At 68.2% G+C, this 54765-nt stretch carries 55 protein-coding genes and 1 pseudogene (2 of these 56 cut by a window edge); 33 read left to right on the top strand and 23 right to left on the bottom strand.

Annotated elements, in window-relative coordinates; genetic code table 11:
* The 3 genes in view from glf to galE are tightly spaced (at most 19 nt apart) and all read right to left on the bottom strand, a layout consistent with a single transcriptional unit that may run on beyond the window.
* On the bottom strand, nucleotides 1–1076 hold the start of the coding sequence (gene glf, locus ACFQQC_RS12135) for a UDP-galactopyranose mutase (protein WP_376862653.1). Its footprint begins 1291 nt before the window's first position; 1076 of the gene's 2367 nt are visible here — the first part of the coding sequence; it begins with the start codon at nucleotides 1074–1076; its stop codon lies off the left edge, out of view.
* Nucleotides 1077–1095: 19 nt separating this feature from the next.
* Nucleotides 1096–2406, bottom strand: a complete 1311-nt coding sequence (locus ACFQQC_RS12130; protein WP_376862652.1) for a family 1 glycosylhydrolase — start codon at nucleotides 2404–2406, stop codon at nucleotides 1096–1098.
* The gene (galE, locus tag ACFQQC_RS12125; protein WP_376862651.1) at nucleotides 2403–3425 is read right to left on the bottom strand and encodes a UDP-glucose 4-epimerase GalE; all 1023 of its coding nucleotides are present in this window, start codon (nucleotides 3423–3425) and stop codon (nucleotides 2403–2405) included. Before galE ends, ACFQQC_RS12130 begins: the two co-directional genes overlap by 4 nt.
* Before the next feature lie 127 nt (nucleotides 3426–3552).
* Here galE and ACFQQC_RS12120 point away from each other — a divergent pair, with 127 nt between their 5' ends.
* From ACFQQC_RS12120 to ACFQQC_RS12100, 5 genes are all read left to right on the top strand, one after another.
* Nucleotides 3553–4272, top strand: coding sequence for a Crp/Fnr family transcriptional regulator (locus tag ACFQQC_RS12120; RefSeq protein ID WP_376862650.1), 720 nt, complete (start codon nucleotides 3553–3555; stop codon nucleotides 4270–4272).
* Between the two features lie 70 nt (nucleotides 4273–4342).
* Nucleotides 4343–4642: a hypothetical protein gene (locus ACFQQC_RS12115; RefSeq protein ID WP_376862649.1), complete on the top strand. Its 300-nt coding sequence runs from the start codon at nucleotides 4343–4345 to the stop codon at nucleotides 4640–4642.
* Nucleotides 4643–4785: 143 nt separating this feature from the next.
* Nucleotides 4786–5412, top strand: coding sequence for a tyrosine-type recombinase/integrase (locus ACFQQC_RS12110; RefSeq protein WP_376862648.1), 627 nt, complete (start codon nucleotides 4786–4788; stop codon nucleotides 5410–5412).
* Between the two features lie 203 nt (nucleotides 5413–5615).
* Nucleotides 5616–6638, top strand: coding sequence for an IS110 family transposase (locus ACFQQC_RS12105; RefSeq protein WP_376862647.1), 1023 nt, complete (start codon nucleotides 5616–5618; stop codon nucleotides 6636–6638).
* A gap of 439 nt (nucleotides 6639–7077) precedes the next feature.
* A complete protein-coding gene (locus ACFQQC_RS12100; protein WP_376862646.1) occupies nucleotides 7078–8007 on the top strand; it encodes a HEPN domain-containing protein in 930 nt (309 codons plus the stop codon).
* 87 nt (nucleotides 8008–8094) lie between these two features.
* Here the strand turns inward: ACFQQC_RS12100 and ACFQQC_RS12095 are convergent, their stop codons facing one another.
* The gene (locus ACFQQC_RS12095; RefSeq protein ID WP_376862645.1) at nucleotides 8095–8373 is read right to left on the bottom strand and encodes a SemiSWEET family sugar transporter; all 279 of its coding nucleotides are present in this window, start codon (nucleotides 8371–8373) and stop codon (nucleotides 8095–8097) included.
* A gap of 183 nt (nucleotides 8374–8556) precedes the next feature.
* Between ACFQQC_RS12095 and ACFQQC_RS12090 the strand changes: the two genes are divergently transcribed.
* The 5 genes from ACFQQC_RS12090 to ACFQQC_RS12070 all read left to right on the top strand — a co-directional run bounded on the left by ACFQQC_RS12090 (nucleotide 8557) and on the right by ACFQQC_RS12070 (nucleotide 11045).
* Entirely contained in the window at nucleotides 8557–9222 is a 666-nt protein-coding gene (locus ACFQQC_RS12090) for a hemolysin III family protein (RefSeq protein WP_376862644.1), read from the top strand.
* 101 nt (nucleotides 9223–9323) lie between these two features.
* A complete protein-coding gene (locus ACFQQC_RS12085) occupies nucleotides 9324–9644 on the top strand; it encodes a DksA/TraR family C4-type zinc finger protein (RefSeq protein ID WP_376862643.1) in 321 nt (106 codons plus the stop codon).
* 258 nt (nucleotides 9645–9902) lie between these two features.
* Nucleotides 9903–10136: a hypothetical protein gene (locus tag ACFQQC_RS12080; RefSeq protein ID WP_376862642.1), complete on the top strand. Its 234-nt coding sequence runs from the start codon at nucleotides 9903–9905 to the stop codon at nucleotides 10134–10136.
* Nucleotides 10133–10699, top strand: coding sequence for an arylesterase (locus ACFQQC_RS12075; protein WP_376862641.1), 567 nt, complete (start codon nucleotides 10133–10135; stop codon nucleotides 10697–10699). The genes ACFQQC_RS12080 and ACFQQC_RS12075 overlap by 4 nt, the downstream gene beginning before the upstream one ends.
* Nucleotides 10700–10832: 133 nt before the next feature.
* Nucleotides 10833–11045, top strand: coding sequence for a hypothetical protein (locus ACFQQC_RS12070; RefSeq protein WP_376862640.1), 213 nt, complete (start codon nucleotides 10833–10835; stop codon nucleotides 11043–11045).
* Between the two features lie 250 nt (nucleotides 11046–11295).
* On the opposite strand, the gene ACFQQC_RS12065 is transcribed toward ACFQQC_RS12070, so the two are convergent.
* A complete protein-coding gene (locus tag ACFQQC_RS12065; protein WP_376862639.1) occupies nucleotides 11296–11487 on the bottom strand; it encodes a hypothetical protein in 192 nt (63 codons plus the stop codon).
* A 159-nt stretch (nucleotides 11488–11646) separates the two neighbouring features.
* The gene (locus tag ACFQQC_RS12060; RefSeq protein ID WP_376862638.1) at nucleotides 11647–12582 is read right to left on the bottom strand and encodes an isoaspartyl peptidase/L-asparaginase family protein; all 936 of its coding nucleotides are present in this window, start codon (nucleotides 12580–12582) and stop codon (nucleotides 11647–11649) included.
* Between the two features lie 71 nt (nucleotides 12583–12653).
* Between ACFQQC_RS12060 and ACFQQC_RS12055 the strand changes: the two genes are divergently transcribed.
* The gene (locus tag ACFQQC_RS12055; RefSeq protein WP_376862637.1) at nucleotides 12654–12821 is read left to right on the top strand and encodes a hypothetical protein; all 168 of its coding nucleotides are present in this window, start codon (nucleotides 12654–12656) and stop codon (nucleotides 12819–12821) included.
* Here the strand turns inward: ACFQQC_RS12055 and ACFQQC_RS12050 are convergent.
* Together ACFQQC_RS12050 and ACFQQC_RS12045 are read right to left on the bottom strand one after the other, a co-directional pair.
* The gene (locus tag ACFQQC_RS12050; protein WP_376862636.1) at nucleotides 12818–13759 is read right to left on the bottom strand and encodes a methyltransferase; all 942 of its coding nucleotides are present in this window, start codon (nucleotides 13757–13759) and stop codon (nucleotides 12818–12820) included. The two genes, ACFQQC_RS12055 and ACFQQC_RS12050, sit on opposite strands and share 4 nt — an antisense overlap.
* Complete coding sequence (locus tag ACFQQC_RS12045; protein WP_376862635.1) at nucleotides 13756–14670, bottom strand: iron-containing redox enzyme family protein; 915 nt, start codon at nucleotides 14668–14670, stop codon at nucleotides 13756–13758. The genes ACFQQC_RS12050 and ACFQQC_RS12045 overlap by 4 nt, the downstream gene beginning before the upstream one ends.
* A 157-nt stretch (nucleotides 14671–14827) precedes the next feature.
* On the opposite strand from ACFQQC_RS12045, the gene ACFQQC_RS12040 reads away from it, so the two are divergent.
* The 6 genes from ACFQQC_RS12040 (at nucleotide 14828) to ACFQQC_RS12015 (ending at nucleotide 20927) form a co-directional block, all read left to right on the top strand.
* A complete protein-coding gene (locus ACFQQC_RS12040) occupies nucleotides 14828–15010 on the top strand; it encodes a hypothetical protein (RefSeq protein WP_376862634.1) in 183 nt (60 codons plus the stop codon).
* Nucleotides 15007–17751 (top strand): cyanophycin synthetase, encoded by a 2745-nt coding sequence (gene cphA / locus ACFQQC_RS12035; RefSeq protein WP_376862633.1) that lies wholly within the window; start codon nucleotides 15007–15009, stop codon nucleotides 17749–17751. The genes ACFQQC_RS12040 and cphA overlap by 4 nt, the downstream gene beginning before the upstream one ends.
* A complete protein-coding gene (locus tag ACFQQC_RS12030) occupies nucleotides 17744–18559 on the top strand; it encodes a cyanophycinase (protein ID WP_376862632.1) in 816 nt (271 codons plus the stop codon). Before cphA ends, ACFQQC_RS12030 begins: the two co-directional genes overlap by 8 nt.
* Nucleotides 18543–19085 carry a hypothetical protein gene (locus ACFQQC_RS12025; protein ID WP_376862631.1) on the top strand — a complete coding sequence of 181 codons (543 nt, stop codon included), beginning with the start codon at nucleotides 18543–18545 and terminating at the stop codon, nucleotides 19083–19085. Before ACFQQC_RS12030 ends, ACFQQC_RS12025 begins: the two co-directional genes overlap by 17 nt.
* 79 nt (nucleotides 19086–19164) lie before the next feature.
* A complete protein-coding gene (locus ACFQQC_RS12020) occupies nucleotides 19165–19731 on the top strand; it encodes an SRPBCC family protein (RefSeq protein WP_376862630.1) in 567 nt (188 codons plus the stop codon).
* A gap of 17 nt (nucleotides 19732–19748) precedes the next feature.
* Nucleotides 19749–20927: a zinc-dependent alcohol dehydrogenase gene (locus ACFQQC_RS12015; RefSeq protein ID WP_376862629.1), complete on the top strand. Its 1179-nt coding sequence runs from the start codon at nucleotides 19749–19751 to the stop codon at nucleotides 20925–20927.
* Nucleotides 20928–20965: 38 nt separating this feature from the next.
* On the opposite strand, the gene ACFQQC_RS12010 is transcribed toward ACFQQC_RS12015, so the two are convergent.
* The 3 genes and pseudogenes from ACFQQC_RS12010 to ACFQQC_RS12000 all read right to left on the bottom strand — a co-directional run bounded on the left by ACFQQC_RS12010 (nucleotide 20966) and on the right by ACFQQC_RS12000 (nucleotide 23539).
* Complete coding sequence (locus ACFQQC_RS12010) at nucleotides 20966–21721, bottom strand: Crp/Fnr family transcriptional regulator (RefSeq protein WP_376862628.1); 756 nt, start codon at nucleotides 21719–21721, stop codon at nucleotides 20966–20968.
* Nucleotides 21722–21789: 68 nt separating this feature from the next.
* Nucleotides 21790–22512: a Crp/Fnr family transcriptional regulator gene (locus tag ACFQQC_RS12005; RefSeq protein WP_376862627.1), complete on the bottom strand. Its 723-nt coding sequence runs from the start codon at nucleotides 22510–22512 to the stop codon at nucleotides 21790–21792.
* 161 nt (nucleotides 22513–22673) lie between these two features.
* Nucleotides 22674–23539: pseudogene (locus tag ACFQQC_RS12000) on the bottom strand (manganese catalase family protein).
* A 405-nt stretch (nucleotides 23540–23944) separates the two neighbouring features.
* Between ACFQQC_RS12000 and ACFQQC_RS11995 the strand changes: the two are divergent.
* The 3 genes from ACFQQC_RS11995 to ACFQQC_RS11985 all read left to right on the top strand — a co-directional run bounded on the left by ACFQQC_RS11995 (nucleotide 23945) and on the right by ACFQQC_RS11985 (nucleotide 27242).
* Nucleotides 23945–25249, top strand: a complete 1305-nt coding sequence (locus tag ACFQQC_RS11995) for a mechanosensitive ion channel (protein ID WP_376862626.1) — start codon at nucleotides 23945–23947, stop codon at nucleotides 25247–25249.
* A 297-nt stretch (nucleotides 25250–25546) separates the two neighbouring features.
* The gene (locus tag ACFQQC_RS11990) at nucleotides 25547–26071 is read left to right on the top strand and encodes a hemerythrin domain-containing protein (protein ID WP_376862625.1); all 525 of its coding nucleotides are present in this window, start codon (nucleotides 25547–25549) and stop codon (nucleotides 26069–26071) included.
* A 241-nt stretch (nucleotides 26072–26312) separates the two neighbouring features.
* Nucleotides 26313–27242 carry an NAD(P)/FAD-dependent oxidoreductase gene (locus ACFQQC_RS11985; protein ID WP_376862624.1) on the top strand — a complete coding sequence of 310 codons (930 nt, stop codon included), beginning with the start codon at nucleotides 26313–26315 and terminating at the stop codon, nucleotides 27240–27242.
* A 154-nt stretch (nucleotides 27243–27396) separates the two neighbouring features.
* On the opposite strand, the gene ACFQQC_RS11980 is transcribed toward ACFQQC_RS11985, so the two are convergent.
* Complete coding sequence (locus tag ACFQQC_RS11980) at nucleotides 27397–30657, bottom strand: error-prone DNA polymerase (protein WP_376862623.1); 3261 nt, start codon at nucleotides 30655–30657, stop codon at nucleotides 27397–27399.
* Entirely contained in the window at nucleotides 30650–31225 is a 576-nt protein-coding gene (locus ACFQQC_RS11975; RefSeq protein WP_376862622.1) for an alpha-ketoglutarate-dependent dioxygenase AlkB, read from the bottom strand. Before ACFQQC_RS11975 ends, ACFQQC_RS11980 begins: the two co-directional genes overlap by 8 nt.
* Before the next feature lie 29 nt (nucleotides 31226–31254).
* Here ACFQQC_RS11975 and xth point away from each other — a divergent pair, with 29 nt between their 5' ends.
* Both xth and ACFQQC_RS11965 read left to right on the top strand, forming a co-directional pair.
* Complete coding sequence (gene xth, locus ACFQQC_RS11970; protein ID WP_376862621.1) at nucleotides 31255–32067, top strand: exodeoxyribonuclease III; 813 nt, start codon at nucleotides 31255–31257, stop codon at nucleotides 32065–32067.
* 48 nt (nucleotides 32068–32115) lie between these two features.
* A complete protein-coding gene (locus ACFQQC_RS11965; protein WP_376862620.1) occupies nucleotides 32116–32592 on the top strand; it encodes a DUF3833 family protein in 477 nt (158 codons plus the stop codon).
* Nucleotides 32593–32597: 5 nt separating this feature from the next.
* Here ACFQQC_RS11965 and ACFQQC_RS11960 read toward each other — a convergent pair whose 3' ends face one another.
* Complete coding sequence (locus ACFQQC_RS11960; RefSeq protein WP_376862619.1) at nucleotides 32598–34115, bottom strand: Y-family DNA polymerase; 1518 nt, start codon at nucleotides 34113–34115, stop codon at nucleotides 32598–32600.
* Nucleotides 34030–34680: an ImuA family protein gene (locus tag ACFQQC_RS11955; protein ID WP_376862618.1), complete on the bottom strand. Its 651-nt coding sequence runs from the start codon at nucleotides 34678–34680 to the stop codon at nucleotides 34030–34032. Before ACFQQC_RS11955 ends, ACFQQC_RS11960 begins: the two co-directional genes overlap by 86 nt.
* Before the next feature lie 252 nt (nucleotides 34681–34932).
* Here ACFQQC_RS11955 and ACFQQC_RS11950 point away from each other — a divergent pair, with 252 nt between their 5' ends.
* A complete protein-coding gene (locus ACFQQC_RS11950; protein WP_376862617.1) occupies nucleotides 34933–35169 on the top strand; it encodes a DUF5961 family protein in 237 nt (78 codons plus the stop codon).
* An 81-nt stretch (nucleotides 35170–35250) separates the two neighbouring features.
* A complete protein-coding gene (locus ACFQQC_RS11945) occupies nucleotides 35251–36105 on the top strand; it encodes a Ku protein (RefSeq protein WP_376862616.1) in 855 nt (284 codons plus the stop codon).
* On the opposite strand, the gene ACFQQC_RS11940 is transcribed toward ACFQQC_RS11945, so the two are convergent.
* The gene (locus tag ACFQQC_RS11940) at nucleotides 36102–36281 is read right to left on the bottom strand and encodes a hypothetical protein (RefSeq protein ID WP_376862615.1); all 180 of its coding nucleotides are present in this window, start codon (nucleotides 36279–36281) and stop codon (nucleotides 36102–36104) included. The genes ACFQQC_RS11945 and ACFQQC_RS11940 overlap by 4 nt on opposite strands.
* Nucleotides 36282–36601: 320 nt before the next feature.
* Between ACFQQC_RS11940 and ACFQQC_RS11935 the strand changes: the two genes are divergently transcribed.
* The 3 genes from ACFQQC_RS11935 (at nucleotide 36602) to ACFQQC_RS11925 (ending at nucleotide 38758) form a co-directional block, all read left to right on the top strand.
* Nucleotides 36602–36826 (top strand): hypothetical protein, encoded by a 225-nt coding sequence (locus ACFQQC_RS11935; protein WP_376862614.1) that lies wholly within the window; start codon nucleotides 36602–36604, stop codon nucleotides 36824–36826.
* 280 nt (nucleotides 36827–37106) lie between these two features.
* Entirely contained in the window at nucleotides 37107–37529 is a 423-nt protein-coding gene (locus tag ACFQQC_RS11930) for an NADH-quinone oxidoreductase subunit C (RefSeq protein ID WP_376862613.1), read from the top strand.
* Nucleotides 37526–38758, top strand: a complete 1233-nt coding sequence (locus tag ACFQQC_RS11925; protein WP_376862612.1) for an NADH-quinone oxidoreductase subunit D — start codon at nucleotides 37526–37528, stop codon at nucleotides 38756–38758. Before ACFQQC_RS11930 ends, ACFQQC_RS11925 begins: the two co-directional genes overlap by 4 nt.
* Before the next feature lie 222 nt (nucleotides 38759–38980).
* On the opposite strand, the gene ACFQQC_RS11920 is transcribed toward ACFQQC_RS11925, so the two are convergent.
* The 4 genes from ACFQQC_RS11920 to ACFQQC_RS11905 form a co-directional block, all read right to left on the bottom strand.
* Nucleotides 38981–39676: a hypothetical protein gene (locus ACFQQC_RS11920; RefSeq protein WP_376862611.1), complete on the bottom strand. Its 696-nt coding sequence runs from the start codon at nucleotides 39674–39676 to the stop codon at nucleotides 38981–38983.
* Nucleotides 39677–39742: 66 nt separating this feature from the next.
* Nucleotides 39743–41056 (bottom strand): hypothetical protein, encoded by a 1314-nt coding sequence (locus ACFQQC_RS11915; RefSeq protein ID WP_376862610.1) that lies wholly within the window; start codon nucleotides 41054–41056, stop codon nucleotides 39743–39745.
* Nucleotides 41057–41063: 7 nt separating this feature from the next.
* Entirely contained in the window at nucleotides 41064–41588 is a 525-nt protein-coding gene (locus tag ACFQQC_RS11910; RefSeq protein ID WP_376862609.1) for a hemerythrin domain-containing protein, read from the bottom strand.
* A 1-nt stretch (nucleotide 41589) separates the two neighbouring features.
* Nucleotides 41590–42843: an alpha/beta fold hydrolase gene (locus ACFQQC_RS11905; protein ID WP_376862608.1), complete on the bottom strand. Its 1254-nt coding sequence runs from the start codon at nucleotides 42841–42843 to the stop codon at nucleotides 41590–41592.
* Nucleotides 42844–43751: 908 nt separating this feature from the next.
* On the opposite strand from ACFQQC_RS11905, the gene ACFQQC_RS11900 reads away from it, so the two are divergent.
* The 4 genes from ACFQQC_RS11900 to ACFQQC_RS11885 all read left to right on the top strand — a co-directional run bounded on the left by ACFQQC_RS11900 (nucleotide 43752) and on the right by ACFQQC_RS11885 (nucleotide 48312).
* Nucleotides 43752–46412: a PAS domain-containing protein gene (locus ACFQQC_RS11900; protein ID WP_376862607.1), complete on the top strand. Its 2661-nt coding sequence runs from the start codon at nucleotides 43752–43754 to the stop codon at nucleotides 46410–46412.
* A 63-nt stretch (nucleotides 46413–46475) separates the two neighbouring features.
* Nucleotides 46476–47321, top strand: coding sequence for a hypothetical protein (locus ACFQQC_RS11895; RefSeq protein ID WP_376862606.1), 846 nt, complete (start codon nucleotides 46476–46478; stop codon nucleotides 47319–47321).
* A 123-nt stretch (nucleotides 47322–47444) separates the two neighbouring features.
* Nucleotides 47445–47777 (top strand): hypothetical protein, encoded by a 333-nt coding sequence (locus ACFQQC_RS11890; RefSeq protein ID WP_376862605.1) that lies wholly within the window; start codon nucleotides 47445–47447, stop codon nucleotides 47775–47777.
* A 253-nt stretch (nucleotides 47778–48030) separates the two neighbouring features.
* A complete protein-coding gene (locus ACFQQC_RS11885; RefSeq protein WP_376862604.1) occupies nucleotides 48031–48312 on the top strand; it encodes a hypothetical protein in 282 nt (93 codons plus the stop codon).
* Nucleotides 48313–48493: 181 nt separating this feature from the next.
* Here ACFQQC_RS11885 and ACFQQC_RS11880 read toward each other — a convergent pair whose 3' ends face one another.
* Complete coding sequence (locus ACFQQC_RS11880; protein WP_376862603.1) at nucleotides 48494–50524, bottom strand: ATP-binding protein; 2031 nt, start codon at nucleotides 50522–50524, stop codon at nucleotides 48494–48496.
* Nucleotides 50525–51431: 907 nt separating this feature from the next.
* Between ACFQQC_RS11880 and ACFQQC_RS11875 the strand changes: the two genes are divergently transcribed.
* A complete protein-coding gene (locus ACFQQC_RS11875) occupies nucleotides 51432–52163 on the top strand; it encodes a Crp/Fnr family transcriptional regulator (protein ID WP_376862602.1) in 732 nt (243 codons plus the stop codon).
* A gap of 180 nt (nucleotides 52164–52343) precedes the next feature.
* Here the strand turns inward: ACFQQC_RS11875 and ACFQQC_RS11870 are convergent, their stop codons facing one another.
* Complete coding sequence (locus tag ACFQQC_RS11870) at nucleotides 52344–52634, bottom strand: hypothetical protein (RefSeq protein ID WP_376862601.1); 291 nt, start codon at nucleotides 52632–52634, stop codon at nucleotides 52344–52346.
* Nucleotides 52635–52789: 155 nt separating this feature from the next.
* Here ACFQQC_RS11870 and ACFQQC_RS11865 point away from each other — a divergent pair, with 155 nt between their 5' ends.
* The gene (locus ACFQQC_RS11865; protein WP_376862600.1) at nucleotides 52790–53017 is read left to right on the top strand and encodes a cysteine protease; all 228 of its coding nucleotides are present in this window, start codon (nucleotides 52790–52792) and stop codon (nucleotides 53015–53017) included.
* 36 nt (nucleotides 53018–53053) lie between these two features.
* Here the strand turns inward: ACFQQC_RS11865 and ACFQQC_RS11860 are convergent, their stop codons facing one another.
* Nucleotides 53054–54765 carry the 3' portion of a helicase-related protein gene (locus tag ACFQQC_RS11860; RefSeq protein WP_376862599.1) on the bottom strand. It continues 1594 nt past the right edge of the window, so the window shows 1712 of its 3306 coding nt (coding positions 1595–3306); its start codon lies beyond the right edge, outside the window; the stop codon is at nucleotides 53054–53056.

The following is a 54765-nucleotide window of genomic DNA, read 5'->3' as shown; positions in this document are numbered from 1 at the left end:
CAGTCTGACGACTGGCCACGCGCCATGGCCAGGGCCGCGTCGCAGGCGTCGATAAAGGCTTCGGGCGTGTCGGCGATCCAGACAGAGGCAAGGTCGCCGTAGTGGCGCTCCACGTCCCGGATAGGCGTGGAGACGACGGGGCGCCCCCCGGCCAGATATTCCGGCGTCTTGGTCGGACTGATGAAGCGGGTGGACTCGTTGATGGCGAACGGCATCAGCGCGACGTCCCAGGTCGCCAGCGCGGCGGGCAGCACGTCATAGTCCCTCGCCCCGGCGTACTCGATATTGGGCCGACGCGGCAGGTCGTCTTCCGATATCTTCACCACAGGGCCGACCATGACTAGGGTCCAGTCCGGTCGGGCGTCCGCGACGGCGGCGATCAGGTCGAGATCCATCCGCTCATCAATGACCCCGTAGAAGCCGAGCTTTGGACGTTCCCCCGTGCCTGCGGGGATCACCCGGGATTGTTCGAAGTGGGATCGATCCACGCTGGACGGGAAGGGGTGAATATCCGGGTGCAGCCTTTGCTTGGCCTCGAACAAGCTGTAGCCGCCGGTGAACATCAGGTCCGAATGGGCGATCAGTTCCTGCTCCAGCGGCCTCAGTCCGGGCGGTGCGAAGCGGAAGTTCGCCAGCTCATCCATGCAGTCATAGACGACAGCCGAAGCGCTGATGTGCCGGGACATCGGCAGCATCATGGGGGTGTAGTACCAGAGCACAGGATCGCGCACGTCCTCGGCGGCGAGCATGTCGTCGAGCAGTGTCTTCAACACTGCAGTCAGCGGGTCGCCGGTCAGGCCAGCCGGTATCAGGGGCGTCCCGATCATCACACTGCTGTCCGGGCAGGCGCGAAGGGACATCGAGGCTTCAGCGCCCTCAAGCGCCGGCAGGGGTTCCTCCACGTAGTAGACGGGACGATCGACGCGGAACCGGGTCATCAGCTGCTGGGGTCGCTGGAAGACGAAATCCCACCGCAGGTGTGACAGGCAGACGATGGGCGAGAGGGCGGCAACCTTGCGGGGCAGCGAAACGACGCGGGTCCCGGAAGCAAAGGTGGGCGGTGATGAAACGGTCATGAGCGTCTTTCCGGTGTGATCACGCGACGAGGGTCTGGGGTAGGCAGAGAGGAGCGTCCGGCGAAAGCCGCAGCCGATCGGACCGCTCCCACCAGCCCGAGGTGTGATCGGCGAGCGGTGTCTGTCCCCTGGCGAGACGGCGGACAGCGGCGCCGAGTTCGGTTTCCAGCACACCGGGTCGTGCGGCGTCGAACACCCCGGCTTCGTAGCGGCCGTGATCTTCCGTCAGCAGACGGTCCCACCCGACCGAGCCGACAAGCGCCCAGACCGTCACGGCTTCAACAGCCACGCCTGACCAGCGCGCCTCCACCGCAGCGCGCCAGCACTGGTTCAGCCAGAGCGCCTGTTGGGCCGGGTCACAGCCGAGGTGGCATTCGGTGATGGCGACCGGGAGGCCGTACCGGTCATGCAACAGGCGCAGGTCACGGCTCCAGCCGGGCGTCCAGTCTGCGGAGGCGCGCACCGCTTCCGTGTCCGCGTAGGCGATCCAGCCGTTGCCGCCATGCAGTTGCTGCGGATGCCGATCCAACCGGTGATCCAGGAAGCGATCGCTGGTGACGTAGTGGTTGAGACCCACGACATCCGGGGGAGAGGCCTCTTCAAGGATCGCCCGCAGCCGGTCGGCCAGACCCAGGCCTGCCAGATGGGTGTGAAGGGTATGGGTTTCATCGACCCGTCCGCACAGCAGGTCCCAGGTCATCAGCCGGCGGTCGTTCTCGTAGGTGGCCTGAGCTTCGCAGGGCGCGGTGGCGTAGGTCCGGCCGAAATCCTCGGTCTGGATCAGACGCGCGCCTGGCGTCACGGCGCGGATCGCTTTCATGGCCCCGATCGTGGCCTCGATCTGTATCAGCAAGGCGGTCCAGAAGCTTGTCTCGTCCTTCATGTGGGGACGCCACAATCCGTAAAGGCAGCTGAATCGCGCCGTGGTCAGCGGTTCGTTGACCGGCGTCCAGTCCATCACCCAGGGATAGCGGGCAGCGACACGCGCGGCATGAGCGGCCAATCCATCCCTGAAACTCGGCTGGGTCAGATCTGTCCAGCGGGGGCCTGCCCCGTGATGCACCAGACCGACAACAGGCTGGATGCCCAGCGCCTGAAGGCGCGTCATCATCGTGTCCGCTGCACTCCAGTCGAAGATGCCCGGAGCGATTTCAATCCGCTCCCACAGAATGGCGACCCGAAGCTTGCGCAGACCGAGGTCGGCGAACCGGTCCAGATCTCCCGGCCGATCATCGTGGCCGGTCAGCTGCAGTTGATCGAACGTCCGGTCGCCCACCTGATTGACGGTGCACTCCGCGCCGCCCCACAGCTGAAGATCCGCACCGGTCAAGCGACCGCCTCCACGATCGGGTGGAATCCGAACCTGGGCGCCTTTCGCCAGGCGACGGCATCCGCGACGATGTCATTCAGCGAAGAACGTTCCGTGCGCCAGCCGAGGACGGCCCTGGCACGGGAAGGATCGGCCACCAGCATGGCGGGATCGCCTTCACGGCGAGGTCCCGTCGCAAACGGCGTGGTTCGCCGAGTGGCTTTATCGACCGCGGCGATGACCTCCAGGACGGAATGGCCGACGCCCGAACCCAGGTTGAAGGCGTCAAACCGGGTCGGCCCCAAGGGCGTGGTCAGGGCGAGGACGTGAGCGCGCGCCAGATCGCAGACATGCACATAGTCCCGCAGACAGGCGCCGTCCGGCGTCGGATAGTCGGAGCCATGAACGGTCAGGGCCGGTCCCAGGCCCAGGGCCGCCTCGATCGCCAGGGGGATCAGATGACTCTCGCAGGCGTGCGCCTCGCCCAGATATCCTGACGGGTCGGCGCCCGCAGCGTTGAAATAGCGCAACACCACGCCTTCCAGACCATAGGCCCGGGTGTGGGCGGCGATGAGACGCTCGGCGGCGAGCTTGCTGTCGCCATAGGGGTTCAGAGGCGCCTTCGTAGCCTCCTCCGACAGGCGGTCCTGCCCATCACCCGCAGGCTGGCCGTAGACCGCCGCCGTCGAGGAAAAGACCATCCTGGCGACCCCGGTTTCGCGCATGGCGCCGAGAACGGCGGCGACTCCATTCAGGTTGATGTCCCAGAACATCTCCGGCGCCGTCACCGACCGTCCGACTTCAATAAGACCGGCGAAATGGATGACCGCGTCGATCTCGAACTTCGCCATGACTTCGGTCAGACGCGTCTGGTCCCGCACGTCGCCGTTGACCATCGAGCCCCAGCGCACGGCCCCCCGATGCCCGTTGCTGAAGTCATCATAGACAACCGGACGCAAGCCTGCGTCCGCCAGGGCCTTGGCTGTATGCGAACCGATGTAGCCGGCGCCGCCGGTGACCAGAACGGTCTTTATCGTCATGAAGTGATACTCCGCCGTGGACGGAGAAGCGCGTGCGCAGGCCACTGTTCCGAAAGTCGGCCATCGGTCTTTGGGCGCGTTCACCTATGTGAATGCGCCCGGTCGGCAATGCGCTCACTGGTAGGAGATGACATTCGCCGAACATCTTCCGCGCGATTTCGTTGATCTCGCGCCGACCCGCCCGTCCACTGTCGTTAGAAGCGAGACGCTCCGGCTCTGGCAGGCGTTTGCACCCTTGCCTCCCGAACATCGCCGTCAAGCGCTCGCCTCGGGCGTGGTGGAAACGGTCAAAGCAGGGGAGTTGCTCCTGGACGCCGGCGGCGTAACCGTCGTGGTGTCGGGCTGCCTGGCCACCTTCGTCATGAACACCGGCGTGGCGGCGGAAATTCTCGGCCCCGGAGGATGGGTCGTCAGCGGTGGAAGTCGACCGGTGCGAGGTCAGTGGATCACGGACGGCGAAATCTACCGGGTCGCGCTTGAAGATTGGCGGGCCCGATCAGGACCCGAAGGGCTCGTGCATCTGCTGGAGGCTGCCGACAACCGGCGCGTGGTGCTGGAACGCAGACTGATCTGCGCTGTCCGTCATCTTTCAACGGCTCGCGTCGCCGATCTGTTTCTGGCGGTCCATGAGGCCGTTCCGGGGCTCGAGATCCAGATGTCCCAGGAACAGGTCGGGGGATTGCTCAGCCTCAGGCGAACCACAGTGAACGCCTCCTGTCGTCTCCTGGAACAGGACGGAGGATCGCGAACCCGTCGAGGCAAGGTGCGGGTTGTTGACGCCGCGCGCCTGGCTCTGACGGCCTGTGGTTGTCGTCAGTTCAGCAGGCTGGAACTCGCGGCGGCGTGAATGGATGCTGGTCTGCCGGTGCTCGGCCAGCGAGAGATCAAGCTTCGGCGGTTGGTTGCGGGAAGACTTCATGGACGAGGAAAACAGACAGAACATCGCCGAGGAACGGGCTCATCGCTATGCGCCCGCCCCCTCGGGACGGTCCGCAATGGCCGGCTTGTGCGTGGCTGTCGTTGCGGTGGGTGGCGACTTCATCATCAGCGGCTTTTACGGCCTGAGGCCATTGGAGCATTGGCCGCTCATTCTGATTCTGGGCGTCGCGGGTTTCCTCGTCGGTCTACTCGGACACAAGAGGCTGGCTCGCGCCAACCGAAAAGCCGCCCGTGCAGAACGCCGCGGGGTCGATGCCGAACAGGATGATCTTCGCTAGGCGCCACCTCCAAACGCAGATCTCGGGCTCTCGCGCGGAATGTCTCCTCGCGGTCAACGACCGCATGAGCGCAGTTGGCGCAGGCGTGACGGAACAGGAGTACTATCTTGGGAGGCAGGGAGGCCATCCGTGGGAGGTTGGCCATGCGCCAGTCTGACCTTTTCCTCATCCCTCGTCGGCCTTGGAACGCGGGCCGTCTCATCGGCCCCAAGGCTCCGCTGAAGCCGAAGCACATCTGGGCGATCCGACAGCAGCTAAAGGTCGCCAAGCGCGTGCGCGACCTCGCCATGTTCAACTGCGCGCTCGATGCAAAACTCCGAGCTTGTGACTTGGTGAAGCTCCGCGTGAGTGACGTCGCGCCGGGCGGTTCACTGAGGCTCCGATCCACCGTCATCCAGCAGAAGACCGGACGACCGGTGCCTTTCGAGATCACAGAGCCGGCCCGCGACGCCATAGCTGCTTGGCTGGTTGTTCGAGGGCAACGGGACGACGACTGGCTTTTTCCGAGCCGGAGCCGCGCCGGCCTTCACATCGGCACTCGCCAGTACGCACGGCTGGTCGATCAATGGATTCGATTGATCGATTTAGAGCCAGCGGCGTACGGGACGCACAGTTTGAGGCGGACGAAGGTTTCGTTGGTCTACAAGAAGACCGGGAATCTCCGAGCCTGCCAGCTGCTCCTCGGTCACCGCAAGCTCGAGAGCACCGTCCGCTACCTGGGTATTGAAGTCGACGACGCTCTAGAGCTCTCCGAGCAAATCGACCTCTGACACTCGCCCGGGTTCGCTCAGCGGACCCGGTTTCAGTCTGCATTGGGTGGGAAACCGCCTTAACCTATGGGCCGTAAAGCAGACCCTGCAGGTCCGTCTGAATGTCGTGTTGCCGCCGGACTGCCAATGTCCGCTTGTGATGCTGTGGACGGCTCTCCAACCCACCGGCGGCGTTAGGCCTCCGGCAGAGCTGGAGGAGAGCCATGGGACATGTAGCCACGATTGGTTTGGACATCGCGAAGTCGGTGTTCCAGGTGCACGGCGTCGATGCTGAGGGCGGCGTCGTCATTCGACAGAAGCTGACGCGAGCGCGGCTGCTGAAGTTCTTCGAGAAGCTGGCTCCCTGCCTGGTCGGGATCGAGGCCTGCGGAACGGCGCATCACTGGGCGCGCGAGCTGATCGGCTTGGGCCACGATGTCCGGCTGATGCCGCCGAGCTATGTGAAGCCGTACGTGAAGCGCCAGAAGAACGACATGGCAGACGCGGAGGCGATCTGCGAGGCGGTCACCCGGCCGACCATGCGTTTCGTGCCGGTGAAGTCGCCGGAACAGCAGAGCGTCATGATGCTGCACAGGACCCGGTCGATCCTGATCCGCCAGCGCATCCAGATCTCGAACGCGATCCGCAGCCACATGGCGGAGTTCGGCATGGCCGCCGCCGTCGGGAGGCAGGGACTGCATTCGCTGATCGAGGTGGTTCACGATGCGGCTGACGAGCGTGTTCCGGTCGAGGCTCGAGGATGTCTCGCCATGCTGGCTGCGCAGCTGCAGCTGGTGAACGAGCAGGTCTTGGAGACCGACCGACTGATCCGCACCAACGCCCGATCGACCGAGATCGGGCGCCGACTGATGGAGATTCCCGGCGTGGGCCCGCTGCTGGCCAGCGCTCTGGTTGGCACAATCGCCGATCCAAGCGCCTTCAAGACCGGTCGCAATCTCGCGGCCTGGATCGGCCTCGTCCCGAAGCAGAACTCCAGCGGCGGCAAGGAGCGGCTCGGCGGGATCACCAAGCAGGGCGATCGCTACCTTCGACAGATGCTCGTCGTCGGCGCTCTGGCTGTCGTGCGCTACGCCGTTCGGAACGGCACGCGCCGGCCGTGGCTGGTCCAACTGCTCGCAAGGCGAACGCCGAAGGTCGCAGCCGTCGCCCTCGCCAACAAGACCGCGCGAATGGTCTGGGCGATCATGACCTCGGGCGAGCGCTACAGAGAGCCGCTGGCGGCATAAAGACAGGTCGAGGCTCAGCGCCGAGGCCGACGAACTTGGGAAGGGCGGACAGGATGTAATGCGACAGCCGGTCGATACCGGAAGGCGGGAAAACCCACTTGCGCCAGAGCGCCTCGAGCGCGTGCTTTTGGTCGGGACCCGTCTTCGCGGAAGGCATTATGGCCAGCGGTCATGCGTACCGCACCAACAGGTCGAACACATGGCCGCACCGACCAGCTCAGCAGAACGTCAGATCACCCTTGCCAACGGGGAGCCGTCCACACATGGCGCATTGCAGACGGCGGTTCACTTTCACGCAAGACCCTCGGCACGGCGGTATTGTAAAGGCCGAACTATCATATGGGTCGCGGCCTTGCGCTGGGGCGCCCGGCGCACTCCCTCTCAACTGATGCTGCTGATCGGCGCTGGCCCCAAGCGTCAAACGCGCTAGACTCTCCTGATGAAGTCGACCCTCGACCATTTGCCGGAGCGTCAGCAGCAGGAGCTCGCGCACATCCGCACGACCCTGCTGACCGAATTCGAGGCCGCCCTGCGTCAGGGCGCCGGCGGTACGGCGGAGTGGCGCAAGGGCGGTCAGGTCCTGAAGATCATCCTGTTCGGCAGCTATGCGCGCTCGGACTGGGTCGACGAGCCAGACAACGGCTATCTCTCCGACTTCGACCTGCTGGTCGTCGTCAGCCATTCCAAGCTGACCGACATCGCCGACTACTGGTGGGTGGCCGAGGACAAGATCCTGCGCGACGAGAACGTCGGCCGCACCGTCAATCTTATCGTCCACGACCTCGCCGAAGTGAACCAGGGCCTCAGTCGCGGAGACTACTTCTGGACCGACATCGCCCGCGACGGAGTCGTTTTGTATGACTTGCCGGGCCATGCCTTGGCGACACCACGGCCTATGACGCACGGCGATGCGCTTGAGATGGCACAGCGCTACTTCGCAAAGCATGCGTCTTCTGTTGGTGAATGGCTGGACCTTGCCGAGTATTCGCTGGCCAAGGGGCGGGAAGGCGACTGGCCGAAGAAGGCAGCGTTCAACCTCCATCAGGCAGTGGAGACCGCCTACATCTGCTTCCTGCTGGTCCAAACCTTCTACTTCCCTCGCTCCCACAACATTAAATTCCTCCGCTCATTGGCGGAAGATGTCGACAAGAGCCTCACCCAGGCCTGGCCCCGAGAACACAGGCTGGACCGCCGCCGCTTCGAGACCCTGAAGCGCGCCTATGTCGAGGCTCGCTATTCTGACCAATACGACATCAGCACCGACGACCTCGAAGCCCTCGCCGCGTCCGTCCGACAACTCCGAGATCTTGTGGCCAGATCGTGCGAGGACCGCCTGAACGAGCTGCGCGACCGCGCACGAGGCGGGTGACCTCAAACGGTCCACGCGCGAGCGTCCGCGCCAGGTTCCTTCGCTAACCCCCTTTTTCGGGAGGCCAGTCCGTTAAAGATCGAGGACTCAGGCCCGCCCCGCTCCGTCCCTGAACCGCCATTTCATGGTCAGTACGATTGCCGCCATCACAAGCGCGAAGCTGTTGGCGACGGTCACGGGCCACGCCTGGGTCATCACGCCATAGATCACCCAGAGCACGAAGCAGGTGACGGTCAGCGCATAGGTTCTCAGGCTGACCGCTGAGGCGTCCCGATCCCTCCAGATCTTGTAGGCCTGGGGGATGAAGCTGGTGATGGAGCAGAGCGCGGCGGCGGAGCCGACGGTGTTAGCGATCAGGTCACTCATGACCCGGCAACATGAGCGTCGCCGTTCCGTTCCTTTTGGACCCGCCGGCAGGCCTGAGTTCATGGCGCGGCGGCCGGAACGGACGCCGACAGGCGCCCCCGCTGAGCGCGGCGTCCCAAGCTTTCCGCGACGGGTGACGGATCTGGAGCGGACGGCTCGGCGATGGTCTGTTAAGATCACGCCATGACGGCCGCGCCTCTTCCGCCCAGACACTATCCGACCGCCCGCGCCAAATGCGCCGACCTGGTGGTCCATCTGACGGGCCTGACCTTCGCCCTGTTCGGGGGCGGGGTCCTGCTGGGTCTTTCGGTGGCGCGCGGCGACCTGAGCCTGATTTTCGCGGTGGGCGTCTACGCCGCCGGCCTGCTCGCCATGCTGGGCTTCTCGACCGCCTATAATTTCGCCCGCCCGCGCTGGCGCCCGTTGCTGCGACGCCTGGATCATGCCGGCATCTTCCTGATGATCGCCGGGTCCTACACGCCGTTCACCACCCACAACCTCACCGGCGCCTGGGCGTGGACCATGACGGCGACGGTCTGGACGCTGGCGGGGCTGGGCGCCCTGGGCAAGCTGTTCCTGCCGGGCGTCGGCAAGCGCTTGTGGGTGGGCCTCTACATGGCGCTGGGCTGGCTGGTGATCATCGCCTTCAAGCCGATGCTCGCGCATGTCTCTTGGATCGCTCTTCTCCTGCTGGCGATCGGCGGGGGGCTCTACATGACCGGCGCGGTCTTCTACATCCGCAAGACGCTCGGCTGCTTCCGGGCGATCTGGCACGGCCACGTGGTCGCCGCCGCGGGTGTCCACTGGACGGCCATCCTCCTGGGCGTGGTTCTCACCTCCTCGAACTAGACCGGGCGCTCGCAGGACGTAACGGCGGCTTTCACCGGGTTTCGCCCTCGTTTTGCGGAGCGCGGATCGTCGCGGTCGTCGCAGGCGTGACGCAACGGTCCATGGCGACGCTGGCTTTGCGTCGTCCGACCCTATCTGTGCAGGGCGAAGGAGACGACATGGCGACCGGCTGGGCACATGAGGGCGCTGTCCTCGATCAGATCCACGACACCATCAGCGACGGGGTCACCGGAGCGAGATCGCGCTTGCCCAGGGGCGAGGGTCGTCCGGACTGCATCGAGTGCGGCGAGGACATCCCTCCAGCGCGCCGTCGGGCCATGCCGGGCGTCACCACCTGCGTGGGATGCCAATCCGGCCGCGATCGACAGGTCAGCCATGCCCTTTTCAACCGCCGGGGCAGCAAGGACAGCCAGCTTCGCTAGACCCGCCTGGCGCCGACAGGACCGGTCTTCATCCGGGTCGCGCCTGCGCTCGATCCATGACAGCCGATCCAGAGACGGGCAGGACAGGGGCGATACCGTCATCCGGCGTGCGCTCTACTCCTCGAAAGGCGGGACGCCCCGACAGCGGTTTGAAGCCCGCCCGTCCGCCCGCCGTCCGGCGTCGGACGTTTGGAACCGAGCGGGGGATGGGTCGTTCCGGGCCCCACGCGGCGACGTCGCCACGCGGAGACCGGTCGAGTGCCTGATTACTACTGCATCATCCATATGCCCGGCGCGCCCTGCCGGGACATCGTTGGCGTCGGTTCGGCCGACGACGCGCAGGCCTGTCAGGAGACGGAGCGCCTCGCCGCGCACTGGCCGGGGTTCGAGACGATCGCGCTCTACGACGGGGAACGGCCGGTGGCGGTGCTCGCCAATCCGCAGCTCGGGTTCGCTGCCGAGCCGCTCGACCTTCCGAACCTGGCGGCGTGACGCCCCTTCGTCTGGCCATTCTCGGCGACTCGCTGACCGCGGGCTACGGTCTCAAACCCTCCGAGGCCCTGCCGGTTCGCCTGCAGGCCGCGCTGGCGCGCCTCGGCCTAGCGGCCACGGTTCTCAACGCCGGGGTCTCGGGCGACACGACCGCCGACGGCCTGCGTCGGCTCGACCGGGACATTCCGGACGGCCTGGATCTCTGTCTGGTCGCGCTGGGCGCCAATGACATGATGCAGATCATCCCGACCCAGACGATCCGGCGCAACCTCGACGCCATCCTCGTCCGCCTCGCCGCGCGCGGCATACCGGTGATGTTGTGCGGCATGCGTGCGCCGCCGTGGTTCGGCCTGTACGCCGTGGCCTTTGACGGCCTGTTTGCGGAGGCGGCCCGCCGCCACGACGTCGCGCTCGATCCCTTCCTGCTGGCCGGGGTCGCCCTTGATCCGGCCTATGCCCTGCCGGACCGGATCCATCCCAACGCCGCGGGGATCGAGATCGTGGCGGACCGGCTGGCCCCCGGGGTGGCGGCCGCCCTAGGGCGCCAGGGACGCCAAGGCTGAATACACGGCCGTTCTCCAGGGCGTCGCCGGAGCGGGGGCGGCCTCTGTCGCATCGCGGACAGTTCGGGGGATTTCGGAACCGCGCGCCGCGGCCGGGCTTGGCTGACCATAGACGCCCGAACCGGAGAGACCCATGACCCGCACATCCCAACCGTCCCCTCCCGCAGGATCGCCGCCCGCCGGCGACGCGCCCGCCGACGAGCTGCTGATCGACGGACAGGAGGAGGTATTCTCCAGGACGGAGGTCGAGAGCGGCCGCATCGAGCACCATGCCGGGGCAGGCTCGGGATCCACCGACGGTCAAGATGGCCGGGAGCCGGCCAAGACCAGTCGGCGACGCCGCTAACGTCGCCTGGAAGACGGGCGCGCCGGTCGTGTTGCCTTCGGCCCCGGCTCCAACTCCGGCTCTGGCCCCGTCTCCGGCTTTGCAGAGGCGGGTGCGGCCGCTTCGGTGCGGCCCCCCGGCTCGATCCGCTCGGGGGCGGAGGCGCCGTGGCGCGTTTCGGTCTGCGTCGGCCCCGGTCCCGGCTCTCCGACGCGGACCTGTCCGACGCCCGCCGTCTCGTTGACGTCGCGCCCTTCGCGTCGATCGGACGTCATCGCCGTCCCCCAAGCTCGCGCTGGACGTCGCGGAAGCCTTCGCCGACGCGCGCGACTGCGCGCGCCAGCGCGCGTTCGGTCACGCCGAACCGGAGGGCCCCGTCCGCGGTCGCGCCGGCCCCGGTCAGGCGGACCGCCGGCTCGGCGGTCTCCGGCACGGCGCCGTTCCCGGCCATCGCGCGTCTCATGCCCGCTCCGTGTCGCGCAGGAACGCTTCCAGATCGCGGGCGGTCAGCCGCCGGGGCGGCGCCGCCCCCTCGGAGGGCGGGGGGTGGCGGTGGCAATGGCCTTCGATGATCGACATGGACAGCTCCGGTTGAGAACAACCGAAGGCCGGTCGGCGGCGCTCAGGTTCCGTCTGTCCGATGGGCGACAGTCTCTCCGGACGGCGCGCCTCGCATCTCCGGTCCGGTCGAGCCGACCCGCAGCGGTTCGCTTGAGGTGAGGGACGCGCGCTTCATGCCGGGGGTGTCGAAGGGCAGGACGACCCGGCCGCTTCGGTCGATGGCGATGAGGCCGCCGTCGCCGCCCAGCCGGCCGACCTCGGCGATCACCGCCTGCGCCGCCGTCTCGAGGTCCGCGCCGGCGTACCGCAGGCGGGCGGAGACATCGTAGGCGGCCACCGCCCTGAGGAATCCCTCGCCCTTGCCGGTGCAGGAGACGGCCACGCGGTCGTCCGCCCAGACCCCGGCGCCGGGCACGGGACTGTCGCCGACCCGACCGGGCGCCGCCCCATAGACGCCCCCGGTCGAGGTCGCCGCGGCGAGACGACCCGACCTGTCCAGGGCCACCGCCCCGACGGTGCCGTGGCCGTCGGCGAGGTCGGCGGGATCGAAGCCGTCCGGCTGTCGAAGCCAGGCGTCGAGGTCGGTCACGACCTCCAGGTCCTGATCCCGCGCAAAGGCCCGCGCGCCCTCTCCCACCAGCAGCACCGCCGCATCGGCGTCGAGCAGGCGCCGGGCCGCCGCCACCGGCGAGGCGAACCCCTGCAGGGCCGCCACCGCCCCGGCCCGCCGGGTTGGCCCGTCCATGAGGGCGGCGTCCAGCTCCACCTGTCCCCAGTCGTTGCGCGCCGATCCCCGCCCGGCGACGAAGAGGCCCGACGCCTCCAGCGCGACGACAGCGGCCTCAACCACGTCCAGGGCGGCTGCGCCGGCCGAGAGTTCGGCGCCGGCGCGGCCGGCGACCTCCGCCATGCAGGCCTCGGCGCGACTGTAGTCCCGGTCGGGCTTGACGCCCGCGCCGCCGTGCAGGGCGAAGGCCCAGGGGGAGGGGGCGCTCAAGGGAAATCTCCATGGACAGGCGGGGAACCACGGCCGCCGACGGACGGTTGGGCTGCAAAACGGAGACCGCCATGACGGACATCGACCCGACCCCTGAGCCCGGCGCCGAAAAACTGGCCCGGATCCGATCCCTTCTCGAGACCCACGAGGGTTCGCCCGATGCGGTCTTGGACGCCATCGCCGAGGTGATCGGCCGGCGCGAACCGGCGCGCGAGACCTATCAGAAGCCCTGGGGCTAGCATCGGCGCGTCAGCACGGCGCCGACGGCGGCGATGCGCTCGACCTCGCGATAGTCGTCCCGCGCCAGGAGCCCCCCGAACACGTCGGGGTCGAGCTCGCGATAGGCAAGGGCGATATCCTCCGTGAGCAGGCCTTCTAGGGCGGTGCGCACCCCATCGACCCCCTCGACGACGGCCGCGCCCGTATAGAGGACGAACCGTCCCCCGACCGTGAGCCTGGGCAGGCCCGCGCGGACCCAGTCGAGGGCCAGTTCGGCCCCCATCAACCCCCCGCCGTCCCGGTACAGGCGCCCGCCGCGGCCGGCGATGTAGGGGGGATTGGCGACGATGAGATCGAAGGCGCCGTCGACCGCTCCGAGGCCGTCCCCGTGGACGGGCCGCACGTCCAGGCCGGCGTGCGCCGCATTCACGTCCAGGTATCGAAGGGCGGTGGCGTTGAGATCGCCGCCGATCACGCTTGCGCCGGGCCGGCGGGCGGCCACGGCGAGCGCTCCCGCGCCGGCGCCCGCGCCGATGTCGAGCGCACGGGCGACCGGACGGCCGTCGGCGAGCACCTGGTCGATCAGGTTGACGAACCGGTAGCTGTCGGGCCCCATAAAGACCGCGTCCGCCTCGATGCTGCGGGCGGAATGAAGGACCAGCCGTCCGTCGAGGCGGCTGACGCGGACCGTGAGCGCGGCCAGCCCGTCCCCGGCGCTGCGCACCACCCCGGCCCGCTCCAGGGCTTCGACGAGGGCCGCCGGCAGATCGGCCGCATCGAACGGCCGGGTCCAGCCGAAGATATCCCGCAGATGCCCCGGCCGGGCGCGGTCGAGGCGTTCGGCCACCCGCGCGTGCGTCGCCGGCGTCGGCGTCACGAAGTCGTAGCCGGCGGCTTCAAGACGCCCGAGCACCTCGCCGAGCGCCTGGATGTCGAGCGCCCCCGTGGCGGCGCTCACGCCGACTTCAGCTCGGCGCGCGCGCCCCAGAGGTGTTCGCGATAGGCGTCGTAGCAGGCCGCCCCGGCCATCAGGCGCATGACCGCGCCCTCGGCCAGACTGGGCAGGCAGTCCGGCCGGGTCTCGGCCAGCGGGCGCAGCACCTCCGCGTTCCAGGTCCGGGAGTGCTCCACGTCCAGGGTGGCGTGCAGGGCGTAGTATTTGCGCTCGGGGCCCACCCCCAGCCGTTTCAGACCCGCCGCCACATGTCCGGCCCGCCAGGGCGCCGTCAGCTCGACGGCGCCGAGCGCGCCGAGGGCGTGGAAGGCGTAACGCCGGGTGGTCGAGAAGGCGACCAGGACGTTGCCCAGGGCCAGCGAGGGCCAGACGGTCTCTTCGATGCGCGGGTGCAGGTCCAGGTGATCGGCGAGCCGTCCCAGCATGGGCCCGTGCATTCCGGCCTCATTGCCGCGCCCCATCTCGTCCCAGTAGTTGCGGGCCAGTTCCAGCTTGGGGCGATCGGGCATCTTGACCTGCGCCATCGCGACGAGATCCTCGAAGCCGGCCTCCCCGGCCACCTCCTGCAGCAGGAACCAGCGCATCTGCTCCAGGTCCGCCTCTTCGGCCAGCCAGGGGAAGAGCGGATCGTTCTCGCCGGGACCGAACCCCTTCAGGCGCTCGAACCAGGCGATGAAGCCGTCCGGGTCCGTGGGCAGGTCGCGCAGCCAGGGCGCGGCGTCCTCGCGCAGGCGCTCGATGAAGGCCCCCTCCACCAGGACCAGCTCGGCGTCCTCCTGCGCCAGCTCGACCCAGTCGGCGGTGGGCGTGGAGGGTTCGAGACGGCGATGATTCCAGCGCGTCAGGCGACGGTGGAAATCGGCGGCGTTGGTCCGTTCAGGTCGGAGGGGGGTGGCGTCGGCGGCGGGCGTCATGGCTCTGTCTCCCAGATCGGCGGGCTCAGGATACGTTTGGCCGCGAGCGGAGTTCCCCAACGATTTCAGTTTCTTGCAGCACATCCTGAGTCGCAAATCCGACACAGGAACCGTTGCTCGCCAGGCGGATTGTCGCACTCCGGAGAGAGGTATTGAGATGCACGAGGGCTATCAGTGGATCCTGCGCCCGCAGGACGGACAATGGTTGTGGCGCGCGGTGACGCGGGACGGCCAGGCCGTTCTCGCCGAGGGCCTGGCCCGCACCCGGGCGGAAGGCGCGGCCTATCTGGCCCGCACGATGTCGCTGGCCAGCCTCGCCGCGGACCGGACGGCGGCATGAGCGGCGTCGAGATCGGGATGCGGGTGCTCGAATGCGCCGTCTACCGGGGCCCCCATCTCTATAGTGCCCGCCCGATGATCCGCATCCAGCTGGACCTCGGACCGCTGGAAGCCTTTCCGACCAGCGCCCTGCCGGGTTTCACCGATCGTCTGCTCGACCAGCTTCCCGGCCTGGCCGGTCACGGCTGTTCCTATGGCAGGCCGGGCGGCCTGGTGCAGCGGATGCAGGACGGGACTTGGCTGGGCCATGTGATCGAGCATGTCGCCCTTGAGCTTCAGACGCGCGCCGGCGCGCGGACGACCCGCGGCAAGACCCGCTCCGTGAAGGGACGCCCCGGGGTCTACAACATCCTCTACGTCTACGAGGGCGAAGCGGCCGGACGCCTGGCGGGCCGCCACGCCATAGAACTCGTGCAGGCCCTGCTGCCGCCGGACCTCACCAGGCTGGAGGGACTGGACCTGATCGCCCCCGCGTCCGCAACCGGGGATGTGGAGCGCCGGGTGGACGCGATCCGGGCGGCGCGCAAACGGGAGGCCTTCGGTCCCTCGACGGCCGCCCTGGTCGACGCCGCGCGTCGCCGGGGGATCCCGATCCAGCGCCTGAACGACCAGAGCCTGGTCCAGCTCGGCTGGGGCGCCCGTCAACGCCGGCTGCGGGCCAGCGTGACCGGGGGCACCGGCCTGATCGCCGCCGAGGCCGCCGGAAACAAGGCGGAAGCCAAGGCGCTGCTCGAGGGCGTGGGGCTCCCCGTCGCCCGGGGCGTCGTCGTCCGTACGCTCGAGGAGGCGCTCGCGGGCGCCCGGCGCCTTCGATATCCCCTCGTCACCAAGCCGCTCGACGGCAACCACGGCCGGGGCGTGACGACCGGCCTGGCCGACGCGGCGGCGCTGGCTCTTGGATTCGAGGAGGCGCTGCGCCACGGCCGGCGGGTCATCGTCGAGGAGCAGCTTCCCGGGCGGGACCACCGGATTTTGGTCATCAACGGCGAGGTGGTGGCGGTCGCGGAACGCGTCCCGCCCCAGGTGGTCGGGGACGGCGTCCGCAGCGTTTCGGACCTGGTGGCGGAGGTCAACGCGGACCCCCGACGGGGCGTCGGCCACGAGGCGGTCCTGACCCGCATCCGCCTCGACGACGTCGCGGCGCTGGACATCCTGGCGCGCCAGGGCCTGACGCCGGACGGCATCCCCGCCGCTGGGCGGACCGTGGTGCTGCGCACGACCGCCAATCTCTCGTCCGGCGGCTCCGCCATCGACCGCACGGCGGACATCCACCCCGACAACGCCGCCATCGCGCGGCGGGCCGCCCGGGTCATCGGCCTGGACGTGGCCGGCATCGACCTTTTGGCCCCCGACATCGCCAAGCCGGTGCGGGACACCGGGGGCGGCATCGTCGAGGTCAATGCGGCCCCCGGGCTGCGCATGCACCTGGAGCCGTCCGTGGGCGAGGCGCGCGACGTGGCCGGGCCGGTCATCGACATGCTCTACCCCAGGGGCAGCCGCGCCCGGATCCCCATCCTGGCGATCACCGGCACCAACGGGAAGTCGACCGTCGGCCGCATGACCGCCCACGTCTTCGCCCGACAGGGCCGGACCGTCGGCCTGACCAACACCAGCGGCGTCTATATCGGCGACGAGCAGGTGTCGGCCGCGGACGCCAGCGGACCCAAGAGCGCGCGGATGGTGCTGCGGGACCCGACCGTGGAGGTCGCGGTGCTGGAGTGCGCGCGCGGCGGCATCCTGCGCGAAGGCCTGGCCTTCGACCGCTGCGACGTCGGGGCGGTGCTGAATGTCCAGCCGGACCACCTCGGCCTCAAGGGCGTGAACAGTCTCGAGGACCTGGCCGACGTGAAGTCGGTCGTGGCGGAAAGCGTCTCGCGACGCGGTGTCAGCGTGCTGAACGCCGACGACCCGCTCACCATCCGGATGGCCCGCCACGCCGGGGGCCGGGTCGGATGGTTCACCCTGCGCGGCGGCCCGGAGACGCCGCCCTTCGTCCTGAGGCACATCGCCGAGGGCGGCCTCGCCGTGGTCCTGGATCCGACCGACGACAGCCTGGTCCTGCACGACCGGGGCGAGACGACGGTGGTCTGCCGGGCGCAGGACATTCCCGCCACCCTGGGCGGACACGCCCGGTTCAATGTCCAGAACGCCCTGGCCGCGATCGCCATGACCCATGCCGCCGGCGTGGCCGCGGCGGACATCCGCGAGGCGCTGGCCAGCTTCCATTCGACCTTCGAGCAGAACCCGGGCCGTCTCAACATTCACGACGACCATGGCTTCCGCGTCATCCTCGACTACGCCCACAATCCGGACGCCCTGCGCGCGCTCGGCCAGCTGGTGGCGGCGGTCAAGCCGCAAGGGGCGCGCAGCATCGCCATGGTCAGCATCCCCGGGGACCGGCGCGAGTCGGAGATCCGGGCCATGGGCGAAATCTCCGCCGAGCTTTTCGACATCCTCGTCTTCCGCGAGACCCCGGACAACCGGGGTCGGCCGAAGGGCGACGTGATGCGCCTGATGTCCGAGGGCGCCGCACAGGCGGGCTGCGATCCGTCGCGCATCCACCAGGTCTACGAGGAGGATGACGCCGCCCTGGCCGCCCTCGGCCTGGCGCAGCCCGACGACGTCGTCGTCCTGATGCCCACCCGCGTCTCCCGTGTCTGGGGGATGGTGAAGGGCTTCCGGCCCTCCCGGCGCCAGACCCCGCCCGACCCTGCCCCCATCCTGGAGCCCGCCCATGGCTGATCGACCTGGCCCCCTGCTGATCATCGGCGGCCACGAGGACAAGGACCGCGACCGGGTCATCCTGAAGGCCGTGGCGGAGCGGTTGAACGGCGGCCGCCTGGTGATCGCCACGGTCGCGTCCCATGAGCCGGAGGGCTATTTCGAGGCCTACCAGAAGGCCTTCGGCGCCCTGGGCGTCACCGACCTGGTCGAGCTCTATGTCGAGGAGCGGGCCGACAGCGGCGGGGCCGAGGCGCTGGCGACCCTGGACGGCGCCGCGGCCGTCTTCTTCACGGGCGGCGACCAGCTGCGGATTTCCAGCCAGATCGGCGACACCGGCCTGGAGCGTCGCATCCTCGACCTGCACGCCGCGGGCGGGCTGATCGCCGGCACCTCCGCGGGCGCGTCGGTGATGAGCGAGACCATGCTGGTCAAGGGGCCCAGCTCCGAGTCCTACCGGATCGGGGAGGTTCACATGGCGCCCGGCCTGGGCCTGATGAAGGACGTGATCATCGACCAGCATTTTGCCGAGCGGGGCCGCTATGGCCGCCTCCTCGGCGCCGTGGCGCACAATCCCCGCCTCCTGGGTGTGGGGATCGACGAGGACACCGCCCTGCTGGTGGAAGGCCGGGCCGGGCGGGTGATCGGCTCCGGCGCAGTCTATGTGGTCGACGGCGAATCGGCGACCCACTCCAACATCGCCGAGGCGAAGGCCGACCGCGCCCTGTCGATCTTCGACGTCCGGACCCACGTCCTGTCGAGCGGCGACCGCTTCGACTTCAACCGGCGCCGGCCCACATGCGGCTCCGACGATGACGAAGGGACCTGACGCCATGATCCGCTTCCCGCAGCTCCAGGCGGCGCAGGACGACCTCCTCGCCCTGTGCGGTCGGTCCCTTGAGGGTCGCCCCCTCGCAGACAGGGCGGGGCATGCAGATGAACTGTGCCGGCGCGCCACGGTCCTCACCCAGGTGCGGGAGGAGGTGGTGCATCCCTGGCTGGTCGACCGTCTGCCGGCCGCCGCCCACGATCTCGCCGTCATCGAGTTCGACCTGGTTCGGGTGCTGGTCCACGAGCTGGTCGCCAGCCGACCCAGAGACCTGATGTACGACGCCCTGGTGGAGAGCCTGTGCCGCCTGCTGCGCCGTCGGTTCGAGGCCGAAGTCGGCCCGGCCGGCGAGTGGACGACGCTGGCCCCGGACGCATGCCGGGAGGTTGATGACATCGCCGCAGCGCGCTTGCGGGCGCTCGATGAGGCGGGGCAGGGCGGCCATTGGACGCCCCTGCAGCCCTACGCCCTTGAGAGCCTTCGCAGCGCCATCCCGGCCGGCGCCATCCTCTGGTCCGACCTGTGACGCCCGTGTCGGCTACGCGACCTTTGGAACCCTCTCGACGCACGCCGCTTGGCTCACGGCAGCCCAGGACAATCGCCCCATGACCGAACCGCTATCCACCGACGCCGACGTGCAGAGCCCCGCCTTCACCGACGATGACCGGGTTGAGGGGGCGCATGACGCCACCAGCGTCCGCGCCGTCATGATCAACCGTCCCCGGCAGGCGCTCTACGCCTACTGGCGCGATGTCGCGCAGCTTCCGACCTTCATGGAGAATGTGAAGGCGGTCGAGGTGATCGACGACCGGCGATCGAGCTGGACCGTTGCGGGCCCCGCCGGCGTCGATGTCGAGCTGGTCAGCGAGATCACCGAGGACCGCCCGGGCGAGTACATCGCCTGGCGCTCGACCGAGGAGAGCGACGTCGACCACGAGGGCTGGATCGAGTTCCGGGACAACCCTTACGGACGCGGCACCGAGGTGCGGGTGCTGATCAGCTACGACCCGCCCGCCGGCGCGGTCGGCAAGCTGGTCGCCAAGGTGCTCCAGCGGGAGCCGCGCGTCCAGGCCCGGCGCGAACTGCGCCGCTTCAAGCAGCTGATGGAGACGGGCGAGATCCCGACCTCCAGGGCCCCGGACGCGGCGCCGCGCGCCGATCGTCATTTCTGATCCCGGAAGGAAACTCCATGCGCGCCCTGACCTGGCACGGAAAACACAATGTGCAGGTGGACACGGTCCCCGACCCGCAGATCGTTAATCCGCGCGATGCGATCCTCAAGATCACCGCAACCGCGATCTGCGGCTCGGACCTGCACCTGTACGACAGCGTCATCCCCGGGATGTCGAACGGCGACATCCTGGGCCATGAGTTCATGGGGGAGGTCATCGAGGTCGGGCGCGGCAACACCAGCCTCCAGGTCGGCCAGAAGGTGGTGGTGCCGTTCGTGATCGCCTGCGGCTCCTGCTTCCATTGCGGCAAGCAGCAGTTCTCCGCCTGCGACAATTCCAACCCCGCCGACAAGTCCGACGCCTCGGAGATCGCCTACGGCTATCCCGCCGCGGGCCTGTTCGGCTATTCGCACCTGACCGGCGGCTATGCCGGCGGCCAGGCCGAATATGTCCGCGTCCCCTATTCCGACGTCGGCCCCATCGTCGTCCCGGACGGGATCGAGGACGAGCGCGTCCTGTTCCTGTCGGACATCTTCCCCACCGGCTGGATGGCCGCCGAGAACGCCGGCATCGAGCCGGGCGATACGGTGGCGATCTGGGGCTGCGGCCCCGTAGGCCTGTTCGCCATCAAGAGCGCCCGGCTGATGGGGGCAGCCCGCATCATCGCCATCGACCATCACCCGCGCCGGCTGGCGCTGGCCCGGTCCAACGGCGCCGAGGTGCTCAACTACCATGAGGTCAAGGTCCGCGAGGCCCTGATGGAGATGACCGCCGGGATCGGTCCGGACGCCTGCATCGACGCGGTCGGCATGGAGGCGCACGGCTTCGCGCCCGACAACATCATCGACGCGGTGAAGCAGGAGACGAAACTCGGGACCGACCGCCAGCATGTGCTGCGCGAAACCCTGATGGCCTGCCGAAAGGGCGGTCGGGTCTCGATCCCCGGCGTCTACGGCGGCATCGGCGACAAGCTGCCGATCGGCGCCCTCATGCAGAAGGGCCTGACGATCAAGACCGGCCAGACCCATGTGCAGAAATACCTCCCCGAACTGCTCCAGCTGGTGCTTGACGGGAAGATCGACACGACCGACCTGATCAGCCACCGCCTGCCGCTCGAGCAGGCTCCGGAAGCCTACAAGAACTTCCATGACAACCCGAACGAATGGACCAAGGTCGTCCTCAAGCCCCACGGGTGATCCGGCGCCGCGCGGGGGGCGCCGTAGCGGTCCGCGTCTCAGGAGGCCAGGGATCCGGTCGCCGTCGGCGCCCGGGCGACGCGCCGGCAGCCGCAGGCCGCCGCTTCCAGCTCACTGACGCTGTGAATGCGGATCTGGCCCCGCACCGTGCGGATCACGCCGGCCTGCTGGAGCGCCCGGCAGGAGGCGTTGACGGTGGTTCGCCGCAGACCCAGCATCCGGCCGAGGCGATCCTGGGACAGACGGGCCGCGGCAAGGCCCGTGGCCGCCTGGACCGCCACCAGAAGATCGGCGACGCGTTCCGTCGCGAGGTGCCGGGCGGCGCAGGCCAGCCCCCGCTCAAGGCTTTCGCGACGCTGGTCGACGCCATCGAGCAGATGGGACAGGCCCTCCACGCCGGCCGTTTCCGTCCAGTCGCGGAGCGTGGTGCGGTAGAGCCGGCCGTCGCTGATCCATTCCCCGCTGATCGGCCTGTGCGCTCCCGTGGCCAGGACATCTCCCGGCCCGAGGATATCCGCGGACAGCCCCGACGCGCCCACATGGACCGCAAAGGCGCCGGCGACGATCACCGCCACCTCGCCGCCGAGCTGAAGCGCCTGCCCCGCCCGCCAGGGCTCGACCTGGCCCCGGGTCAGGGCCCACCGTCGCCGCTCCATCGCCAGGGGCGAGAAGGCCTTCCACAGCTCCAGGGTACCGTCGTCGAAATGCAGGGGCTGCAGCGGCACGGTGGCGCCGGGGGTGTCGGGTTCGGGAAGGGCCGGATCGAGCAGGGCCTCGTGGGGAGCGAAGGTCATTCCGGACTGTCCCCTCCCTCGCCGACCGCCGCATTCACATAGGTGAACGGCTTCGCCGCAGGGTTGCGTCAGACCGGTTCGGCCTGGAGCCGCAGATAGGTCGCGTCGAATTCCGCCAGGCCGGCCAGACCGTCCCAGTCGAGGATGACGACCCGACTCTGCGTCCAGGTCAGCATCTGCCGGGACCGGAGTTCCGCGATCAACCGGTTCACGTGCACGGTCGACAGACCCAGCACATCGGCGAGGACCGCCTGCGACAGGGGCAGGTCAAAGGCCTTGCCCGAGGCGGCGCCGATCACCTCCATGCGGGTGCACAGCTCGCAGAGCAGGTGGGCCATGTGCGCGAGCGCGGTGCGTCGGCCCATGGAGGCGATCCACTGCCGATGGATGGCCGCGTCGATCACGGTGTCGAGCCAGAGCAGTCGCGAGAGATGGGGATGGCTTTCGGTCAGCCGCCGGAGCGCCGTGTGGGGCGCGGGCTGGACGATGCAGTCCGTCAGCGCCAAGACACCGTGGTCCATCTCCTTCATGACGAAGCTGTGCAGGTCGATGAAGTCGCCGCTGATATTGAGCTGGGTGATCTGCCGCCCGCCGTCTCCCAGGGTCACGTAGCGGGCCGCAAATCCCTCCACCAGCAGGGTGCTCTGGAGGGGGCGGTCGCCTTCGCGAACGATGTCGGAGCCGGCCGGTACGGTCTGAACCGCCCCCAGCACAGCGCAAAGGGCGGCCTCTTCCTCGCGGCTGAGGCCGTCCCGTCGGCGCAGTTTCTCGACAAGCCTATCCAATTCCACCCTCGCGCCCTCCCGTAACGCTCGGGGGACCTAGCCGTTGCCCGTGAGGCCGTCGTTCACATAGGTGAATGACGCGTCGCGACTCATTCTCGGCGGACCGGACCCTCGCCGCGCGCGCGGGTCCGCGCCGTCGCGCTCGGCGACAGCGATGGACAGAGGGTCTATTTCGCCAGTTCGGTCGTTGTTCCGGCGCCCGGCCCGGCGCCGAGGTCCGCCCCGGTCACCGGGTTGCTGGCGGGGTTGGACGCCGTGCGTTCCGCAAAGGCCGCGACCGACGCCTGTTGCGTGCTGTCCAGGTCGACGCTGGCGGTCCCGTCCCCGCCATCGACTGCGACCTGCTGGTCGGGATCCTCGACGAATTCCCATTGCGCCCCCTCATTCCACGGCCCGCGCGCATCGCCCTCGCCGCGGGACAGGTCGTAGTACTTGTCGCTGAATTCCGGCAGTCCGCCCAGCTTGCCGGCGGGGAAGTTCGGCTCGATGGCGTAGAGCGCCTTCTCGAAGGATTTCTGGTGGGCGACCTCGCGGGTCATCAGGAAGGCCAGGGCGTCCTTGATGCCGGGGTCGTCGGTGACGTTGATCAGACAATCTTCGCCCGCGACTCGGCGGCGATGTTGGAGCGGAGATCGCAGACCGGATCCCCGATCGAATCCACATAGGCCGCGGTCCACGGCACGCCCGCGGAGTTCACCAGCGCCGGAGCGCCGCCGTACAGGATGGAGGTCGTATGGCTTTCGCCGCGATCATTGAGCGACAGATAAAGGTCGGCTTCCTCCAGGGCCGCCTCGGCCATCTGGCCCTTGGCGCCGCGGTTCAGCATCGCCACGATCGAGCCGATCACTTCCAGGTGGCTGAGCTCTTCCGTCGCGATGTCGAGCAGCATGTCCTTGCGGCCCGGATCCTCGTCGGCGAGCGCCTGGGTGAAGTAGCGCATGGCGGCGGCGAGTTCGCCCTGGGGGCCGCCGAACTGCTCCAGCATGAGGGTCGCCAGACCGGGGTTCGGTTCGGCGACGCGCACCGTGTACATCAGACGCTTGTTGTGCATGAACATGAGGCTGCTCCGGTTAGGACCTGTCGGCAACCTGGCCTTGTCGTCCCCGTTCGGAGTGTCACTCAAGCGACTCTACAGCCTGGCTGACGCGTTTGGCTGAAGACGCCGTCCACCGACGCGGCCGCCTTCCCGAGACCTGGAGCGGACCTTCGGGGAGCCTGCGCGCGAATGGCCGCGCGGCCAGGCTACAGCCGGCGAGACCGGGCGAGAGCGCTTGAAGGCTCTATTCGCTCAACACCCCATCTTCGCGGCAAAGCGGGCGCGTGCGGAACTCCGACCTCCGTCCGCGAGGGCGCTGCGGATCGGTTTCAAGGAACCGGCGGGGCAGGGCCCGGTTAGCCCCCCGACCTGGACGCGTCCGGCGTCCCGAGAGAGGGCTTCATGTACACGACAGACTACGAATTCATAGGCTGGCACGCGCTTGTCTACGAGTGGGCGCCCAAGGCGCTGGGCGCCGTCCTGATCCTCATCGCCGCCTGGCTCATCGGCAAGGCGGCCAAATGGGCGCTGGCGCGCGGGATCAACCGCATCCCCGGCGCCGCCAAGGCCTCCAGCAGCGATAATCCCAAACATTCGATCGGGGCCAGCCTCGGCGACGTCGCCTTCTGGCTGATCCTGCTGTTCGGCGTGGTGGCGGCGCTCGGGGTCCTCAGCCTGGGCCAGGTCGTCGCGCCGCTGAATTCGCTGCTGACCCAGATCGCCTCCTTCATCCCCAATGTCCTGGGCGCCGTCCTGATCTTCTTCATCGGCTTCGTCGTCGCGACGCTCGCCCGCCGGGTCGTCGAGGCCGCCCTGCAGGCCGCCCACGCCGACCGTTGGGTCGAGAAGGCCGGCCTGACCCGGGCGACCGGCTCTACGGGGGTCAGCGCCGCCCTGGGCGCTCTGGTCTTCGTGCTGGTGCTGATCCCGATCACCATCGCCGCGCTGGAGCAACTGGGCATCGAGTCCCTGACCGTCCCCGCCGTCGCCGTCCTGTCGACGGTGCTCGCGGCCATCCCCAACGTCCTCGCCGCCGCGATCGTCCTGGCGATCGGCTGGTTCATCGGTCGCTGGGTCGCCGGGCTGGTCGAGCGGGTCCTGCCGGCGACCGGCTTTGACCGGAGCATGTCTGGTCTGGCGGGCCTGACGCGGACCGGCGCCCCCGAGGCCCCGACGCCGACCACCGCCCCCTACGCAGGCGATGTGACCCCGGCGGCCGCCAAGGCCCTGTCGGGCGAGACCCCGCGGCGCATGACGCCGTCGGTCATTGTCGGCAAGATCGTCATGGCCGTGATCGTCGCCTTCACGGCGGTTGAGGCCGCCAAGCTCCTGCAGTTCGGCGCCATCGCCTACACCCTGCAGGAAATCCTCGCCCTGGCCGGCCACGTCATCGTCGGCGCCGCCATCATCACGGCGGGCGTCCTGATCGGCGGCGTCCTGGCCAATCTGATCAATCGCGGCACGGGCGGCGCCGACGGCTTCGCCTCGACCCTGGTTCGTTGGGCGACCATCGCCCTGGCCACGGCCATGGGCCTACGGTTCATGGGGATCGCCGACGACATCGTCCTGCTGGCGTTCGGCCTGATCCTCGGCGCCGCCGCGGTCGCCGCCGCTCTTGCGTTCGGGCTCGGCGGGCGCAACGCCGCCGGCCGCGTCGCGGAGGTGTGGGCCGACAAGGTCACCCGGCGTCCCCCACCGGAACAATAAAGCCTGATCGCCGCGGTCTGCCTCCAGGCCGCAGGGACACGTCGCCGAGGGCGGCCGGCCCGGGTCTAAAGGGTTCGGTCTCGCCCTCGCGATGCTGCGTTCCAAACGGGCCGCCCGCACGACGGTCGGGACAGGCGAGAGAGCCGCCGCACCGGGGGCGTGCGAGGGCGCGACAGCCCTTTCCAGCGTCTGTTTTTCGTCAACGCCAGACGATACGGCCCGTACCGTTGTGACCTGTGTCCGACACAGGAACCGGATCGTTCTGCTCACGCTGATCGGTCTCAACAGGAGACCCCCATGTCCGTCATCGACAAGGCGCTCGCCGCCGTCACACCCCAACCTTCCGCCGAGAAGCGGGCGGAGGCGACCGCGAAGGCGCGGGCCGCGGCCGACCGCGGCGACTGGCTGAACATGGCGCTCGACCATCACGACCAGATCCGGTCGGCCTTCGAGACGGGGCGAGCGGCCAAGAGGGCGGCGGACCGCCGCGCCGCCATGGAGGCGCTGGCTCTCGTGCTGAACGGGCACTCGCTGGCCGAGGAGCTGGTGCTTTATCCGGCCATGGCCCAGTCCGGTCACAAGGGTCAGGCCGGCGTCGCCTACAGCGAGCAGACCACGGCCAAGATGCAGATGGCGGAGCTGGAGAACATCGCCCCGTCGTCTGACGCCTGGCTCGACAAATGGGAGCATATCGAGGGCGCGGTGCTCACTCACATGTACGAGGAGGAGCACGGGTGGTTCCTGCACCTCAAGGAGAAGGGTAAAAACCAGACCCGGCTCCGCGACCGGTACATCGAGGAGTTCGATCGCTATGTCGGCTGACCGGAACGGCGGCGAGGCGCAGGACCGGCCTGTCCCGCCATTGACGACTGAGCCGGAAGGCCACGTGGCGTCGCTCGCGCCGGAGGACGCTGGAAAACACCCCGTCAAGGTCACCCGGGCCGGGGAGCCGGGGTCTCGTCCGGATACACGCTCCACGGCCGCGGCGACCCGGTCGACCTGAGGCGTCGGGCTCGGCTTTTGGGGGACAGTCCGTCCCAGTCGGTGTGTCGGCGGATGTGGAATGAACCAGATGCAGGACCCATGCGACATCCTCATCATCGGCGCGGGGCCGGCGGGGCTGACAGCGGCCTGCTACCTCGCGCGCTACCGGCGCCGCGTGATCGTCGTGCACGACGGCCGCAGCCGCACGCTGCGCATCCCACTGACGCACAATGCGCCGGGCTTCCCCGGCGGTGTCGGGGGGCAGGAACTGATCAGCCGGATGGAAGAGCAGGCCCTTCTCTACGGCGCGCACATCCGGCGCGACCATATCGAGACGCTCAAGGCTGACGGCGACGGGTTCCGGGCGACCGGCGAGACCATCTACAGGGCGCGCGCGGTCATCCTTGCGACGGGCATCGAACTGAACGAGGTCGAACTGCCGCGTGAAGCCCATGAGCACGCGATCAACTGCGGTTGCCTGCGCTATTGCCCGGTCTGCGATGGCTTCGAGGCGAGCGACAAGGCCGTAGGCGTCCTCGGAAGCGACGTGCACGGCGCCCGCGAAGCCCTGTTCCTGCGCGAATACACCGCCGACGTCACGCTGATGCCCAGGACAGCGTCGGATCTCACGCCGGCCCAGCGGGCCGAACTCGCCGCCGCCGGCGTCAAGGTGGTCGAGAGCGCCGTCGCGCAGCTGTCTCCATCGGAAGAGGGACTGGCGGTGCGTCTCACGGATGGAACGCGCCTTCGGTTCGACGTCCTCTATCCCGCCTTTGGCTGTGTCCCGCGTTCGGAACTCGTTCGCCAGCTGGGCCTTGAGTTGACCGAAGACGGCTGCATCCAAACCGACGCCCACCAAGCCCTGGCGCTTCCGGGGCTCTACGCGGCCGGCGACGTCGTCGACGGCCTCGACCAGATCAGCGTCGCCGTTGGCCATGGCGCGATCGCGGCCACGCGCGCGCATAACTATCTGCGCGAGCTGGACGGGCGCGTGCTGCGGTCGGCTTGAAACTCCACACTGCCCCGCGCTGATGACGCCGAACCGCCCCACGCGGCCGAACCCGGGCGCCGCGGCGTTCCGCCCCTGAATTTGACGACCATGCATCGAGCCCCCCCGGCGCCGACGAGCGGGCGGGGGCGGCCGATACGCGTCCGATCGCCCCTCAGCGGAAGTCGCGTGTCTTCACGCGGATGGCGTCGATCGAAAGGTCCGGAATGTAGATGTCCCGGGCCTTGTGGGGCCGGGGCGCGCCGCGGGCATCGGGCAGGCTGCCGTGATGCACCTCGTCGCCGCGCCCATGGGGCAGGGGAAAGGCCTCGCCGCGCTCGCCCAGCGAGCTGAGCAGATCGGAACCGTCGAACAGCCTGGTCGCCACGATATGGACGACCTCGCCTTCGCGCTGGACCTTGCCGTCCACGACCAGCAGGCTGGACGACAGGACCACCCGGCGCTGTTGTTCATAAAGGCTGGGCCAGATCACCAGATTGGCCACGCCGGTCTCGTCCTCGATCGTGATGAACATCACCCCCTTGGCGCTGCCCGGCTTCTGGCGCACCAGGACCAGGCCGGCGACCCGCGTCAGCCGACGATCGCGCATCGCCGTCGCCTCGGCGCAGGTCATCACATGACGGCGCTGGAGGTCGTCCCGCAGGAAGGCGACGGGATGGTCCCGCAAGGTGAGACCGACATGGCTGTAATCCTCGATCACATCCCGGCCCGGCGTCATCGGCTTCAGTCCCGCGACGGGCTCCAGCGCCTCGGGTCGGTGGACCGCCTCGCGCTCGTCGGCGGCGGCGAACAGGGGCAGGGGATCGTCCCGCAGGGCCTTGAGGGCCCACAGCGCCTCGCGCCGCTCGAGCCTCAGGCCGGGACGGAAGGCGTCGGCTTCGGCCAGCTTGACCAGGCTGGCCACCGGGATGTTCGCGCGCCGCCAAAGATCGTCGGGTGATGCGAACATCCGATCGTCCCGCGCGGCGACGAGACGCGCGGCGTCGCCGGTGGGCAGCCCCCGGACCATGCGCAGCCCCAGCCGGACGGCGAAGCCGCCGGCGGTCGGCTCCAGGGTGCAGTCCCACCGGCTGGCGTTGACGCAGACCGGACGGACCTCGACCCCGTGCTCGCGGGCGTCGCGGACGATCTGGGCCGGGGCGTAGAAGCCCATCGGCTGGGCGTTCAGCAGGGCGGCGCAGAAGACGTCGGGGTGATGGCATTTCAGCCAGGAGGAGGCGTAGGCGATCAGGGCGAAGGAGGCCGCATGGCTCTCGGGAAAGCCATAGGAGCCGAAGCCCTCCAGCTGGCTGAAGGTCTTGTCGGCGAACGCGGCCGTGTAGCCGCGCGCGACCATGCCGTTGATCAGCTTGTCCTTGAAATGGCTGACCCCGCCGGTGAATTTGAAGGTGGCCATGGCCCGCCGCAGCTGGTCGGCCTCGGAGGCGGTGAAGCCGGCGCATTCGATCGCCACCCGCATCGCCTGTTCCTGGAACAGGGGCACCCCGAGCGTCTTGCCCAGCACCTTTTCCAGTTCCGGCCTCGGATAGTCCACCGGCTCGCGGCCTTCGCGACGGCGAAGGTAGGGATGGACCATGTCGCCCTGGATCGGGCCCGGCCGAACGATCGCCACCTCGATGACCAGGTCATAGAAGGTGCGCGGCTTGATCCGGGGCAGCATGGCCATCTGCGCCCGGCTCTCGATCTGGAAGACCCCCAGGGTGTCCGCCTTGCGGATCATCGCATAGGTCTTCGGATCCTCCGCCGGGATGGTCGCCAGATCGAGCCGGATGTCCTTATGCTCGGCGAGCAGGTCGAAGCCGCGCTTCATGCAGCTCAGCATGCCCAGGGCGAGCACATCGACCTTCATGAACTTCAGGGCGTCGATGTCGTCCTTGTCCCATTCGATGACCTGCCGGTCCGCCATCGCGGCCGGCTCGATGGGGACCAGGTCGTCCAGTCGGTCATGGGTGAGGACGAAGCCGCCCGGGTGCTGGCTGAGATGGCGCGGGACGCCGATCAGCTGCCGCGACAGGTCCAGGGCGAGCCGAAGCCGACGGTCCTCCAGGTTCAGGTTCAATTCTTCGGCGTGCCGGTCCTCCACCCCCTCGCTCGAATAGCTCCAGACCTGGGAGGACAGGGTCTTGATCAGGTCCTCGCTGAGCCCCAGCGCCTTGCCGACATCCCTCAGGGCGCCGCGCGACCGGTAGCGGATCACGGTCGAGCACAGGGCGGCGTGATTGCGGCCATAGGTGTCGAAGATCCACTGCATGACGATCTCGCGCCGTTCGTGCTCGAAGTCGACGTCGATGTCCGGCGGCTCCTTGCGCTCCTGGCTGACGAACCGTTCGAACAGCAGGTCATTGCGCTCCGGATCGATGGAAGTGATCCCCAGGACATAGCAGACGGCGGAGTTGGCGGCCGAACCCCGGCCCTGGCACAGGATGTCCCGACCGCGGGCGAAGCGGACGATGGAATTGACCGTCAGGAAATAGGGCGCATAGGCCAGTTCCCCGATCAGGCGCAGCTCGTGCTCCAGCGTCTTGCGCACCTTGTCGGGCAGCCCCTCGGGATAGCGCGCCTTCGCGCCCTCCCAGGTCAGATGGTCCAGCGCCTGTTGCGGTGTCATACCGGGCAGGCTCGCTTCCTCCGGATATTGATAGGCCAGCTCGTCCAGCGAGAACCGGCACCGGTCCGCGATCTCGACCGTGCGGGCGAGCGCCTCGGGGAAACGCGGAAACAGCCGATGCATCTCCCGGGCGCGTTTCAGGTGACGGTCGGCCGAGCGCTCGCGCCGGAACCCGACGCCGTCGATGGTGCAGCCCTCACGGATGCAGGTGACGACGTCCTGCAGGATGCGCCGGTCCGGGTGGTGGAACAGGACGTCGTTGGTGACGACCGTCTTCACCTCCGCCGCGTCAGCCAGGACGGACAGGGCGTGCAGCCGCATCTGGTCGCGTGGACGCCGGTGCAGGGTCAACGCCAGATAGGCGTTCGGCCCGAAGATCGACCGCAGCCGGTCAAGGCGCCGACCGGTGACCGCGTCCGCATCCTCCGGGACGAGGACGGCGATGAGGCCTTCGGCATGATCCTCCACATCGTCCCACCCGAGGAGGCATCGGGCCTTGCCGCCGCGCCGCTTGCCCAGCGACAGGAGCCGGCACAGCCGCGAATAGGCCGGCCGGTCGGTGGGATAGACGAGGACATGGGCGCCGTCGGTGAGGACCAATCGGCACCCGATGATCAGCCGGACACCCGTGACCCTGGCGGCCTCATGGGCGCGAACAACGCCGGCGAGGCTGTTGCGGTCGGTGATGGCGAGGGCCTCGATCCCGCAGACCGCCGCCTGGCTGAACAACTCCTCGCAGGAACTGGCGCCCCTGAGGAAGGAGAAATGCGAGGCGCACTGAAGCTCGACATAGCGGGGCTTAGCCATGGTTCGGCTCGCGCAGCGTGCGGAAGGTCACCGAATAGCGAAGCGCCGTCAGGGGCGCGATGCTGTGCTCCCAGTCCCATCGGATCGGCCCGTCCAGCAGATAGGCGGACCCCGGCGGCAGGTCGATCGCGTGACGCGCCCAAGTCTCACCCTGACGCCGCCGGAACCGCATCCGACAGGGGGCGCCGAAGGACAGGCCGATCACCTTGCCGTACTGGGGACGATCCCGATGCCAGCCGATGCCCGCGCCCGGACGATACTCGGTGACGAGGGCCTGGGCGATATCGCCGGCGTCCAGGCCCGCGAACCGGGCGGCGCGATCAGCGAGCTCGCGCAGGACGTCGGGCAGGGGCGCGGCCGGCTCCAGTCGACCGCGCGTGAAATCGTAGCGAGAGCCGAAGGAGACGACCCGGCGGGCGCCTTCCCAGCCGTGGAATTCAAAGGGGGCGAAGGGGAGGGCGGCCACGGCGGCGATCAGGTCCGCATGTTCCGTCCCGGATAGAAGGCCCGGGTCAAGCTTGAGGCCTTCAGGCAAAACCGGAGCGCCGAACAGATCAGTCTGGGTCATGGCTGCGCAACGTCCCCGGGACGCGAACGTTGGCCAGACGCATGCGGATCGCGACCTACAATGTGAACGGCGTTCGTGGGCGGCTGGACGTGCTGCTGCGTTGGCTGGAGATGCGGCAGCCGGACGTCGTCTGCCTCCAGGAGCTCAAGGCCCCGCAGGCGGCCTTTCCGGCGGCGGCCCTGGAGAAGGCCGGCTATGGCGCGGTCTGGCACGGTCAGGCGCGCTGGAACGGCGTGGCCATCCTGTCGCGCGGCGACACCCCCATCGAGACCCGGCGCGGCCTCGCCGGCGAACCGGACGACGCCCAGAGCCGCTATATCGAGGCGGCGGTGAAGGGGGTGATCGTCGGCTGTCTTTACCTGCCCAACGGCAATCCCGCGCCCGGGCCGAAGTTCGATTACAAGCTGCGCTGGTTCGAACGCCTGATGGCCCGCGCCCGGGTGCTGCTGGACAGCGAGGCGCCCGTCGTCCTGGCCGGCGACTACAACGTCATGCCGACCGACCTGGACGTCTATGCGCCCGAGCGCTGGCGGGACGACGCCCTGTTCCGCACCGAGGTGCGCGAGGCTTATGCCCGATTGCTGGACCAGGGCTGGTGCGATGCGCTGCGCGCCCTGCATCCGGACGAGGTCCTCTACACCTTCTGGGATTACTTCAGGAACCGCTACGCCCGGAACAGCGGGCTGCGGATCGACCATCTGCTGCTGAGCCCGCCGCTTCAGCCGCGCCTGCGCCGCGCGGAAGTGGATCGCGAGGTTCGCGGCTGGGAGAAGACCAGCGACCATGCGCCGGTCTGGATCGATCTGGCCGACCGGACGGTTCGCCGCAGGACGAAACCCTGAGCGCCGCCTGCGGTTGATCTGGGAGCCACCCCTTCGAGGACCTCGCTCATGAACATCTCCGACTTCGCCGGCACGACGCCCGAATACCGGCCCGAGACCTTCCTCAGCGCCCGGCTGGAGGGCTGGGGCGTCCTGGAGCGGATCACCGGCGGGCTGCAGCAGCGGTTCACCGTCCAGGCGCACGGCCATTTCGACGGCGCGGAACTGGCCTTCACGGAAACCTGGACCTTCGACGACGGCCATGTCGACACCCTCAACTGGCGCATCCGTCCGGTCGGCGACGGTCGATACGTCGGTCAGGAGGACCGGCTGGACGGGCAGGCCGAAGGCGATCAGGCCGGCTGCGCCTTCCATTGGCGCTACAGCCGCGACGTGCCGCAGAAGGACGGGTCGTCGACGACCCTGAACTTCAACGACTGGTTCTACCGGATCGATGAGACGGCCGTGATGGTGAAGGGAACAGCCGGTCGCATGGGCGTCCCGTTCGCGACCGCCCATGTTCTTTACCGCCGCCTGGACAGCTGACCGGCTCATCCGAATTTCCCATGGATGAACCAGGTCTGCGGACCGGTTCGCGCATCCTCGCCGTCGCCGGCGCGGAAAAGCCAGTACCGGTCGCCGGCGTCATCCTCGACCTGGAAATAGTCGCGGACAGCCCACATTTCGGCGTCGCTTCGACCCCATTCGCCATAGATGCGCTCCGGCCCGTCCGCGCGCCGTATCCGACGCCGGACGCCCCGCCAGGTGAACCAGGCCGGGGGAGTGTCGGGAAGCAGGGCCAGGGTCTCGACCGGCTCGGGCCGGCGGAACAGGCGAACCGGGCGGGGCCAGTCGCTGTTCCAGCCCTGCGGGCCGGGCGGCGCCAGAGGGGGCGTCCTGCGGACGGACCGCTCGGGCACGTCGCTCTCAACAGGCGCGACCCGGTAAAGGTCGGCGGCGGCCCGATTGACCAGCACATCGATGAGGCCCGAGACATCCGGGGCGTCCGGCCCGGTGAGGTCCGAGGCGCCCGGTCGCCAGTCGAGCGGCAGGGTCGAGGCGGCGGTCAGCGTCATCCGTTCGATGCCGAAGCCCGGGGCGATGGTCCCGATCCGGTCGCGCAGCAGCCGGGTCAGCCGGACCCGGTCGCGGACCGGTCGGGCCAGGCCGACGCGCACGGCCTCGATGCGGTTGTCCACCCGGTGACAAAGCCAGTCGAGCCGACGCGCCCCCAGGCCGGCCCGCTCCAGCCGGGCGCTGAGGTCCTCGACCAGAAGGCCGGCGTAGCGCTCCAGCGTTTCGGGGGCGCCGATGGGTTCGGCGAATATCCGCTCCGCGCGCGGGGCCTCCGCTTCGACGACCGGCGTGATCGGCTCGAACACCCGGCCGTAGGCCTGGTCCAGGCGCCGTCCCGGCTCCGGGCCGAACCGCAGGGTCAGCGGCGCGCGCGGCCTCTGTTCAAGGTCCAGGAGGGTTTCGAATCCCATGCGACGCAGCGCCTCGATCAGGGTCGGCTCAAGGCGCAGGGCCGCCAGCGGCAGGGGCCCGAGCGCCCGGCCCACGTCGCCTTCGTCAAGGACGGCCCGCTCCGGCCCGAACCGGGCCAGGGCCCAGGCAGCGCCATAGGTCGGCGCGATCGCGGCGCGGGCCGTCACGCCCACAGCCCCCAGGCGCGTCTCAAGGTCGGACAGCAGATCGTGCTCGCCGCCCTTCAGATGGGCGGCCCCGGTGGCGTCAATCGCCAGCCCGTCGGGCCCGTCGGCGGCGCAGACGGGGGCGTAGTGTTTCAGCGCCCACAGGGCGAGCCGCTCCAGCGCGTCGGCGTCACCGACCGGATCGGCGTCAAGGACGGTCAGATCCGGCACGAGGGCGTGCGCCTGCGTCGCCGCCATGCCGGGGCGCAGGCCCAGGGCGCGCGCCGCCGGACCGCAGGCGGTCAGGATGCGACGCCGACGGTCTCGTCCCACGAGGACCAGGGGGCGGTCAGGCGGCGGCGCGGCGTCGCCCAGTCGCCGACGCCATCGATCGATCGGCCAGTTCGGCAGGTAGAGCGAGACGACCCTTTTCATCACAGGCTTCCAGGGAGAAATCGGCGCAGTCGCCCGAGCGACAGCGGATCAGTTCGACAAACCAGCGCGGCCGGCCGACGCCGGGCGCGGGCAGGGGGGAGGAGGGCAGGGGCGATATGCGCCAGCGGGTCGTCGCCGCGGTCGGCTGGCCGAAGTCCGCCGCCTCGGTCGCCCGTCGCCATCGGCGCACCGCCAGGGCCGTGACGCCGGAGGCTTCCGCCGCCAGTTGCAGGCGCCGGGAGGCCGTCATCGACAGTCGGGCGACCTCGGCCACGACGGCGCCGAGCCCGCCATGCCTCAGTCCCTCCTCGAAGCAGGCCAGCAGGCTCTTCTCATCCCCCGCCTCCAGATAGATCAGTCGGTCCGTTTCGAGGCCGACCTGCTGGAGCGCCGGGGCGAACAGGTCGGGCTGGGTGACGCACCACAGGACCGGGCCGTCCAGTCGGGCCGCGACGCCGGCGGCGAACAGCGCCGCCGCCGCGCCGTCGACGGCGCCATCGCCGCCGCCCGCCACTTCGTGAAGGGCGCCGAGCGGCAGGCCGCCGAGGGGCAGGGCGGCGTCCATGGCCGCCACGCCGAAGGGCAGGACGCCGGACGGGCGGCGGCCGTCCGCCTCGAGACTGGATCCGGGCGCGCAGGGCGGTGAGCTCGGCGGTGGGCCGGGTGGTCATGGCGGCCTCCTTTCCGAGGTCTAATGTTCTTTTTTTGTTCTGGTTCTCATTTCAGTCGAGAGTCAACGGGGCGCCGACCTGCCGCTCGGGGAATCGCTGTGAATCCTTTGGCGAGGTTTCGCGTTTGGACAGTCGAGGAGCCCCGCATGCCCGAAGCTGAGCAACACCGTTTTTATGCCTGGGCCGACGATGTCGGTCGCGCCCACGGTCATGTGCTCGAGGCGCCAAGCTTCGAGGCCGCGGCCGTCGGTTACATCGAACTGTATGCGCCGCCCGTCACGGTCGACGAGGATCTGCGCATCTTCGTCACCGACCTGGAAGGCGGCGGGGAGCACTGCTTCACCATCGATCTTGGGGACGGCCGGGTGGACGCCTGCGACTGATCTCGCCGGAGCGAATCACTTTCGCGCGTGTTGATCCGAGTCTGAGCGGGACCGTGCGGGTCTCGCGTGGAGGCTCTGACGATGGCTTATCGGCCCACCTGGCAAGGACATTTGCGCCTGTCCCTCGTGACCTGCCCGGTCGCCCTTTATACGGCGACGAGCTCGGGTGGCGACGTCCACTTCAACCTGATCAATCCGGAGACCAACAACCGGATCAAGATGGTGACGACCGATCCCGAGACGGGTCCGGTCGAGCGGTCCTCCCTGGTCAAGGGCTATGCGGTCGCGAAGGACGAATACATCCTGCTGACCGATGAGGAGATCAAATCGGTCAAGCTGGAAAGCACCAAGACTATCGACATCGAGCGGTTCGTCCCGGCCGATGAGATCGACCGTCTCTATTGGGACAATCCCTATTATCTGGCCCCCGTCGGCGGCATCGCGGAGGAGGCGTTCGGAGTGATCCGCGAAGCCATGCGATCCGAGGGCAAGATCGCCCTGGGCCGGGTCGTCCTCTCGACGCGGGAGCGCCTGCTGGCGCTGGAGCCGCGGGATCAGGGCATACTGGCCTATTCGCTGCGCACGCGCGGCGAGGTGCGGGCCGCCGGGGATGTCTTCGGCGCCATCTCGGACAGGCCGCCGGACGCCGCGATGATCGACATCGCCCGACGCATCATCGAACAGCAGTCCGGCCCGTTCGACCCGGACCAGTTCATTGACCGTTACGAGGAGGCGCTCAAGGCGCTGATCGCGTCCAAACAGAAGGGTCACAAGGCCGTGCGCGCCGAGGAGCCCGAAGACACCCAGGCCGGCGATCTCATGGCGGCCCTGCGCGCGAGCCTGCAGGGGACCGCCCCGCGCGCCAGGCGCAGCAGCGCGCGGACCGCGGCGCCGGCCAAGCCGGCCCGCGCGTCCCCGCGGCGGCGCGCCGGCTAGGTGCGGCGATCGCCCTTGTCGCCATGGCCCGGTCTGGACTCCGTCTTCGCCTGGCGTTTCTGGTCCTGCGCCGACGCCTTGCCCACGTCGACCTGTTCGGTGAACTGGCCGTCGTCGTCGCGTCGCGTGTAGCGCTTGTCGCCCGGCGTCGGTTCGATGAGTTCGCGTTTGGACATCTCGGTCTCCTTCTTCCGGTGAAGGAATCTGTCCTGTGCGATCCGGTTCCGTCTCCCGCCAGCGGCCGCAGGATGGCGCGATCATCACGATCGGCGGGCGCCCGCCACGCCCGCGAAACGCGCTTGAAAAGACGCGCAGGGCGCAAACCGGATACGCACCGAGAGTCCGATAAGCGACTGAGGAACGGACGTTTCGACCCCCTGTTGTTCACATCCGGCGACTGGCCTCGCTCGGCGCGTACGTCGGCGACATCACCAGGCCGACGCACGGTCGAGACCGACGACCCTCGTCTCAACCTGTCGAACAGAGAGATGTTTTCATGACTGACCTGCCCGTCCGCGAACTCGAAATGGGCCAGCTCGCCCTCGCGCTCGTCATCGAGGACTTCCGCCGGCGCGTGGCGCGTCAGGAAACTACAGAGACGGAGGTCGCGGCCGTGATGGAGGCGGCGCTGGCCCACTTCCCGCCGGAGTTTGAGCCGGATATCCGGCGGTTTCTGGCGACCGCGCGGGCAGATCGGACGGCGGCGGTCCGCAAGGGCTGACGGCGGGCCGGCGGCTTGCGACGCTGAAGCCCGCGCGCCGGCGTGCGCGCGGCCTGCATAGGCTACGCAGAGCCGGCCGTGGGTCCGACCGGGTTCTCGGGTCTCTGGTGTACGATGTCAGACCGGGCCCCCTCGTCGTGCAGGGTTGGCGCCATCGTAGCAGACCGTTCGCGCCCAGCTCCTGCGAGTGGAAGCTGAAGGTCCCGCCTGTGACCGATAATGGACAGTATGAGCCATCAGCGTCCTCCCGCATTCGAAACGTTCGAACTGGAGAGCTGTTTTGAAACTGGAACTCGCGGTGCGTCGACGCTCCACGCCACAGGATGAGCGCGCTCTCCGGACGCTCGCTCTGGCGGCGGTTGATCTCACCGGCGGCGTGGCGCTGGTGGCCTGCGGCGAGATTACGCTTGATTGCAAGGCGACCGATGTAAGGCCGGCTCTGGCCCGGCTGCGTCGGCTGGGATTCGAGCAACTGCTGGATGTCGATATTCGACCCATCCGGGACGACGTCCTCGTCGTCTATCACCTTCTGTCCATATCCCGGGGGGCGCGCCTGCGGGTTCGCACCAGGCTTGGCGAGCAGGTCCTGCCGGAGGTCGCCGACATCTATGCCTCGGCCCTGGGTCTGGAGACGCTGGCCGTCGCACTCTGGCAAATCGAAACCGGTCGGGCCCGTCGTCCGGACGCGGGCGCCGCGCGATGAGCCCCGGTGACATCGAGAGCGCCGCCGAGGCGGCGCGCGCCCGCGCGGCGTTCGACGACAACGGCTTCACCATTAACTTCGGCCCGCAACATCCCGCCGCCCACGGCGTCCTGCGGCTTGTGCTCGAACTGCAGGGGGAGGTGGTCGAACGCGTGGATCCACACATCGGCCTGCTGCATCGCGGGACAGAGAAACTGATGGAGGCGAGAACCTATATCCAGAACATCCCGTATTTCGACCGGCTCGATTATGTCGCGCCCATCAGCCAGGAACACGGGTTCTGCCTCGCCATCGAACGCCTGCTTCGCATTGAGGCGCCCTGGCGCGCGCAGCTGATCCGCGTCCTTTACCTCGAGATCAGCCGCATTCTGTCGCATCTGCTGAACATCACCACCCAGGCGATGGACGTGGGCGCGCTGACGCCGCCGCTCTGGGGGTTCGAGGAACGGGAAAAGCTCATGGTCTTCTATGAGCGGGCCTCCGGGTCGCGTCTTCACGCGAACTACGTGCGACCCGGCGGCGTGCGCCAGGATCTGCCGGAGGATCTGCTGGACGACCTGGGCCATTGGTGCCGTGCGTTTCCACAGACCCTCAAGGACCTCGAAGCCCTGTTCATCGAGAACCGGATCTTCAAGCAACGCAATGTCGATATCGGGGTGGTGTCGAAGCAGGACGCCCTGGCCTGGGGCTTTTCCGGTGTCATGTTGCGCGGGTCGGATGTGGCGTGGGACCTGCGGAAGTCGCAACCCTATGAGTGTTACGCGGACCTGGAGTTCGACATTGCGGTCGGCAAGAACGGCGACTGTTGGGACCGCTGTCTCTGCAGGATCGAGGAGATGCGCCAGTCGGTCCGCATCATGGAACAATGCCTGGATCGACTCCGCAAATGCCGCGGAGAGCCGGTCCTGGTCCAGGACAACAAGATCGCCCCTCCCCGACGGGGCGAAATGAAACGGTCGATGGAAGCGCTTATCCATCACTTCAAGCTTTTCACCGAGGGCTTCAAAACCCCGGCTGGGGAGGCCTATGCGGCCGTGGAGGCGCCCAAGGGCGAGTTCGGCGTCTATCTGGTCTCGGACGGCACAAACCTGCCCTATCGCTGCAAGGTGTCGGCGCCCGGCTTCCGGCACCTGCAGGCGATGGACCTGCTCACGCGCGGACACATGCTGGCCGATGTGTCCGCGATCCTCGGATCGCTGGACATCGTATTCGGCGAAGTCGATCGATAGGGGCGCCCGTCAGGATCATGATTGAGGAGACCCGCCGAGTCGGGGCTGGTCAGACCGACTGACCGCGGGGATCACGCCCTCTCGCGTCAGCTCTGCAGCTCCGCAGTCCCGGCGCGGAGATCATCCCCACCGATGGGTCCCCGAACGCGCTGAGACAATGACCTGTGCGGCGGCGCTCCCCTCGCGTCATGCCCGTGAGCGCATCGTCGGGAGCCAGCAGGCTCATTCCGCCTGAAGGGTCGCGCGCTCGGCGCCCTGTTCGGCCAGGAGGCGCATGGGCTTGCCTCGGACCCATACACGTTCGACCTCGATCGCGCTCCAGCCGACGGGAAGGATAATCGGGCGGCTCGGCCAGTCAGAGACCTCGCCGGGTCGGATCACGAGACCGGTCAGCCCCATCAGCAGACCCAGGAGCATGCCGCCCATGTTGGCGAAGAACGGACCGGCCGCGACCTCACTGTCGGGGTGATCCGGGCGGTATTCGAGACATTGATGAAAACGGCCGTGATCGTAACGAACATACCCCTCGTGGAACAGCTTCAGGGCGAGGGACGGGTCCCCCGCCATGGCGGCCCAGGTGGTGTAGAGCGCCGGAAACATCGGAGCGCCGACATACTCGTCCCAATGCTTCAGATAGAAGTCCAGTGTGGCTCGGCGGACGGCTTCGGACGCCGGATAGTCATAGGGGAAGAAGCCGGCAAGCGGAGAGGGTGTTGCGCCCTTGGGCTCGCTGACCTTGAAGCCCTCGTGCGCCGCGATGACCCGGTCGGCGCGGATCGGAAGGTACAGGGCCTCGGCGACGGCGGACCATTCGTCTGGGGCGTCGCGGCCCGTCTGCTGGGCCGCACGGATGGCGCAGCGAAGGACTTCGATGGCGGCCATGACCGTGAAGGCGTCATTGTCTGGCGGCTCCGGCACTTCGGCGGGGCCTGTCGAACGAAGGAACTCGTACCCTCGTGGAGTGGGCGTGACCCGGCTGATCACCTAATCGGCAACCCCAGACAGGACGGGCCAAGCCTTCTCGTCGAGGAAGGTCTCATCTCCCGTGGCGTCGGCATAATGGGCGAAGGCGCGCGCGGTGTGCAGGGAGCCGTGATCCTCATGGGCGGCGCCGTCGCCCGCGCCCGGCGAAGCTTCCTGGCCGGAGAGCGGCGCCGCTTCCCAGGGGAACTGCAAGCCGGCTCGGCCCGAGAGTTTGGCGATACCCCGGGCGGCGTCGAGGTGGCGCGTGCGGAACTCCAGCATGGCCAGCGCGGCGTCGGGCTGGAGCAGGACGAGCGGCGGGACGCAGAAGGCGTCGATGTCCCACATCACATGGCCGAAATAGTAGTTGTAGTCGTGCCAGGTCGCCAAACCAAAGATGGAGGTGGCCGCGGGCGTGGCCGGGTGGGACGAACTGGTCAGGTAGAACAGCGCGGCGTCAACGAGCGCCTGGTGCTCGGGCGCGGCGCCGTGGATGACGATGCGGCCTTTCCAAAGGTCGGCCCAGAGGGCGCGGTTGCGGCGACGGAGTTCGTCGAAGCCGGTGGACCGGCCGCGGGCGACGCGGCGGGCCGCTTCCTCATCGGGGCGGTCGTGAAGGACGGACGGGACGATCGCGACCGTCTGGCGCAGGCGGATCGGCCGCCCGGCGCGGGCGCGGACCTTGAACTCGCTCACGAGCGGACCGGCATGGTCCCATCGGGTCCGGGTCGGTGCGCCCGGCGCGTCCTCACCCAGAAGCTCCGTGGCGACCGCGTAGCCACACTGGCTGAGACCGCCGTCCGTTTCCCAAAGAAGGGCGCCGTCGCAGACCGGTTCGGGCTCGCCAGGCGTGTCTGTTCGACGGCGCGCGACGCGCCCCCGAACCCCGGCGGTCTCGACCATGGCGCGCACGGCCAGATCGCATGCGGCGTCCACCTCGATCCTGACCTCCTGCTGGACGAGGGAGGCGGCGTCCCGGTTGGCGAAGGTGACGACCGAGATTTCGGCCACCCGGCCGCCGGCGGTGAAGCGAAAGGCGGAGGTCAGCTCCGCGGTGAAGAAGTCGTAGCTCTGCACGAGGTGCGAGACGGTGAACGGCTGGTCACTCAGCCAGACGCCGTTCAGGGCGATGTCGCCCGCGAGCGGATAGGGCGACGGAGCGGCGGCCTCGATCCGACGCTCGACGTGTTCGCCCACCACGCCGCTCACCAGGGTCATCCCCGCCTGGAGCGGCTGTTCCCGCACACGCAGTCCGATGAGCCCATTGCTGACATAAGCAGGCAGATCCCCGTTGCGAGGGCCTCGAGCCGGAGGAGGACTGATCGGGACGGACATGGGTGCCTCAGCCCGTGTGACGGTCGAACTCTTCGGCGTAGCGCCCGGTCAGCCTGGTCTGATGCTCGCCCTTCTCCCTGAGCTTCGGGAACCAGCCGGACTCTTCCTCGAACATGTGAGTCAGGACCGCGCCCTTGATGTGTTCGAGGTTGTCCTTCCAGGCCTGGCTGGACGGCGCGATGGTCTCCAGTTCCGCCATCTGCATCTCGGCGGTCGTTTGTTCGGTGTAGGCATGGCCCGCGTGCGCCTTTTCGCCCGCCTGGGCGAGAGCGGGATAGAGGATGACCTCCTCCGCGAGCGAATGTCCGTTCAGGACGATCGCGAGGCGCTGCATCGCGGCGGGGCGCTCGGCGGCCTTCGCCGCCGCCTTGCAGTCGTCGAAGGCCTTTCGGATCAGGTCGTGGTGGCCGAGCATGAGGGGGAACCCGTCGTTCCGACCCGCCGCGGCACGGGCCTTTCGTGTGGCTTCCAGTCGATGCTTTTCGTCAGGGATGGGCTTAAGGGCGACGATGATCTTGTCGACAACGGACATGTCAGTCTCCGGTTGATCTGAATGGGGACGGTGAAGTGGCGCCTTCCGGTTCGGAGACTGTCGCCGTCCGGCGCGTATCGGCCGACCCCCAGCCGCCCGCCGCCGACCGCGCAAAGGGCCGCGCCGAAGGGGGCTCGGGCCAGGGCAGGGACGCGCAGAAGCGTGTGATCTCGGACAGATACACATCCGACTGCTCCAGGAAGCCCATGTGGTTGGCGCCGGGGACACGCAGCAGGTCTGCCCGCGGCGCCGTTGCGGCGATATGCTCGCTGGCCTCAATCCTGGTCACGAGGTCGATCTCGCCGCCGATGACCCGCACGGGACAGTTTGCTCCGGCGAGGGCGCCGTCCGCATCCCAGTCCATCATGGCCCGGATGCCGAGCGCCTGAACGCCGGGGGGATTGCGGGTCGCCAGCCAGGTCACATGCTCCAGCTGATCGCGCGTCGCCTCCGCCCCGAAGCCGAGCCGATTGGCGAGATGGGCCGACCCGCTGAGATAGCTCTGCCAGGCGCTCAGCCAGGCGAGGGGCTGTAGCGCCGCGGTCAGCGCCAGGCCCGCCTTGACGAGGGGGCGTAGCATTCGAACGACGCCGCCGAGCACCATGGTGCGGGAAGGGTCTGTGTAGGTGGTGTTCAGAAGTATAACGCCCGCGATCTCCCGGCCGAACATGTCCGGATGCTCACGGGCGAGGGTCTGGATCGTCATGCCCCCGATGCTGTGGCCGATGAGGACGATGGGCTCGCCCTGCGAGACCACCAGTCCCCGAAGCTCCTCCGCGAACAGATCGAGGTCAGGACGCCCGCGTTTCGGGAGCCGCGACAACCCCAGCCCGGGCAGGTCCCAGGTCACCAGACGAAAACGGCCCCGCAGCTCGGCCTTGAGTCCGCGCCAGATCGTGCTGTCCAGGCCCCATCCGTGGACCAGAAGCAGCGTCCGTCCCTCGCCCTCTTGCTCGACATACAACGTCGAGCCGGCGGCTCCGTCGAGGGTCCTTCCAGAACCGCGCACCGCGCGGATGGGCCGTCCGCCAGGGCGTGTTGTCAGCCAGACCACGGGGAAACGCCCGAGGACAGACCAGGCGAGGAGGGCGCTTCCTGTCCAGACGCGCCAGGGCTCGCGATCGCGGATCACGTCGCCATCAGCCGTGACCGACGCCGTCCCGGCGTATCCGCTCCAGAGAAGATAAAGCGCCGCAAACAGGACCAGCCATGACAGCAGGGCGAAAAGAACGCGCGGGATGGACAAAAAGGGCATGGCGGCTTCCCTGGACGACGAATCCTAACCCTGCCCGGGAGCCAGACGTTGCGTCGGGTTCAGGACTCTTGGAGCCCCTGGGATCGACACAGTCGAAAACGGCGCCCCCGAAAGCGGCCAGATCGGTTCCGTCACGGAGAGAGCGGCGCATCCCGGTCGGGTTCGTCCCCCGCAGGGACGGGGGCCGCAGCGGACCTATTGTTGTCGATTTGCGGCGACGGTCCTCACGGCGAGTGTCTGATCCGGGACACTCGGAACGTTTGCTGATCCGCAGGATTGGAGGCGACAGCGCCTAGAGGTTCCATGACCATCGATTTGTCCCGTCAGCACCGACTGCAGAGTCGCTTCGCTTGGCAACGACGTCGCGTCGCGAGAAACGGGCTGGTGAACCCGAACGACGTTGCGCAGCGTCCCGTCAACCGGGTCAACCTGGCGGCGCGGACCCGGGAGCAAGACCAGTGAGGGCGCCCCGGCGGTCGCCGGCCTTCAATACAGCCGTCGTTCTGGGCCTTGTCGTCGCATTCATCATCGGTTCAGTCCTGCTCTGGCGCTGGTGGTCGGTTGAGGCGATGTCCGCCGCAGACAATGGACCGCCAGATCCGACGGCCCTGTGGGCCTTTGTCGTGATTGGCGGGCCCGCTCTGCTTCTGGTCGCCCTCGCCGTTGCGAGGCTACGGTCAGGCAGGGCCTCTCGCCGGCAGGATCCGGAGACGCCTTCGGACGATCCTTCGCGGGGAATGTAGTCACCGCCGCCCTTCCAGGCGCCCGCCTGGCGCCATGCGCTGCAGAACGGCGCCTAGGCGGGCGAAGTGCGGCCGCCGATGCGGTCTCTTAAGCCCTCTTGAACCGCAGGGGGCTGCGGATGTTTAAGGCTGCAACGGTGCAATTTCCGGAGCGACACGTCGAAGATGACCCCGCCCTCTGCAGATGGATCTCACCAGGCGGAACGAGACGCGGAACGCATTGCCGAGGAGGTGCTGAGCCGAACACGCTCCACCGACCCCTTCGTTTCGGCCGTACGCGCGACGCGGATGCCGATGATCATCACCGATCCGAAGCAGGCGGATAACCCGGTCATCTTCGCGAATGACTCCTTCTGCAGACTGACCGGTTACGCGCGCTCGGAAATTCTCGGCCGCAACTGTCGTTTCCTGCAGGGGCCCGAAACCGACCCCGAAACCGTTCGGCGCATCCATGAGGCGGTCGCCGCAACCGAGCCCATCGAGATCGACATCCGCAACCACCGTAAGGACGGCAGTGCGTTCTGGAACCGGTTGCTGCTGGCGCCCGTGTTCGATGCGGACGGGGTGCTCGCCTATTTCTTCGCGAGCCAGCTGGACGTCACGCTTGAGCGGGAGCGACTGGAGAATCTGCAATCCGACAACGCGGCCCTCAACGCCGAGCTCTCGGCCCGGGTCCACGTCGATCGGGAGAGAGAGCGGGAACTGGACCTGGCCATGCTGGCCGGAGGACTCGGCGCCTGGAGCGTTGATGTGCAAACGCGAACCCTGGTCGCTTCGGACGCCTACAAGACGCTTATGGGATGGCCGGTCGACAAGGCGTTCACCTATGAGGACCGACAAAGCCTGATCCATCCGGAAGACCGGGACGCCGTCCGCGGCCAGAGCGACGCCACGATCAGCCAAGGCGCCGACTATCACATCACGCACCGGGTCATCACGCCCACCGGAGCGACCCGCTGGATGGAGGCCCGCGGGATCCTGATCCATGACGCCCACGGTGCGCCCATACGGATCGCGGGTGTAACCACCGACATCACCGAGCGCGTTCGCGCCGAACGCCTGCGATCCGCGCTCATGGCGCTGGCGGATGCGGTTCGCGACATCGAAGATCCCGACGAGCTCACCCACGCCGCCTGCGGCATCACGGCCAAGGCGCTGGAAATTGACCGGGTCGGGTTTGGGGTGATCGACCGTCCAACCGAGACCATCACCATCCGACGGGACTGGAACGCCCGAGGCGTCGCGAGCCTCGCCGGCGTTCTGCACTTCCGGGACTACGGCGACTACATCGACGATCTGAAACGCGGTGAGACCGTTGTTTTCGCCGATGCTCGCCTTGATCCCAGGACGCTGAACACAGTCGCCGCTCTGGAGGCCATCTCCGCGCTGGCCGTCGTGAACATCCCTTTGCAAGACCAGGGGGAGACGGCCGCCCTGTTCTACGCGAACCACGGCCGTCCGCGCGCGTGGCTCGACGACGAGCTGCAGTTCATGCGCGAGGTGGGAGAGCGGACCCTTGTCGCGCGCGAACGTCGCAGGGCGGAACGGCATCTGGCCCGCCTCGCGGAGTCGCTCGAACGCACGGTTGAACAAAGGACGGCCGAGCTTATGGCCAGCGAGGCCGCACTTCGTCAGGCCCAGAAGATGGAGGCGGTCGGCCAGCTCACCGGCGGGATCGCCCACGACTTCAACAACCTCCTGACCGCCATCTCCGGCAGTCTGGAGATGGTTGTGAAGAGATCGGCGGAGGGTCGAGCGGAAGATCTGTCCCGTTTCGTCGGCGTCGCCCGCGCCGCCACCGAGCGGGCGACGGCGCTCACCCACCGACTGCTGGCCTTCTCCCGCCGTCAGACCCTGGAGCCCAAACCCACGGATGTCGCGGCCTTGACGCGCGGCTTCGAAGAGCTCGTGCAAAGAACGGTGGGCCCGGCAATCAGGCTGGTGATGGTCGCGCCCCCGGAGCCATGGTTGGTGCTCATCGACCCCGGTCAGCTTGAGAACGCCGTGCTGAACCTGTGCATCAACGCGCGGGACGCCATGCCGGACGGTGGTGAGCTGAGGCTCCAGATCGACAATGTCACGATTGAAGACAGCGCCGTTCTCGGCCCGGACTGTGCGCTCGGCGACTATGTTCGGCTCTGCGTCGTCGACCAGGGCGTCGGGATGACGGAAGAGACGATCGCGCGTGCGTTCGATCCTTTCTTCACCACCAAGCCCCTCGGACAAGGGACCGGTCTGGGCCTGTCCATGATCTATGGCTTTGTCCGGCAATCCAGCGGCCAGGTTGGCATAACGTCCCGTCTTGGAGAAGGGACCACGGTCTGTATCCACCTTCCGCGCTATCGCGGACCGCTGGCGCCTTCGACCGGTCCGGCGGCGGAGGAGGACGCCCACCGCCACGCGGGCGAGGGAACGATCGTCGTCGTGGACGATGAGGCGCCCATCCGGATGTTGGCGGCCGAGGCCCTGACCGAGGCCGGCTACTCCGTGGTCACGGCGGAAGACGCGCGCTCCGGACTCGCTCTTCTCAGGGCGACGCCCTCTGTGAGGCTGCTGCTCACCGATGTCGGTCTTCCGGGCGGCATGAACGGTCGACAGCTCGCTGACGCCGCCCGGGAAACCCACCCGGGGTTGAAGGTGCTGTTCATTACCGGCTACGCCGAGAGCGCTGTGCTGAAGGGGGGCGATCCGGGGCCGGGAATGCACATCATGACCAAGCCTTTCGAACTGAAGGCGCTTGCGAGGCGGGCTTCGGTAATCCTTGAAGGCGATGCCCAGGCTGGAAGTACCGAGGGGGAGATTCAATCCTCCCACGAAGCGTCTTGAGGCTTCAGTGAAGGTATGGCTTCTGTCTGCTCGCATTGACCCCACTGGTTCTGGAAGACACCCATGCTGGCTCTTCTTATCGCCCTGGTCATCATGCCCGGCGCCGACGGCCCGGCCGGCGGTCCCTGGCGGGAACTGATCCGGTTCGAGCCGACTGCGGAGCGGCGCGATGGGGTGTCCTTGTGGTTGACCGACAGCGCCGTTCTCCCGGCTGACGCTTCCGCGCGTCGAGATGTCAGGGCCGCCCAGGAACTCTGGGTCATCCATGGCGCCACGGTGGGAGGACAGGCGTTCACAATCATTTCCAAGCGGTATGATTGCGACCGAGGCGATATCTTCACCGATGCGGTTTCGACCTACACCCGGGATGGCCGTCTGCTGGCGACGGTCGGCGCAAGGTCCGAGCCGGACTATCCCCAGACCCATTCCGCGGAGTTTGAGGCTTACCGCGCCGTGTGCATGTCGTCGCAGCGCGCGGCTCGGGGGGACCGCGTCGCGAGCACGCTGGAAGCGGTGCAAAGAGCCACCGGGCAGAGCGACCCGGCCGCCGCCGGCGCAATGCAGATGGACCTGGACTACGACGGGCTACCGGACACGGTCAGTCTGGCGATGAGACCGCACAGCTTGCGGCACGATCTGGAGATCGTGCTGGGAGCCCGCGCCAACCGGACGCTCAACATCGTCGTAGCCCAACAGCCCAGCAGGGGGCCGATCGTTCAACGGGCGCTGCGTCCTGTTGAACGGGATCGCTATGTGACGGCGTGCCGCGTCGTGGATGGACGCGATGTCGATCCCTGCCGGACCGACTATCCGCTGGTGCAGCGCGGCGTCGAGATCGTCGCGGACGGCCAGCTCTCCTATCTGGTCTGGCACGAGGCCGGTGAACCGCAGGTCGCACGGTTGCCCTAGAATGATTTCCACCGGGCGGAGACTGTCGGCTGCGTCCAGCGCCTCTTCTCGCAGCGGCGGTCCCCGCGGGGGCCGGTGTGGTCGGTTTTGCCCTACACACCTCAAGGCCGATGGAGATGAGCCTTGAACGCGACCGGTCTGCTGTGGGACGACGGGGTGCTGGTCTGCTTTTTCCTGTACGTCTTCGCCGGCGGATGGGTCGTGACGCTGCTCGGTTGGGGCGTATGCCTCTTCATCGGGATTGTCAGACGACGATGGCGCGCCGCCGCAGCCTTGGCCCTGCTCGGGCTTCTGCCCGCCCTTTATATTTCAGTGCTCGGTCTTCTCGCGCTGACCGTCCGGAATCCGCCACCTTCCGACCTGGCGACGATCACCGTTCTGGGTGGTATGGTTTTGGCGACCTCTGCATGCCCGGTCGCCGCCGCAGCGGCGGCAAGGCGGACGGCGCGTCGTTGAGGGCGCTGGCTGGAGACCAGGCTTCGCTCTGGCGCGCCTAAGTCTCGGAAATCTCAAGCACTCGGTATCCTGACCCCGGGAGCGGCGTCCTGCCAAGGCGGTCTTTGGATGAACGGCCACCGAAGGGGCAGGCAAAAACCGTCGCTCGTCTTCTCCGCGACGGCCCGGGGCCCAAACGCCCTCTCGCTGCCCTGCCCGCAGGAACCGTAATCGCAGCGAACGTGTTTTCCGTGCTCACAGAAGGGAGACACCCATGGCTACCGAACGCACTGTTGAACGCCCGGACGGCTCTATCGAACGCACCACGACCTCGGATCGCACCGTCGTCCGCGAACGTCGCGGCGGCGGCATGGGGGCCGTGGTCGCCCTGATTATCGGCCTGCTCGCCGTCATCGTAATCGGATACTTCTTGATGAACATGAGCCAGAGCGAGCGGATGGAGTCCAACGCGATCGCCGGCGCGGCGGAAAGCGTGGGTACGGCGGCGGAGAACGTCGGGGACGCCGCGCGCTCGGTCGCTCCGGCAGCCGAATAAAACGGCTCCGGTACAGCTGGCGAAGGCCGCCTCGCTCGCGGGGCGGCCTTTTCTTGTGGTGCGAGAGACGGCCTTCGAACCGTCGCGCCAGACGGCGCAGGCGCTGGCTTGGCGCTCCTGGGCAACGCCCAGTCTCGCACGGCGACCGTCGGCATGCCGTTCGGCGCCGCTCACGCCGGCTTTACCCGACCGAGCGCGTGTCATCGTCCGCGAGGGGGCCGGACGCAGATTGCTCGAGGACGGTCTGGATCGCCGAAAAGAGCCCGGCGGCCGTTATGGGCTTGCTGACGTGCCCGTCCGAGCCCGCGGCCTGACCGGCCGCGATGTGTTCCGGCATCGCGTTGGCCGAAAGCATAAGGGTCGGGACCCGCGACAGCGTCGCGGCTCGTTCATGCGCGCGGATCTCGCGAACTGCGGAGAAACCATCCAGCACCGGCATCTGGATGTCCATCAGGATCAGGTCAAACGTCTCGCGACGCGCCGCCTCCACGGCCAGGCTGCCGTCCTCGACGCAGATCACTTCGGCGCCCGCCTCTTCCAGGATCAGCTGGACCACACGACGGTTGGTGGGGTTGTCGTCTGCGACGAGGATCTTCAGGGGACGGTCGTCGCTTGCGGGGGCGGCGATCACCTCGTCTGCCTCCGCTGAGCCCACCGGTTCCGCCAACACGAGCGGCAGGTCGAGCCAGAAGGACGAGCCTTCTCCCGGCGCGCTTTGACAGTTCAGCTCGCCGCCCATGAGACCGGCCAGCTGACTCGAGATCGCCAGTCCCAGTCCCGTCCCGCCGAAGCGGCGGGTGATCGTATCATCGGCCTGCTCGAACCTCCGGAACAGGCGATCGCGCACCTCAGGTCCGAAACCAATGCCTGTGTCCGACACCAACAGGCGCAGCCGACTGCCGGGCTGGCGGGTCAAAGTGACCCGGACGGCTCCGGTGTCGGTGAACTTCACCGCGTTCGAAACGAGGTTGTGAGCGATCTGCTTGAAGCGGGTTACATCTCCCATGACGGAGCGTTCGAGGTCCGGGCCAATGTCCATGGTCAAGGACAATCCCTTTTCCGAGGCCTTGAGCCCGGCGACAGCCACGACGTTCTCGATCGCGCTGCGCAGATCGAAAGGGGCCGATGCGATCGTCAGCGCGCCGGATTCGACGCGAGCGAGATCCAGGATGTCTTCCAGCAGATGCGCCAGCGTATCCGCGCAGCCGCGAACGACTTCAGCGAGTTCCTTCTCGCGCGAGGGCAGACTCGCCTTGCAGAGCATATCGGCCATGGCCAAAACGCCGTTCAGCGGCGTGCGGATTTCGTGGCTCATGTTGGCCAGGAAGGCGCTCTTGGCCGCACTCGCTGCTTCCGCGGCGGCCTTGGCGTCGGCCAGTTCCTCGGTGCGGGCGGCCAGATCGAACTCACGGGCCTTGAGCGCCGTGATGTCGACCGCCACAGCGATCAGGCCTCCATCGGCCAGCCGACGGTCCTCGAAACGATACCACCGTCCGTTCGCAAGCTTCTGTATACGCGAGCCGTCGCCCGACGATCGCGCTGACAAGCGCGCTTCGAGCCAGTCAGCCTCCCGCCCCACAGCGTCCGGATGTCGGCCTTGCAGGAGATCGTGTTCAAGCAATTGGCGGTAGGGCATCCCGGTGCGGAGCGGGCTGGCGTCGCCCTCGGCGCCCCCGGCAGCCGCATATTCTGAGTTCCAGATCACCAGGCGATCGTCAGCATCGTAGAAGGCGAGGCCGGCGGGCATCCCGTCCAACGCCGCCTTCAGATAGTTCAGGGACCTCGCCTTCTCGGCGTTGGCCCGCCTCACCCGGCCGACAGCGTCCCGCAGGCGTCGATCGCGTCGCACTTCATCCGAGACGTCGCGGGACATGGCCAACAGGCGCACCACCTGACCCACCTCATCGCGGATCGGGGAAACGACCGTGTCCCACCAGCGGGGGCGCCCTTTCGCGGTCGGGCAGTAGGCCCGGAACCGGCCCACACCGCCTTCCCGCGCCAGTTCCAGCGCCGTTCGCATTGCTGGCCGAGACTGTTCCGGCCACAGATCGGTCCAGAGCTTTCGATGGTTTTGGGCGAAGGCGTCGATCTCCAGCAGTCGGAGGCCATGGGCGTTCATGAACTCGACTGTTCCATCGAGTTCGAGGATGCGCATGACGTCCGGACTGGCTTCCGCTACGGCAGCGAAATAATTCTCGTTTAACCCCGACATCCCTGATGCCCTCCCGGTGCAAGGATAGCCAGTATTTGCAAAGACTTGCTGAATTCCGGCGCGGGACAGGCCGTCCGGCGCCAAGGCAGCAGCGTCACCGACCCTTCGCCGCCCGGCGTTCGGATGCGTCGCATCTCAGGGGAGAGCGCTTGCGTTTCGCGACGAGATCAGCTTTCCCCCGCAAATGGGAAAATATGATCCGCTCTGCGTCTATCTCCGCCGGCAGAAGGCGGACGCGGTCGATCTCAGCTTTCGAGACATCGAACGGAAGCTTGGCGCCTTTTTGCCGAAGGCGGCCCTTGGGGACAGCTGGTGGCGACCGGGCGGTGGGGTTCAGACGCAAGCGTGGACAGAGGCCGGCTTTGAAGCTGCGCCGGCTTTGAAGACGGAGAGGGTCCTGTTCACGCGCAGGATCGCTCGGCCCGCGTCGCCAGACCAGCTTCCCTGAGAGTCGGGCAGCGCCGCGACGCATGGGCACGCAGGCTCAGCGGCTTGCTCCACACTATCGGCCCCGGATCGATCGGGCGCTCCGCCCGGCACATCGCCGCGGCTCCCGCGCAGCCAGAGGCCTTGCCGGCCCGGCGACAGCTTCCCGTCGCCCGACCTTCGCGGGCGCACCGTCGACCTCGTTCAAAACCGACGCGGCGGCGCGAACGTATGACTGCAAACTGACCGCGCGGCGACCGTGACCGCGAGCCAGGATTTTCACTGTCCGGGCATCCCGGCCGTGGGCCCTCCTGCATCACAGTCGGCGAAACGGTCACCGGAGCATCAAGCGAGGTGCCAGCACGGCTCTGAACCGAGCCTTGCGGAACGATTTAATATCGTCTGCATTCCCGGCCCATCCCAACCCTTGATGCAGCGAGGCCTGAGGACCTCCTCGCTGGTTTGACTTGGAAACCGGACAATGACCAACAGGCTTCTGCAGGCGCTGAACGAGATTGATCGCGCCCGCATTATCCCCTTGCTCGAACACCGGGAGTTCGAGGTCGGGCAGGTGCTGGTTGAGCAGGAGAAGGACCTGACCGTAGTCGCCTTCCCCGTGACCGCACAGTTCACCCACGAATTCCATGGTCCCGGGGACGTCTATGTCGAGACCGGATGGGTTGGCTGCGAGGGCGTGACGGCGCCCCTGCCGTTGCTGGCCGAGGCGCCCTCGCCCTGGCGTATCACCACACGATTGGCGGGATCCGCCTGGTGTATCGACGCCGGGAGGTTGAGGTTGATTGTCAAGCAGAGCGTCAGCCTTCGGGAGGGGCTTGCGAAGCTCGCGCTCTACTACAACGCCCAGGACAGTCTATCCACGGCGTGCGCCGCAGCGCATCCGGTCCTGAGCCGGGTGGCGCGCTGGGCGCTGATGGCTTCGGATCACACCGGGACGACCGAGATTCCGGTGACCCAGGAGGAGATCGCACGTCTTCTCTCATCCCAACGGACGTCGGTGGTCGAAGCCTTCAGCAAGCTGCGGGATATCGGCGCGACGAAGACCATGAGGGGAAGGGTGGTGATCGTGGACCGGACGCGCCTGAGGGAGGCGGCCTGCGCATGCTGCGACGAACTGGATCGATTGGCGCATATGTTGGACGTGCCGGTCGGCGGACTGCGTCGTCCTGACCGAGCGCTGCCGTGGTTCGGATAGAGCACAGCCGTCGACTTTGGCCGCCAATGGGGACGGCGTGACCCGGACCGTGGTGTCCCGCGGGACCTCACCTTACGCCGAGCGCGCGGTCAATCGGACGACCCGTCCGACGACGCGAAACATCCGTTTGCTCCGGGAAGGCTGAGCTTCGAGCGGAAACTGAGACTCTCGGATACCGGGTCAGACCTTGGCGCCCAGGAGACGGACGACAGTGGCGAACATCCGCGACGCGTTTTCGTCATCCAGATTGTCGACGTCCACACCCTGGGTCACGGCGTCAATCCGGGTGACGATATCACTGCACACAGTTTCCGCCCGCGGGGCAGTGTCGATGACCCAGTCGGCGATCGCTGAAATCGCCGCGAGGGCTTCCTGCCCAGACATCTGACTGTCCTGAAGGCGGGCGACGGCGGCGATCTCGGCGATCTCACGCAGGGCTCGCCGACAGGTGACGGGATCGGAATTGTCCATTTGGCTCCAACCCGACAGCTTCGCACGGGTTCAACGTCCGCACTCGAGACTTTCGGTGATTGCCGGAAGATCCGGTCACGCCGACGCAAACGCTCCCAAACGGGGAGAACCGGGCGCGGCGACCCGCGTTCAGACCCTGTTGCTGGAGCCCCCCCATGTCCCTGTCCCGTCTCGCCGCTGCCGTGGGCGGCATTCTTCTGTCGAAAAGCGGTCGTCGCCTGGCCGGACGCCACGCCGGCAAGCTGGCGCTCGCGACCCTGGCCTGGGAGCTGTACCAGTCCCGCCGCAAGCGCGGGCGCGCCCTGCCGCCGCAGCCGCGAGGCCAGCAGGCTCGGCTCCCAAAGCCGGGCCGCTGGAGCGGTCGGACGCCGGGGAAGCGATAATCCGGCGTCGACGGACCTGAGCGGACCGGTCGTCGATCAGGCGGCGAGTTCCGCGAGGACGGCCGCCAGAAAGGCGGGGTCATGCTCCCCCTCCTGTTCGGCGTCGAAGATCAGCCGATCCTCCGCCCACCGCCGGGACTCCTTGTCCGGAAGACGCCGCCGCAACGCCCTGGCGCGGGCAGGCGAGAGTGTGAAGGCGGTCGCCTTAGGTCCGGAGCAGATGCGCGTCACGCCCGCCTCGGCGGCGAGCGCCGAAAGGCGCGTCGCTGAAACGAGGGCGGCGACGGGGGGCGGGGGCGTCCCGAACCGATCAGCGATCTCGTCCTCCAGGGCGTCCACCTCGGCTGCGGAGACGACGCGGGCCAGCCGGGCGTAGAGATTGATCCGCATCGTCGCGTCCGGAATGAACTCTTCCGGCAGGAAGGCGGTCTCCCCGATACGCGGCGGCGAGAGGTCCGGCGGCGGCTCTTCACCGCGCGCCGTACGCACCGCGCGCTCGAGCACCCGCTGGTAGAGGCTCGGACCGATCAGGGTCATATGCCCGGCCTGCTCATCGCCGACGAGGTCGCCGCCCCCGCGCAGGTCGAAGTCCCGAGCGCTGATGGCGAAGCCCGACCCCAGCCGGTCAAAGGCCTCCAGGGTGGCCAGTCGGGCCAGGGTTCCCTCGGCGATGTCGTCGTCAGGATCCGTCAGCAGACAGGCGAAGCCCTGTGTTCGGCCGCGACCGACGCGTCCCCGGAGCTGGTGAAGCTGGGCCAGGCCAAAGCGGTCCGGCCGCCAGACGACGATGGTGTTCGCCCGTGGCACGTCGAGCCCGCTTTCGATGATGTTGGTGGCCAGCAGAATGTCGCCGGCGCCGTCGGCGAAGCCCACCATGGCCTCATCGACCTCGGCGACCGGCATCTTGCCGTGCACCATGACGACGCGAAGCTCAGGCGTCAGGGTTTCCAACCGGCGTCGCATAGGCTCCAGGTCCTCGATGCGGGGGCACACCACGAAGCTCTGGCCGCCCCGTCGCTTTTCGCGCAGCAGGGCGGTGCGCAGCGAGGCGGGCTCCAGCGCGGTAGTGACGGTGCGGATCGGACGGCGCCGCGCCGGCGGGGTGGTGATGAGGCTGACCTCGGTCAGGCCCACCAGGGCGGCCTGCAGCGTCCGGGGAATGGGCGTGGCCGTCAGGGTCAGGGCGTGATCCGCCCGTTCGCGCAACCCGTCCTTCAGCCGCGAGCCGAACCGCTGCTCCTCGTCGATGATCACCAGGCCGAGGTCGGCGAAGGCGAGCCCGTCCGAGGCGAGCGCCTGGGTCCCCACGACAATGGAAATGGAGCCGTCAGCCAGGCCCGCCCGAACCGCCGCGGACGCCCGGCTGTCGACCAGACGGGAGAGGTGGGCGATCTGGAGGCCGGTGTCGCGGAAGCGGCGCAGGAAGGTCTGGAAATGCTGGCGGGCGAGCACGGTGGTGGGGGCGGCGACCGCGACCTGGCGTCCGGCCAGGGCGACAGCCGCCGCGGCGCGCAGGGCGATCTCGGTCTTGCCGAAGCCGACGTCGCCGCAGACCAGCCGGTTCATCGGCCGGCCGCTCTCCAGGTCGTCCAAGACGGCGGCGATGGCCGCGGACTGATCGGCGGATTCGGGGAAGGGGAAGCGGGCGACGAAGGCGGCGTAGGCCTGGCGCGGGGGGCGGATCGGCGCGGTTTCCGCCTGCGCCTTGGCGGCCGCCAGGGCCACCAGCCGGGCCGCGGTCTGATCGA

Source organism: Brevundimonas sp. GCM10030266 (assembly GCF_042666595.1).
In the GTDB taxonomy this organism is placed as follows: Bacteria; Pseudomonadota; Alphaproteobacteria; order Caulobacterales; family Caulobacteraceae; genus Brevundimonas.
This window is presented reverse-complemented; position numbering and strand designations above follow the sequence as displayed.

Excerpts from the sequence above, each read along its gene's own strand:
- ACFQQC_RS11985 (WP_376862624.1), top strand. The coding sequence starts at position 26,313 with ATGAACCAGATGCAGGACCCATGCGACATCCTCATCATCGGCGCGGGG.
- ACFQQC_RS11955 (WP_376862618.1), bottom strand. The coding sequence starts at position 34,680 with ATGGACGCCGCCCTGCCCCTCGGCGGCCTGCCGCTCGGCGCCCTTCAC.
- ACFQQC_RS11895 (WP_376862606.1), top strand. The coding sequence starts at position 46,476 with ATGCTGGCTCTTCTTATCGCCCTGGTCATCATGCCCGGCGCCGACGGC.
- ACFQQC_RS11960 (WP_376862619.1), bottom strand. The coding sequence starts at position 34,115 with ATGAAAAGGGTCGTCTCGCTCTACCTGCCGAACTGGCCGATCGATCGA.
- ACFQQC_RS11980 (WP_376862623.1), bottom strand. The coding sequence starts at position 30,657 with ATGGCTAAGCCCCGCTATGTCGAGCTTCAGTGCGCCTCGCATTTCTCC.
- ACFQQC_RS12055 (WP_376862637.1), top strand. The coding sequence starts at position 12,654 with ATGACGGACATCGACCCGACCCCTGAGCCCGGCGCCGAAAAACTGGCC.
- ACFQQC_RS12040 (WP_376862634.1), top strand. The coding sequence starts at position 14,828 with ATGCACGAGGGCTATCAGTGGATCCTGCGCCCGCAGGACGGACAATGG.
- ACFQQC_RS12030 (WP_376862632.1), top strand. The coding sequence starts at position 17,744 with ATGGCTGATCGACCTGGCCCCCTGCTGATCATCGGCGGCCACGAGGAC.
- ACFQQC_RS11905 (WP_376862608.1), bottom strand. The coding sequence starts at position 42,843 with ATGCCCTTTTTGTCCATCCCGCGCGTTCTTTTCGCCCTGCTGTCATGG.
- ACFQQC_RS12095 (WP_376862645.1), bottom strand. The coding sequence starts at position 8,373 with ATGAGTGACCTGATCGCTAACACCGTCGGCTCCGCCGCCGCGCTCTGC.
- cphA (WP_376862633.1), top strand. The coding sequence starts at position 15,007 with ATGAGCGGCGTCGAGATCGGGATGCGGGTGCTCGAATGCGCCGTCTAC.
- ACFQQC_RS11935 (WP_376862614.1), top strand. The coding sequence starts at position 36,602 with ATGACTGACCTGCCCGTCCGCGAACTCGAAATGGGCCAGCTCGCCCTC.
- ACFQQC_RS11965 (WP_376862620.1), top strand. The coding sequence starts at position 32,116 with ATGAACATCTCCGACTTCGCCGGCACGACGCCCGAATACCGGCCCGAG.
- ACFQQC_RS12045 (WP_376862635.1), bottom strand. The coding sequence starts at position 14,670 with ATGACGCCCGCCGCCGACGCCACCCCCCTCCGACCTGAACGGACCAAC.
- ACFQQC_RS12100 (WP_376862646.1), top strand. The coding sequence starts at position 7,078 with ATGAAGTCGACCCTCGACCATTTGCCGGAGCGTCAGCAGCAGGAGCTC.
- ACFQQC_RS11900 (WP_376862607.1), top strand. The coding sequence starts at position 43,752 with ATGACCCCGCCCTCTGCAGATGGATCTCACCAGGCGGAACGAGACGCG.
- ACFQQC_RS11990 (WP_376862625.1), top strand. The coding sequence starts at position 25,547 with ATGTCCGTCATCGACAAGGCGCTCGCCGCCGTCACACCCCAACCTTCC.
- ACFQQC_RS11865 (WP_376862600.1), top strand. The coding sequence starts at position 52,790 with ATGTCCCTGTCCCGTCTCGCCGCTGCCGTGGGCGGCATTCTTCTGTCG.
- ACFQQC_RS12120 (WP_376862650.1), top strand. The coding sequence starts at position 3,553 with ATGACATTCGCCGAACATCTTCCGCGCGATTTCGTTGATCTCGCGCCG.
- ACFQQC_RS12015 (WP_376862629.1), top strand. The coding sequence starts at position 19,749 with ATGCGCGCCCTGACCTGGCACGGAAAACACAATGTGCAGGTGGACACG.
- ACFQQC_RS12025 (WP_376862631.1), top strand. The coding sequence starts at position 18,543 with ATGACGAAGGGACCTGACGCCATGATCCGCTTCCCGCAGCTCCAGGCG.
- ACFQQC_RS12010 (WP_376862628.1), bottom strand. The coding sequence starts at position 21,721 with ATGACCTTCGCTCCCCACGAGGCCCTGCTCGATCCGGCCCTTCCCGAA.
- ACFQQC_RS11950 (WP_376862617.1), top strand. The coding sequence starts at position 34,933 with ATGCCCGAAGCTGAGCAACACCGTTTTTATGCCTGGGCCGACGATGTC.
- ACFQQC_RS11995 (WP_376862626.1), top strand. The coding sequence starts at position 23,945 with ATGTACACGACAGACTACGAATTCATAGGCTGGCACGCGCTTGTCTAC.
- ACFQQC_RS11940 (WP_376862615.1), bottom strand. The coding sequence starts at position 36,281 with ATGTCCAAACGCGAACTCATCGAACCGACGCCGGGCGACAAGCGCTAC.
- galE (WP_376862651.1), bottom strand. The coding sequence starts at position 3,425 with ATGACGATAAAGACCGTTCTGGTCACCGGCGGCGCCGGCTACATCGGT.
- ACFQQC_RS12110 (WP_376862648.1), top strand. The coding sequence starts at position 4,786 with ATGCGCCAGTCTGACCTTTTCCTCATCCCTCGTCGGCCTTGGAACGCG.
- ACFQQC_RS12020 (WP_376862630.1), top strand. The coding sequence starts at position 19,165 with ATGACCGAACCGCTATCCACCGACGCCGACGTGCAGAGCCCCGCCTTC.
- ACFQQC_RS12090 (WP_376862644.1), top strand. The coding sequence starts at position 8,557 with ATGACGGCCGCGCCTCTTCCGCCCAGACACTATCCGACCGCCCGCGCC.
- ACFQQC_RS11875 (WP_376862602.1), top strand. The coding sequence starts at position 51,432 with ATGACCAACAGGCTTCTGCAGGCGCTGAACGAGATTGATCGCGCCCGC.
- ACFQQC_RS11975 (WP_376862622.1), bottom strand. The coding sequence starts at position 31,225 with ATGACCCAGACTGATCTGTTCGGCGCTCCGGTTTTGCCTGAAGGCCTC.
- ACFQQC_RS11880 (WP_376862603.1), bottom strand. The coding sequence starts at position 50,524 with ATGTCGGGGTTAAACGAGAATTATTTCGCTGCCGTAGCGGAAGCCAGT.
- ACFQQC_RS11945 (WP_376862616.1), top strand. The coding sequence starts at position 35,251 with ATGGCTTATCGGCCCACCTGGCAAGGACATTTGCGCCTGTCCCTCGTG.
- ACFQQC_RS12105 (WP_376862647.1), top strand. The coding sequence starts at position 5,616 with ATGGGACATGTAGCCACGATTGGTTTGGACATCGCGAAGTCGGTGTTC.
- ACFQQC_RS11925 (WP_376862612.1), top strand. The coding sequence starts at position 37,526 with ATGAGCCCCGGTGACATCGAGAGCGCCGCCGAGGCGGCGCGCGCCCGC.
- ACFQQC_RS12065 (WP_376862639.1), bottom strand. The coding sequence starts at position 11,487 with ATGAGACGCGCGATGGCCGGGAACGGCGCCGTGCCGGAGACCGCCGAG.
- ACFQQC_RS11915 (WP_376862610.1), bottom strand. The coding sequence starts at position 41,056 with ATGTCCGTCCCGATCAGTCCTCCTCCGGCTCGAGGCCCTCGCAACGGG.
- ACFQQC_RS12115 (WP_376862649.1), top strand. The coding sequence starts at position 4,343 with ATGGACGAGGAAAACAGACAGAACATCGCCGAGGAACGGGCTCATCGC.
- ACFQQC_RS12085 (WP_376862643.1), top strand. The coding sequence starts at position 9,324 with ATGGCGACGCTGGCTTTGCGTCGTCCGACCCTATCTGTGCAGGGCGAA.
- ACFQQC_RS11870 (WP_376862601.1), bottom strand. The coding sequence starts at position 52,634 with ATGGACAATTCCGATCCCGTCACCTGTCGGCGAGCCCTGCGTGAGATC.
- ACFQQC_RS12070 (WP_376862640.1), top strand. The coding sequence starts at position 10,833 with ATGACCCGCACATCCCAACCGTCCCCTCCCGCAGGATCGCCGCCCGCC.
- ACFQQC_RS11910 (WP_376862609.1), bottom strand. The coding sequence starts at position 41,588 with ATGTCCGTTGTCGACAAGATCATCGTCGCCCTTAAGCCCATCCCTGAC.
- ACFQQC_RS11885 (WP_376862604.1), top strand. The coding sequence starts at position 48,031 with ATGGCTACCGAACGCACTGTTGAACGCCCGGACGGCTCTATCGAACGC.